The organism is Paraburkholderia phenoliruptrix (assembly GCF_019511605.1).
GTDB lineage: Bacteria > Pseudomonadota > Gammaproteobacteria > Burkholderiales > Burkholderiaceae > Paraburkholderia > Paraburkholderia phenoliruptrix_A.
This window is the reverse complement of the sequence record NZ_JAEUAV010000008.1, coordinates 115,344-172,623: the sequence shown is the minus strand read 5'-3', so window position 1 is coordinate 172,623 and position 57,280 is coordinate 115,344. Positions and strand designations below refer to the sequence as shown.

The 57,280-nt window shown below is 63.2% G+C and carries 48 protein-coding genes (2 of these 48 only partly in view); 25 read left to right on the top strand and 23 right to left on the bottom strand.

Annotated features, from left to right (window positions below; translation table 11 throughout):
- On the top strand, positions 1-1,157 hold the 3' portion of the coding sequence (locus JNB89_RS13580) for a PLP-dependent aminotransferase family protein (RefSeq protein WP_220362494.1). 280 nt of this gene lie to the left of the window's left edge; only the last 1,157 of its 1,437 coding nucleotides appear in the window; the start codon falls outside the window, past its left edge; it ends in the stop codon at positions 1,155-1,157.
- Between the two features lie 103 nt (positions 1,158-1,260).
- Here JNB89_RS13580 and JNB89_RS13575 read toward each other — a convergent pair whose 3' ends face one another.
- The 3 genes from JNB89_RS13575 to JNB89_RS13565 all read right to left on the bottom strand — a co-directional run bounded on the left by JNB89_RS13575 (position 1,261) and on the right by JNB89_RS13565 (position 5,418).
- On the bottom strand, positions 1,261-2,334 hold the full coding sequence (locus JNB89_RS13575; protein WP_013343150.1) for a TAXI family TRAP transporter solute-binding subunit: 1,074 nt from the start codon (positions 2,332-2,334) through the stop codon (positions 1,261-1,263).
- A 64-nt stretch (positions 2,335-2,398) separates the two neighbouring features.
- The gene (locus tag JNB89_RS13570; RefSeq protein ID WP_220362493.1) at positions 2,399-3,466 is read right to left on the bottom strand and encodes a hypothetical protein; all 1,068 of its coding nucleotides are present in this window, start codon (positions 3,464-3,466) and stop codon (positions 2,399-2,401) included.
- 356 nt (positions 3,467-3,822) lie between these two features.
- A complete protein-coding gene (locus JNB89_RS13565) occupies positions 3,823-5,418 on the bottom strand; it encodes an MDR family MFS transporter (protein ID WP_220362492.1) in 1,596 nt (531 codons plus the stop codon).
- 74 nt (positions 5,419-5,492) lie between these two features.
- Here JNB89_RS13565 and JNB89_RS13560 point away from each other — a divergent pair, with 74 nt between their 5' ends.
- Positions 5,493-6,302 carry a TetR/AcrR family transcriptional regulator gene (locus JNB89_RS13560; RefSeq protein WP_223216746.1) on the top strand — a complete coding sequence of 270 codons (810 nt, stop codon included), beginning with the start codon at positions 5,493-5,495 and terminating at the stop codon, positions 6,300-6,302.
- Here the strand turns inward: JNB89_RS13560 and JNB89_RS13555 are convergent.
- Positions 6,291-6,713, bottom strand: a complete 423-nt coding sequence (locus JNB89_RS13555; protein WP_220362561.1) for a hypothetical protein — start codon at positions 6,711-6,713, stop codon at positions 6,291-6,293. The genes JNB89_RS13560 and JNB89_RS13555 overlap by 12 nt on opposite strands.
- Here JNB89_RS13555 and JNB89_RS13550 point away from each other — a divergent pair.
- Positions 6,651-7,181, top strand: a complete 531-nt coding sequence (locus JNB89_RS13550) for a response regulator (RefSeq protein WP_013343154.1) — start codon at positions 6,651-6,653, stop codon at positions 7,179-7,181. The genes JNB89_RS13555 and JNB89_RS13550 overlap by 63 nt on opposite strands.
- A gap of 138 nt (positions 7,182-7,319) precedes the next feature.
- Here the strand turns inward: JNB89_RS13550 and JNB89_RS13545 are convergent, their stop codons facing one another.
- Together JNB89_RS13545 and JNB89_RS13540 are read right to left on the bottom strand one after the other, a co-directional pair.
- Positions 7,320-7,958: a Fur family transcriptional regulator gene (locus JNB89_RS13545; protein ID WP_220362490.1), complete on the bottom strand. Its 639-nt coding sequence runs from the start codon at positions 7,956-7,958 to the stop codon at positions 7,320-7,322.
- A 200-nt stretch (positions 7,959-8,158) separates the two neighbouring features.
- Complete coding sequence (locus JNB89_RS13540; RefSeq protein ID WP_220362489.1) at positions 8,159-8,785, bottom strand: glutathione S-transferase family protein; 627 nt, start codon at positions 8,783-8,785, stop codon at positions 8,159-8,161.
- A gap of 143 nt (positions 8,786-8,928) precedes the next feature.
- Between JNB89_RS13540 and JNB89_RS13535 the strand changes: the two genes are divergently transcribed.
- The gene (locus tag JNB89_RS13535) at positions 8,929-10,623 is read left to right on the top strand and encodes an ATP-binding domain-containing protein (RefSeq protein WP_220362488.1); all 1,695 of its coding nucleotides are present in this window, start codon (positions 8,929-8,931) and stop codon (positions 10,621-10,623) included.
- Between the two features lie 68 nt (positions 10,624-10,691).
- Here JNB89_RS13535 and JNB89_RS13530 read toward each other — a convergent pair whose 3' ends face one another.
- Positions 10,692-11,639: a phosphoribosyltransferase gene (locus JNB89_RS13530; protein ID WP_220362487.1), complete on the bottom strand. Its 948-nt coding sequence runs from the start codon at positions 11,637-11,639 to the stop codon at positions 10,692-10,694.
- 217 nt (positions 11,640-11,856) lie between these two features.
- On the opposite strand from JNB89_RS13530, the gene JNB89_RS13525 reads away from it, so the two are divergent.
- Both JNB89_RS13525 and JNB89_RS13520 read left to right on the top strand, forming a co-directional pair.
- A complete protein-coding gene (locus JNB89_RS13525) occupies positions 11,857-12,399 on the top strand; it encodes a molybdopterin-dependent oxidoreductase (protein WP_013343159.1) in 543 nt (180 codons plus the stop codon).
- Positions 12,369-14,231 (top strand): ATP-binding response regulator, encoded by a 1,863-nt coding sequence (locus JNB89_RS13520; protein WP_220362486.1) that lies wholly within the window; start codon positions 12,369-12,371, stop codon positions 14,229-14,231. The genes JNB89_RS13525 and JNB89_RS13520 overlap by 31 nt, the downstream gene beginning before the upstream one ends.
- Positions 14,232-14,265: 34 nt before the next feature.
- Here the strand turns inward: JNB89_RS13520 and JNB89_RS13515 are convergent, their stop codons facing one another.
- From JNB89_RS13515 to JNB89_RS13505, 3 genes are all read right to left on the bottom strand, one after another.
- Positions 14,266-15,120: a helix-turn-helix domain-containing protein gene (locus JNB89_RS13515; protein ID WP_220362485.1), complete on the bottom strand. Its 855-nt coding sequence runs from the start codon at positions 15,118-15,120 to the stop codon at positions 14,266-14,268.
- Between the two features lie 308 nt (positions 15,121-15,428).
- Positions 15,429-16,772: a type II toxin-antitoxin system HipA family toxin gene (locus JNB89_RS13510; protein ID WP_220362484.1), complete on the bottom strand. Its 1,344-nt coding sequence runs from the start codon at positions 16,770-16,772 to the stop codon at positions 15,429-15,431.
- Between the two features lie 2 nt (positions 16,773-16,774).
- Positions 16,775-17,029 carry a helix-turn-helix domain-containing protein gene (locus JNB89_RS13505; protein WP_220362483.1) on the bottom strand — a complete coding sequence of 85 codons (255 nt, stop codon included), beginning with the start codon at positions 17,027-17,029 and terminating at the stop codon, positions 16,775-16,777.
- 291 nt (positions 17,030-17,320) lie between these two features.
- Between JNB89_RS13505 and JNB89_RS13500 the strand changes: the two genes are divergently transcribed.
- The 5 genes from JNB89_RS13500 to zwf all read left to right on the top strand — a co-directional run bounded on the left by JNB89_RS13500 (position 17,321) and on the right by zwf (position 22,676).
- Complete coding sequence (locus tag JNB89_RS13500; protein ID WP_220362482.1) at positions 17,321-18,661, top strand: NAD(P)/FAD-dependent oxidoreductase; 1,341 nt, start codon at positions 17,321-17,323, stop codon at positions 18,659-18,661.
- A 28-nt stretch (positions 18,662-18,689) separates the two neighbouring features.
- Positions 18,690-19,322, top strand: coding sequence for a C39 family peptidase (locus JNB89_RS13495; protein WP_220362481.1), 633 nt, complete (start codon positions 18,690-18,692; stop codon positions 19,320-19,322).
- A gap of 135 nt (positions 19,323-19,457) precedes the next feature.
- A complete protein-coding gene (locus tag JNB89_RS13490; protein ID WP_013343166.1) occupies positions 19,458-19,727 on the top strand; it encodes a hypothetical protein in 270 nt (89 codons plus the stop codon).
- Positions 19,728-19,863: 136 nt separating this feature from the next.
- Positions 19,864-20,799 (top strand): bifunctional Delta(1)-pyrroline-2-carboxylate/Delta(1)-piperideine-2-carboxylate reductase, encoded by a 936-nt coding sequence (lhpI, locus tag JNB89_RS13485; RefSeq protein ID WP_220362480.1) that lies wholly within the window; start codon positions 19,864-19,866, stop codon positions 20,797-20,799.
- A 395-nt stretch (positions 20,800-21,194) separates the two neighbouring features.
- Complete coding sequence (gene zwf / locus JNB89_RS13480) at positions 21,195-22,676, top strand: glucose-6-phosphate dehydrogenase (protein ID WP_013343168.1); 1,482 nt, start codon at positions 21,195-21,197, stop codon at positions 22,674-22,676.
- Positions 22,677-22,772: 96 nt separating this feature from the next.
- Here the strand turns inward: zwf and icmH are convergent, their stop codons facing one another.
- From icmH to tssJ, 3 genes are all read right to left on the bottom strand, one after another.
- Positions 22,773-23,552 (bottom strand): type IVB secretion system protein IcmH/DotU, encoded by a 780-nt coding sequence (icmH, locus tag JNB89_RS13475; RefSeq protein WP_013343169.1) that lies wholly within the window; start codon positions 23,550-23,552, stop codon positions 22,773-22,775.
- Positions 23,549-24,895: a type VI secretion system baseplate subunit TssK gene (gene tssK, locus JNB89_RS13470; RefSeq protein ID WP_220362479.1), complete on the bottom strand. Its 1,347-nt coding sequence runs from the start codon at positions 24,893-24,895 to the stop codon at positions 23,549-23,551. Before tssK ends, icmH begins: the two co-directional genes overlap by 4 nt.
- 108 nt (positions 24,896-25,003) lie before the next feature.
- Positions 25,004-25,630 (bottom strand): type VI secretion system lipoprotein TssJ, encoded by a 627-nt coding sequence (gene tssJ / locus JNB89_RS13465; RefSeq protein ID WP_041729736.1) that lies wholly within the window; start codon positions 25,628-25,630, stop codon positions 25,004-25,006.
- A 143-nt stretch (positions 25,631-25,773) separates the two neighbouring features.
- On the opposite strand from tssJ, the gene JNB89_RS13460 reads away from it, so the two are divergent.
- The 10 genes from JNB89_RS13460 (at position 25,774) to tssA (ending at position 36,804) form a co-directional block, all read left to right on the top strand.
- A complete protein-coding gene (locus tag JNB89_RS13460) occupies positions 25,774-26,010 on the top strand; it encodes a hypothetical protein (protein WP_157059525.1) in 237 nt (78 codons plus the stop codon).
- Entirely contained in the window at positions 26,003-26,701 is a 699-nt protein-coding gene (locus JNB89_RS13455) for a tetratricopeptide repeat protein (protein WP_135895040.1), read from the top strand. The genes JNB89_RS13460 and JNB89_RS13455 overlap by 8 nt, the downstream gene beginning before the upstream one ends.
- Before the next feature lie 36 nt (positions 26,702-26,737).
- Complete coding sequence (tssB, locus tag JNB89_RS13450; RefSeq protein ID WP_013343173.1) at positions 26,738-27,286, top strand: type VI secretion system contractile sheath small subunit; 549 nt, start codon at positions 26,738-26,740, stop codon at positions 27,284-27,286.
- Positions 27,287-27,300: 14 nt separating this feature from the next.
- On the top strand, positions 27,301-28,791 hold the full coding sequence (gene tssC / locus JNB89_RS13445) for a type VI secretion system contractile sheath large subunit (protein WP_013343174.1): 1,491 nt from the start codon (positions 27,301-27,303) through the stop codon (positions 28,789-28,791).
- 73 nt (positions 28,792-28,864) lie between these two features.
- The gene (locus JNB89_RS13440) at positions 28,865-29,368 is read left to right on the top strand and encodes an Hcp family type VI secretion system effector (protein ID WP_013343175.1); all 504 of its coding nucleotides are present in this window, start codon (positions 28,865-28,867) and stop codon (positions 29,366-29,368) included.
- Positions 29,369-29,456: 88 nt separating this feature from the next.
- Positions 29,457-29,936, top strand: coding sequence for a type VI secretion system baseplate subunit TssE (gene tssE, locus JNB89_RS13435; protein ID WP_013343176.1), 480 nt, complete (start codon positions 29,457-29,459; stop codon positions 29,934-29,936).
- A gap of 108 nt (positions 29,937-30,044) precedes the next feature.
- A complete protein-coding gene (gene tssF, locus JNB89_RS13430) occupies positions 30,045-31,883 on the top strand; it encodes a type VI secretion system baseplate subunit TssF (RefSeq protein WP_220362556.1) in 1,839 nt (612 codons plus the stop codon).
- Complete coding sequence (tssG, locus tag JNB89_RS13425) at positions 31,847-32,941, top strand: type VI secretion system baseplate subunit TssG (protein ID WP_013343178.1); 1,095 nt, start codon at positions 31,847-31,849, stop codon at positions 32,939-32,941. The genes tssF and tssG overlap by 37 nt, the downstream gene beginning before the upstream one ends.
- 33 nt (positions 32,942-32,974) lie before the next feature.
- Positions 32,975-35,650 carry a type VI secretion system ATPase TssH gene (gene tssH / locus JNB89_RS13420; protein WP_220362478.1) on the top strand — a complete coding sequence of 892 codons (2,676 nt, stop codon included), beginning with the start codon at positions 32,975-32,977 and terminating at the stop codon, positions 35,648-35,650.
- Positions 35,651-35,685: 35 nt separating this feature from the next.
- Complete coding sequence (tssA, locus tag JNB89_RS13415) at positions 35,686-36,804, top strand: type VI secretion system protein TssA (RefSeq protein WP_220362477.1); 1,119 nt, start codon at positions 35,686-35,688, stop codon at positions 36,802-36,804.
- Between the two features lie 141 nt (positions 36,805-36,945).
- Here the strand turns inward: tssA and JNB89_RS13410 are convergent, their stop codons facing one another.
- The 4 genes from JNB89_RS13410 to JNB89_RS13395 form a co-directional block, all read right to left on the bottom strand.
- Positions 36,946-37,911, bottom strand: coding sequence for an OmpA family protein (locus tag JNB89_RS13410; RefSeq protein WP_220362476.1), 966 nt, complete (start codon positions 37,909-37,911; stop codon positions 36,946-36,948).
- A 4-nt stretch (positions 37,912-37,915) separates the two neighbouring features.
- On the bottom strand, positions 37,916-38,908 hold the full coding sequence (tagF, locus tag JNB89_RS13405) for a type VI secretion system-associated protein TagF (protein ID WP_013343182.1): 993 nt from the start codon (positions 38,906-38,908) through the stop codon (positions 37,916-37,918).
- The gene (gene tssM / locus JNB89_RS13400; protein ID WP_220362475.1) at positions 38,905-42,819 is read right to left on the bottom strand and encodes a type VI secretion system membrane subunit TssM; all 3,915 of its coding nucleotides are present in this window, start codon (positions 42,817-42,819) and stop codon (positions 38,905-38,907) included. The genes tagF and tssM overlap by 4 nt, the downstream gene beginning before the upstream one ends.
- A gap of 272 nt (positions 42,820-43,091) precedes the next feature.
- Complete coding sequence (locus tag JNB89_RS13395; protein ID WP_167507908.1) at positions 43,092-43,937, bottom strand: M15 family metallopeptidase; 846 nt, start codon at positions 43,935-43,937, stop codon at positions 43,092-43,094.
- 125 nt (positions 43,938-44,062) lie between these two features.
- On the opposite strand from JNB89_RS13395, the gene JNB89_RS13390 reads away from it, so the two are divergent.
- Positions 44,063-45,085: a hypothetical protein gene (locus tag JNB89_RS13390; protein ID WP_220362474.1), complete on the top strand. Its 1,023-nt coding sequence runs from the start codon at positions 44,063-44,065 to the stop codon at positions 45,083-45,085.
- Positions 45,086-45,242: 157 nt separating this feature from the next.
- Positions 45,243-46,379 (top strand): nucleoside hydrolase, encoded by a 1,137-nt coding sequence (locus tag JNB89_RS13385; RefSeq protein WP_220362473.1) that lies wholly within the window; start codon positions 45,243-45,245, stop codon positions 46,377-46,379.
- Between the two features lie 37 nt (positions 46,380-46,416).
- Here the strand turns inward: JNB89_RS13385 and JNB89_RS13380 are convergent, their stop codons facing one another.
- Positions 46,417-47,373 carry a LysR family transcriptional regulator gene (locus tag JNB89_RS13380; RefSeq protein WP_135895032.1) on the bottom strand — a complete coding sequence of 319 codons (957 nt, stop codon included), beginning with the start codon at positions 47,371-47,373 and terminating at the stop codon, positions 46,417-46,419.
- A 712-nt stretch (positions 47,374-48,085) separates the two neighbouring features.
- On the bottom strand, positions 48,086-49,138 hold the full coding sequence (locus tag JNB89_RS13375; RefSeq protein ID WP_220362472.1) for an NAD(P)-dependent alcohol dehydrogenase: 1,053 nt from the start codon (positions 49,136-49,138) through the stop codon (positions 48,086-48,088).
- 354 nt (positions 49,139-49,492) lie between these two features.
- Here JNB89_RS13375 and JNB89_RS13370 point away from each other — a divergent pair, with 354 nt between their 5' ends.
- Positions 49,493-50,482 carry an AraC family transcriptional regulator gene (locus tag JNB89_RS13370; protein ID WP_220362471.1) on the top strand — a complete coding sequence of 330 codons (990 nt, stop codon included), beginning with the start codon at positions 49,493-49,495 and terminating at the stop codon, positions 50,480-50,482.
- Between the two features lie 57 nt (positions 50,483-50,539).
- Here the strand turns inward: JNB89_RS13370 and JNB89_RS13365 are convergent, their stop codons facing one another.
- The 3 genes from JNB89_RS13365 to JNB89_RS13355 form a co-directional block, all read right to left on the bottom strand.
- The gene (locus JNB89_RS13365; RefSeq protein ID WP_220362470.1) at positions 50,540-52,021 is read right to left on the bottom strand and encodes a sensor domain-containing diguanylate cyclase; all 1,482 of its coding nucleotides are present in this window, start codon (positions 52,019-52,021) and stop codon (positions 50,540-50,542) included.
- Positions 52,022-52,172: 151 nt separating this feature from the next.
- Positions 52,173-54,752 (bottom strand): adenosylcobalamin-dependent ribonucleoside-diphosphate reductase, encoded by a 2,580-nt coding sequence (locus tag JNB89_RS13360; protein WP_135895028.1) that lies wholly within the window; start codon positions 54,750-54,752, stop codon positions 52,173-52,175.
- A 265-nt stretch (positions 54,753-55,017) separates the two neighbouring features.
- Positions 55,018-55,305: a DUF3331 domain-containing protein gene (locus JNB89_RS13355; RefSeq protein WP_013592116.1), complete on the bottom strand. Its 288-nt coding sequence runs from the start codon at positions 55,303-55,305 to the stop codon at positions 55,018-55,020.
- 349 nt (positions 55,306-55,654) lie between these two features.
- Between JNB89_RS13355 and JNB89_RS13350 the strand changes: the two genes are divergently transcribed.
- Positions 55,655-56,764: an AI-2E family transporter gene (locus JNB89_RS13350; RefSeq protein ID WP_220362469.1), complete on the top strand. Its 1,110-nt coding sequence runs from the start codon at positions 55,655-55,657 to the stop codon at positions 56,762-56,764.
- Positions 56,765-56,797: 33 nt separating this feature from the next.
- On the opposite strand, the gene JNB89_RS13345 is transcribed toward JNB89_RS13350, so the two are convergent.
- Positions 56,798-57,280 carry the 3' portion of an alpha/beta hydrolase gene (locus JNB89_RS13345; RefSeq protein ID WP_220362468.1) on the bottom strand. Its footprint extends 390 nt past the window's final position, so only the last 483 of its 873 coding nucleotides appear in the window; the start codon falls outside the window, past its right edge; the stop codon is at positions 56,798-56,800.

The following is a 57,280-nucleotide window of genomic DNA, read 5'->3' as shown; positions in this document are numbered from 1 at the left end:
CGCGTCTCGATCGCGAGGTCGATCCGCTGTGGCTCACGCGCCAGTCGTTGCAGTCGAGCCAGAAGGTGCTCAAGCCGGGTTGCGGCTGGATGCCGGCGTCGTGGCTCCCCGAGGACGGCGTGCGCCGCGCGCTGCGGGCGGTAGCGCGCGATCCGCAGTCGCCGCTCGCCGATTACGCGAACCCGTACGGCTTGCCCGCGCTGCGTCAACAGCTTGCCTGGCGGCTTGCGCAGCACGGCGTGGAGGCGCCGCCCGAGCAGATCATGCTGACCGACGGCGGCACCCACGCTCTCGACCTGGTGTGCCGTTTCCTGCTCGAACCGGGCGACACGGTGTTGATCGACGATCCGTGCTACTTCAACTTCCAGGCGCTGCTGCGAGCGCACCGTGCGCGTATCGTGGGCGTGCCTTATACGCCGTCCGGTCCGGATCTCGCTGCCTTCGAGCGGGCACTGATCGAGCACCGTCCACGGCTTTATGTGACCAATTGCGCGATTCATAACCCGACCGGCGCGACGCTTGCGCCGGCCGTCGCACATCGGCTGCTGAAGCTCGCAGGCGAGCACGATCTGCTGGTCGTGGAAGACGATATCTTCGCCGACTTCGAGGACGAAGCGGCACCGCGTCTGGCGGCCTTCGACGGGCTCGCGCGAGTGGTGTCCATCGGCAGCTTCTCGAAAACGCTGTCCGCGGCGGCGCGTTGCGGCTACATCGCTGCACGCGCCGAATGGATCGAGCCGCTGACCGACCTGAAACTCGCGACATCGTTCGGCAACGGGCAACTGAGCGCGAGTGTCGTGCATCGGCTGCTGGTGGACGGCACGTACCGGCGCCATCTGGAGTCGATGCGCGCGAAGCTTGCCGATGCGATGGGCGAGACGATGCGGCGCCTCGGCTATGCCGGACTTGACGTCTGGACCCGGCCGCGCGCGGGCATGTTCGTGTGGGCGCGTCTACCCGATTCGCTCGATGCCGCCGAGATCGCGCGTCACGCGTTGGGCGCGAATGTCGTGTTGGCGCCCGGCAATGTGTTCAGCGTGTCGCAGTCCGCTGCGAGTTACCTGCGCTTTAACGTGTCGCAATGCAATCGGCCCAAGGTGTACGAGACCTTGCAGCGGGCCATGGAGAGCGCCGCGATGCGCAGCGCGCGCGTGTGACGGCGGTCGGCTTGGTCGCGGTGCTGGTTTTCTGCGATGTATCGGTCCGTATGCTATGGATCGCTGTGCGGGCGTCCACCCGACCACCTGTCCGATCAACCAATCACTTGCACAGCAAAAGCAGCCGCTCCTGGTTCGAGCAAGTGCTGCGTGCCTTCTGCGCGACCTGCGCCGCCGCCGCGTTCACGCTCGCGCTTCGGTTCGCAAGACACGCGCGCAAATGCTTCTCGACAGGCGGATAGTATTTCCAGCCGCGCACGAGCGTAGGCAGTTCCAGCTTCACCTGCTTCCACTTCGGATGCCCGCGTTCCTGCAGATTGTCGAAGTTCGCGCATAGCGAGTCGGCGAAATGGTTCAGATTGCCCACGGTATCGCGCAGGCCATAGTCGTAGGTGACGAGGAAAGCCTTGACGGTCAGCGTAGGGACATCTTCTTTCAGCCAGTTTGGATAACTGGTCGCGCGAATGGTGGCCGGGAAATAGGTCTGCTTTGCGCGGGCCGTTTCGGGTGCGGCGGGATCCGCTCTGAGCAGACGGATCTGTTGCAACAGTTCCGGATTCATGTCGTTGAACAGCTTGGCCGGCTGCCCGACGACGATAATCGCGACGTCCACTTTCTTCACGATCAGCGCGGCGAGCGCGTCCTCGTTGCTCAGGTGCTGGACGTTCTGTTCGGGAATCGGCTGGCCGAACATCAACCGGTAGAGCGTGGTCGCCGACTGCGCGGTGCCGCTGCCGAGCAGGCCGACGCTGATGGTTTTATCCTTGATGTCGCCTAGCGTCTTAAGCGGCGAGTCCGCGCGCACCACGACGTTTATCTCTTCGTCATACAGCGGCATGATGAGACGCAGCGGACGAATCGCCGTCCCCGCATCCGGATTGCCGGAATTGGCCATGTCGATGTACGCCTGATAGACGTCGGACTGCACGAGGGCGAGCTTGACGCCGGGCTCATATCTCATGCGTTGCACGTTCTCGGCGGAGCCTTTGGATGCGACCACGGACAGATCGATGCCCGCCGGTTGCGCCACCCATTTCGACAGGTCCTGGCCGATCTGGATGTAGGTGCCACGTTCCGGGCCGGTCACTATCTTGTAGTGCGCGGGTTCGGCACTGCCAGGCGAAGAAACGAGGAGCAGGGCCGCTCCTAGCCATCCCATCAAAAGTTTGTTCAGCATGGTTCGCACCTGTTCGGTCAGGTTGGCACAAGCCGGTTCATTTCGGTTAGCTTCGGAATCCGGATCATTGTTCAGCGACTTGCTTCGCGCTCTTCGCACTGGTCGCTCTTTGCGTGTCGAGCGGCGCCCAGCCGGTCTCGCGAATCACGCGCTCGAGAATCGTTTTGCCGGGATCACTGCCCGTGTCGAGGGCGAGTGCCTCATTCGCATGCTCGCGCGCGCAGGCCCACGATTGCTGGTCGGCGCACAGTTGCGCAGCGAGCAACGCGGCGTCGCGGCGCGCGGCCAACGGCTTGAGCCTCGCGGCGAGGGTCTGCGCCTCGTTGTTGTCGGGCTGCAGCGCTTGCGCGGCCGACAGGGCGGCTTGCGCCGCGCTGAGATCGTTGACGCCGAATGCCGTTCGCGCGGCCTGCAGGGCTTGCGCGGCGTCGTGAAACTGCGGCGCGCGAGGTTTCGCTGCGGTGATCGCTACCGCTATGGGCACCGTTGCGGGCGTTGCCTGCGGGGCGCTGAGCATGCTGCCTGCGCCGGTCGACTTGCCGGGAACCACGGCAAGATGCGACTCGGCCGCCTGCTCAGGCGCGTAACGTGCGATGGCGCCCGTCGCCGTTCTCGCGTTCTGCGCGGCTTCGGCGGCTTGCTCGCCGCTGCCGTAATGCAGATCGCGGCTCTCGCTCAATAGCGCATAGCCGACATACGCCAGGCCCGCGGCGACAACCGCTGCGCTCGCGAGCAGCACGTGCCGGACGCGCAAACCGGGGCGCGGCGCGAGGTCGTCTGCGTCCGCGTCTGTGTCTGTGTCGGAAAGCGGCAGCAGCGCGGTGTCGGGCGCGACGAGTGGCGCGGGCGATGTGTGAAGCGCGGCCGTGGGTGCCAGATGCAAGCCCGCGTGCAGCGCGCCGCCGGGGAAGTCGGGCTCGCTGAACGTGGGCGCCATGAAGCTGTCGTGCAGTGGCGACATGTCGAGCGTGCTTGCGCGGCGCTCGTGCAATGCGCTGCGTGCGGGCGCCTCGTTGCCGAGCGGGTCGAAGGCACCGCAATACGGGCAGCATTCGAGTTGACGGTAGAGCGCGCCGCCACATCGTTTGCAGGGTGTCGGAAACTGATGGGCGGTTAAGGGTTGAGTGGACATGCTATGGCTCCGCCTGTGGAAAACAATGCCGTTACGGCATGCTCCCGATCGTGTTTGAGGCGGCGTGGGCGTCCCGCGGAAACCACGATCTACATGCGCCAGAGAGTCCGGGCAGGCAAGCGACGCTTGCGTTGCCGTCGTTTTCAATATGTGGCGTTTCGAGACGCGCGTCAATGGACTATCGACCCTAGGTAATGTGCGCTACCGCACATTACCAGGTAGGACCAATCATCGCGCCTGTCAGGAAGACGAACGCACGCCGCTATTTTCATGTTGTGGCGTGCCGTTTGGGGATGAATGTCGGGCGCATGCGATCGATCTCTGCGTAGGCGCCCGTGCAACCGCGTGCAACGCGATCAGTGCTTGCGCAGCGGATGATCCTTGAGGAACCACGCAAGCGCGAACGCGAGCAGCACGACGCAAGCCGCGGACAGATACACCGTATGCAGCGCGCCCGCGAATGCCTGCAGATAGTCGGCGCGCAGTGCGTCGGGCAACGCGCGGATCGCCGCGGGCCCGAGCGCGTGCGGCAATTCGGTGTCCGCTGGAAGCAGCTTGTCGAGCCGCGCGGCGAGGCCATTCGAGAACACGGCGCCGAACGCGGCCACGCCGACCGAACCGCCGATAGAACGGAACAGCGTGGCGCCCGAAGTGGCCACGCCGACATGCCTGAAATCCACGGTATTTTGCACGGCGAGTATCAGCACCTGCATCACCATGCCGAGGCCGCAGCCGAGAATACCCATGTAGACGTACATCACATGAGTCGGCGTATCGAGCTGCAAGCGCGCAAGCAGCAGCATTGCGACGGCCACGAGCAGGGTGCCCGCGATCGGGAACATGCGATAACGGCCAAGCTTGCCGATGGCGCGGCCAGTCACCATCGACATGACGAACAGGCCGCCCATCATCGGCAGCATCTGCATGCCGGCTTGCGTGGGCGTCGCGCCCTTTACCACCTGCAGATATAGCGGCAGGAAGGTCACGGCGCCGAACATCGACACGCCGACGATAAAGCCGATCAGACTGCTCAGCACGAACGTGCGCTGCCTGAAGAGTTCGAGCGGCATGAGCGGTTCGACGGCGCTGCGCTCTTCGTGAATGAAGCCCCAGATTGCGACGAGCCCCATGCAAAGCGTGAGCCAGAGTTGCGGCGAGGTCCACGGCAAAAGCGTGCCGCCCTTGCTCGTGAACAGGATGATGCAGGTGAGGGCGCCCGCGAGAAACGCGGCGCCCATGTAGTCGATAGTGTGCTTCACGTGGCGCACGTGCGGCTTGAACACCGCGCCGATCACGGCGAGCGCGACGATGCCAAGCGGCAGATTGATATAGAAGATCCAGCGCCACGTGAGGTGCTCGACGAGAAAGCCGCCGAGCAACGGACCGATGACGGTGGCAAGGCCGAACACGCCGCCGAACACACCCTGATAGCGGCCACGTTCGGCAGGCGGAATGACATCTGCGATTGCGGCCATGGTCACCACCAAAAGGCCACCGCCGCCGAGTCCTTGCAACGCACGCAATACGATCAACTGCGTCATGTCCTGCGCGATGCCGCACAACGCGGAACCCACGAGGAAGAGCCCGATTGCCGCCTGCAGCACGATCTTGCGGCCGAACAGATCGCCGAGCTTGCCGTAGAGCGGCACGACGATGGTCGAGCTGAGCAGATAGGCGGTCACGACCCAGGACAGATTGTTGAGCCCGCCCAGCTCGCCGACGATGGTCGGCAATGCCGTGGACACGACGGTCTGGTCCAGCGCGGCCAGCAGCATGACGAGCAGCAGCGCGGGAAAGAGCAGGCGGACGGGCGGGTGGCCGGCGGCGAGCGCGTCCGGCTGATGGGCCGGGTGCTCGCCTTGCTCCGCCGCTGGACGAGCGGCGGCGTGCGGATCGGCTTGCGGTTCGGCCTTGATCAGGCGCTGCGGTTGCGCGTGAGTTGACTGTTGCATGGCTGCGGTGTCTTGAAATTAATTAACGCAGAAATTAATATATGCGACATCTGGTCGCGCGTCAAACGAGAGCAATGGCAAAGAGTCCGTCGGCGGGTAACAAGGAAAGCGGTGTGAAGGAGGGGGCCGGCAAGGCTGCTTCGCCGCGGGTTGGCGAGAGCGGGAAGCGCCGCGCGAGCGCGGCGGCTGACCTTGCCGCGGCAGCCTCGCAAGGCACCCGGCCACAAGACGTCGCAGTGCGACGACCGGGACGCCCTTCGGGCGCGGCACGCGGCGCCGAGCAGCGCAGCCGCCTGCTCGACGCGGCGCTCGAACTGTTCGCCCGTCAGGGCATAGTCGACACGACGCTCGGCGAGATTGCCCGCGAGGCGGGCTTCACGTCGGCCATGATGCATTACTACTTCAAGACGCGCGACCAGTTGCTGGATGTACTGATCGACGAGCGCATCGGCCCCTTGCGCGCGAGTCTTGGCGTACCGTTCCAGGAGCATGCGGACGATCCCGTCGCCGCCATCACGCAGCTTGCGCAGCGGATGGTGCGGGCAGCGGTCGCGCACCCGTGGTTTCCGTCGCTATGGGTGCGTGAAGTGATCAGCGACAGCGGGCTGTTGCGTCAGCGCATGCTCGAGCGTTTCGGTAACGCGAATCAGAAGATGTCGCTTGCCGCCATCGAGCGTTGGCAGAAAGAAGGCCGTCTGAATGCGGCGCTCGAGCCGTCGCTGATGTTCATCACACTGCTCGGCCTGACGGTCTTGCCTCTTGCCACCTCCAAGCTATGGCGCGGCGATCCCAAGCGTCGCCAGGCGGGCGAAGAAGAAGTCGCCCGTCACGCGGTTGCGCTGCTCACGCAGGGCATTGCTCCGAAGAAAGCTTCATCCGACTAAACAAGGTGAATGGCGGTCAAACCGCGGGCGCGTCTTGCTGTGGCCAATGCGCGGCACATAACCTGCTACCCATGAGGTGAATGGGAGCGTCGCGCACCGGGGCCGCGCGGCGTCACAGAAGAAATCTATGCAGGAAGACGCAAGAACGCTGCTGCGGCGCGCGCCGTGCATGGCATCGCACGTGGCCGCGGCGAAGCGGGTGTCGGCACCGGTTGCCGCGAACAGGCCACCGCGAGCCGTTTTTTCATTGGCGTGCAATTTTGGCGCGTTATGGTGCGCGCGTGGCAGGTGGCCTTGATTACAATCGGCGCTTTCCTGCAACTCGGCACATGAAATCGAGTCGGAACCATGAACAGCAACATCGCGGCCGCGCAAATCGGCGGCAAACAACATCAACAGCACAAGCAGCAAGGTGACACCTTGGCCAAGCCTGACGGCCTAACCGGATTTTTAGAGCAACAACAGAAGATGAACGGAGCATTGAGACTCGATCAGACCACGATCGTGCTCGTAGAAGACGACCCGGACAGCCGGGAATCGCTGACCTTGTTGCTCGAAGCGGAAGGCGCAAACGTCGTTGCAGTGGCGGATGCAGAAGAGGGTGTCGAAGCAGCGGTCCGCCTGCTACCCGATGCGGTCGTATGCGACCTGGAATTGCCCGCCATGGACGGCTTCTACCTGATCCAGCGCCTGCGCGATCATGAGATTCGCGGCGATCACCCGCCTTCGGTGGCCGTGGCGCTGACAGGCCATACCGACGACGCTTACCGTCTGCGAAGTATCGGCGAGGGTTTCCAGCATTTCATGACCAAGCCGGCCTTGCCGGAAGATCTGGTGACCTTGCTGCACGACGCCATTGGCGCGCGCGCGGCGCGGTGAGTGTGCGGCGCAGGGGCGATTAGCCCGGATTCGCGGTTGTTGCTTCCCAGCCCGCGGCGAAGTGAGCGCAACGCCTGGCGTGCGTTGTGCTTCGTCCGCGGCACAATGAATGCAGCGCCGGCAGCCCGCCCGCCATGCTTATTTCACGGCGCCAGGCGCTGTTACGCCCACCTTCGACCCGGCCGCCGCAGCCACTTCCGCCGCCTGACACGCGGAACACACTCCCTTCAGTTCGATTTCGTCGCTGGCGACCCGGTAGCCCGCGTCCTCTATTTGGGCGATGAGCGCCCGGCGCAGTTTCGGCTGATGCAGTTCGGTGACGTTGCCGCACTGCTGGCAGACCACGAGAATGCCGTGCTGGCATTGCGTGAGGTCGTGGCAGACCGTGAAGGCGTTGATTGACTCGATGCGGTGCACGAGCCCCGCCGAAAGCAGGAAGTCCAGCGCGCGATACACCGTGGGCGGCGCCGAGCCTGGGTGGATCTGGCGCATTTCGTCGAGCAGCGAATACGCTTTGGTGGCGCGCCCCGAATTCAGCAGCAACTCCAGCACTTTGCGGCGGATCGGCGTGAGTTTCTCGCCGCGTTCGCGACAATATTCTTCCGCGAGAGCCAGCGCGGCTTCGGGCGATTCGCCATGCGGGTGCCGCGGCGCGTGTGCGTGATCATGCGGGTGTGCATGCGGGTGCGCATGCGCCTCGGCCGCAGCGGCGGTTTGATCCGCTCTGGCGGGAGCGGTGGAGTGCGGGGCGTGCGCGGCGGGCTTGGCGTTCTTCATGAAGCGATTATAAAGGCCAATGCGGGATTGCTGCCCGAGGCACGCGTCGCTGGCGGCCTAGCGGCAAAGACGCAAAGGCACAGTCACGAACGGCGCAGCGTCAACCGCCCAGCGCCGCATGGCCCCGGGCCATGGTGCCGCGATCCAACCTGTTTCATCATGCACAAACGCCCAATCGCCCAAACGCGCGCGACTCCGCATCAGGTCAACGGAAAGTCCACGTATTTCTTGAAGCCCGAACGGGTGGCAATGCGCGAATACCAACGCTCGAGGCTCGGCAGCGGCGGACGCTCGATGCCCGCGAGGCCGAACCAGCGTTTCGCATAGGCGCCAATCACGATATCGGCCAGCGTGAACTTGTCGCTTTCCAGGAAGAAACGGCCCTGCAGATGCGTGTCGAGCAGGCGCCACAGCGAGGTGACGTTGCGCACGTCGTCGGCCAGCTTCGTTGCGTCGCGCTGTTCCGGCGGCGTACGCACGAGGGTCCAGAACACCGGCCGCTCCGCCGGCTGCAGCGTGGAGAGCGACCAGTCGAGCCAACGGTCGATGCTCGCGCGCAGTCTCGGCTCGCTCGGGTACAGCGGGCTTGCCGCACCATATTGAAGCGCCAGATAGCGCAAGATCGAGTTCGATTCCCACAGCACGAAGTCGTCGTCCACCAGCGTGGGTATCTTGCCGGTCGGGTTCATCGAAAGATAGGCGGGTTCGTTATTGCGCCCGAACTGCAGGCCCGCGTCGATGCGCTCATACGGCAGCACCAGTTCATCGCAGCACCACAACACCTTTTGCACGTTCACTGAGTTCGTGCGTCCCCAGATCGTAATCATCCGGTCAATCCCTTTTTGTCGACAATTGGCAAGCCGCGCCTTGCGCGGCGTTCAACCAGTAACGATACACGATCCCTGCGTTTGCATGCCTGCGCGCCATGCGTTGCGTACAATGAGCGCACCGAATTACGACGAGGCACCGCATGGCCCGCATTGTCCCCGACGACTGGAAGAGCCTCGCCGCCACCGGCGCGGCAGCGCGCGAACGCGAGACCCTGGCGCTGCTCGAAAAGGCATTGCCCGAGAGCTACACCGTCTATCACGGTGTGCACTGGACGCGGTTGAACCAGAACTTCTCGGTATTCGGTGAGGCCGACTTCGTGATCGTCAGTCCGGCCGGCCGCGTGATGATCGTCGAACAGAAAACGGGTTTTCTGCGCGAAACGCCTAAAGGACTGGTCAAGGTCTATCTGCAAACCGAACGCAACGTGGCGATCGCGCTTGCGCACACCATCGAAGGGTTGCACCGGCGCTTTACCGCGGCGTTCGGCGCGGGCACGTATTTCATCGAAGAACTTCTGTACTGCCCCGACCACATCGTGAAAGACGCCGCGATTGCCGGGGTGAACCCCGCGCGCATTGTCGACGCGACCCGGCGCGACCGGCTGGCCGCCGTGATTCGCGAAGCGTTGCCGGCCGACGAGCCGCGTCTGCCTTGCGCGTCGAAAATCCACCACTTTCTCGCCGATGAACTCGCGCTCACACCCGACGCGAGCGCGCTCGTCGGCCAGGCCGGCACGCTCGTCACACGGCTGGCGGGCGGCCTCGCAACGTGGGCGCGGCGGCTCGAATTCTCGCCGTTCCGGCTGCGCGTGATCGGCACGGCCGGTTCCGGCAAGACGCAACTCGCCGTGCAGGTGATGAAAGACGCGGCCGCGCGCGGCGAGCGTCCGTTGTACGTGTGCTTTAACCGGCCGCTCGCCGATCACATTGCGCGCGTAGCGCCGCCGCAGGCCAAGGTCGCGAACTATCACCAGTTGTGCGACTGGATCGCGCGCGACGCGGGCCGCGAGCCCGATTTCGAATCGGGCCAGGTGTTCGATCAGCTCGAGGCGATGTTCGCCGAAACGCCTATCGACGCGCGCTGGCAATTCGACGTGCTGATTGTCGACGAAGGGCAGGATTTCCAGGAGCCGTGGGTCGCCGCGCTCGAACGCCTGCTGCGGCCCGGAGGCGCATGGTGGTGGCTCGAGGATCCGCTGCAGAACCTGTATATGCGCGAGCCGGTCGCGCTGCCGGGCTGGACCACGCTCAAGGAAACCACCAACTACCGCAGCCCGCGCGACATTCTCGATTACGTGCGCGAGGTGGTCGGCGCTTCGGTGCCGAGCGCGGCGGCGCTTGCCTCGGGCAGCCCGTTCGACGGCTCGGACATTTCCCTGTCCGTCTACGACGAAGCGAACGCCGCCGAGGCCGCGACGGAAGCGACCAAGCGCGCCATTACGCAAGCGCTGTCGCTGGGATTTCGCAAGCAGGACATCGCGGTGCTGTCGTTTCGCGGACGCGAGGGCTCGGTGATGACCGCGCAGGATCATCTCGGCCCGCACCGGCTGCGCAGCTTCACCGGCAAATACGATTTGTTTGGCAATCCGGAATATCGCGAAGGCGACGTACTGTTCGAATCCATCTACCGTTTCAAGGGGCAGGCGGCGCCGTGCGTGATTCTCACCGAGGTCGATTTCGCCGCGTTCGACGAGCGTATCGCGCGCAAGCTGTTCGTCGGCGCGACGCGCGCGACGATGAAGCTGATCATCGTCGCGTCGCAGCGTGCCGCACGTCATCTGCATCTACATGATGCGAAGGACCGCAAGGAAACCGCAGAGGCGCGCGAAGCCTGACACGTGACGTGTGAAACGTGACGCGTGCCGGCGCCGGCGCTCAGGCTCGAGCATTCAAACCCGCGCGCTCAACCCCACGCCCGGGCGCCGACCAGCATGCCAGTGCGGGTCTGCGCGTCCCACCAGATCACGCGCAGAAGCGGCGCCTGCTGCGCAATCAGCAACGCCTGCACCGGATCGCTTTCGACGAAATGCGTGACGCCGCCCGCCAGCGCCGCCGCCGCCTTGTGCGCGGCAGCGCCCGCCGGGCTTTCGTCGTGCGAGCCGGGCACGCGCATGACCAGCTGCATATGGCCGAAGCCATGCCGTTCGAGCCAGGCCTCGGTACGCGCGCGGTCCATTTCCGGCCGGCCCGTGATGATCGTGCGCACACGCTGCAGGTCGATGCCGGGCAGCACCTCGAAGGGCAGTAGCGCGTCGCGTTCGACGAGCGCCGCGGCGAGATCTTCGTCATAGCGCGCGAGCGGCACGTCCGGCAGCAGGATGCCGTCGAGGTCGATCGCGTAGGTCGCGTAGTGGTGGTCGTGCGCCATCGCGGCGGCTTCGCCGGCTTCCACACGCGCCCAGTCGTCGCGATAACGCTGCGTGTACGCCTGGCGCTCCCACGGAAAGAGCGCGAAATAGCCGCGTGCGTCGATTGCGTAGTCCGGCTGCGTGCGGCTGAGATCGTCCACGGCGCCAGTCAGCGTCTTTACGACGAGGCCATGCTGCTGAAGAAACGCGATGCAATCGACCAGCGTGAAGCCGCGTCCAGCAATGTCCTCGCACAGCAGGACCTTGGAGCCGGCGGACGGCATGGGCAGCGTCGAGTCCCACGCAACCGTGCGAGAGCCGCGGTCGTAGCGCAAGAACGCCACGGGCGCGCCGGCCGAGTGGGAAACCATCAGCGCGAGCGGCGCTCCGCCGCGCAAAATGCCGATTGCCATTGCAAAACCTTCGGCGAGCAACGTGGGCTGCAACGATTCGATCCAGTGATCGAGTTGCTCATACGTGAGAGGCAAAACCGGCTTGTTCATAACGCTCGTTGAGTCGCATAACGCATGCGGGAGGGTTGCCGTTGCGCGGGCAACGCGCACTGGCGGCAGACCTTCGTTTATTCTGCAGAGAATTTGACGATATTATGCATGCCGTTCGGCATTCGCGCGTCGGGGTGACGCGTGCGACGGCAAGTCAGGGTGCTGCGCCCACGAGGGCAGCAGCGCCGCAAAAAAACAGACCACGGATAAAAAGCAAATGACCAATCTGACGGCAGCAGTGCAACGCAGATCAGGCGCGCCTGCGGGCGTGCGCTGGGCTATCGGGCTCATCTTCGCGCTGGCCGCGTGGAGCGTAGCGGCGCAGACGGACCCGACGGCGCTCTCGCTCGACGTGACAGGCAAGATCGGCAAGACTAACGACGCGGCGCACCGCGCCTATCACTTCGACGAGGCGCAGTTGCTGGCGCTGCCGGCTCATTCGATCACCACCGCGACCACCTGGACGCCGCGCTCCACCTTCACAGGACCTCTGCTCGCGGATATTCTGAAGACGGTCGGCGCGCGTGGCACGCAGGTCGAGATTCATACGCTCGACGACTACACGTACACCATTCCCGTAACGGACTGCGACCGCTATGGCGTGGTGGTGGCCTACAACATGAACGGCCGGCGTCTGAAAATCACCGACTTCGGCCCGCTGTTCCTCATTTACCCGCGCGATGCGTTTCCCGATGAACTCGCGGGCGCCTCGGGCGATTCAAAATTCGTATGGCAGATCAAGGCACTCATCGTCAAATAACGCGCCGTCCGTGGCGCCGGTTTTTTTATGTGCTGATCTGGCTCACCGCGCTTGCGGCGCCCGCCGGCGCCATCGGCTATCTGCTCTACTCGAACCTGCTCAATCCGGATACTACTGAGTCGCTGACCGGCTCGTACGACGGCTTTTATTGGGACGCGGCGCAACTGCAAATTGCCTATGCGCGCTTCGAGAACCAATTGCTGCTGTATCAGGCCGGCGTGGACGACGACTACTCGCGCATCACGCTGCGCTACCAGTTGCTGCAGTCGAAGCTGCACGTCATGGAGGGCTCCACACTCAGGCTCACCACGCAGGTCGCGCTGGTGCAGCGACAACTGGATGAAATCCACGCGCTCGACCGGATGCTCAGGGGCCTCGCTCCCGACGTCGCGGCCCTGCCGAAGGACCCCGGCGGCGTCAACCGGGTGGTCGCGCAATTGCGCCAGCACTGGAACGAAGTCAACGATCTGGCGCTGAGCCGCCGTTTCGCCGACGTCGCCGACCGCGAGGCGCTGAACCGCGATTTCATCGACAAGCGCCGCTTGCTGTTTGCGGGCGGCATGGTCCTGCTGCTGCTGTCGGCGGCGGCAACGCTCTTGCTCGTGGTCAACGGCCGGCGCCGCACGCGTCTCATGCATCAGCAGCACGCGGCGCTCGAGGCCGAACACCAGGCGAGCCGCGCGGCGCGCGAGGCGAGTCTCGCGAAAGATGCGTTCCTCGGCATGATCAGTCACGAACTGCGCACGCCTTTGCATGCGATTGTTTCGTCGATCGAATTGCTCGGCTTTAACTATCACTCCGAAGCCGACCGCAAGGTGATCCAGCGGCTCGAAACGGCGGCGCGGCATCTCGAAGCGCAGATGAAGGATTTGACCGATTACGCGCGGCTCGGCGCCGGCAAGCTCGAGCTGCGTCACGAGCACTTCGAGCCACGCGAGCTGCTCGCGTCGATTGTCGACGAACATACAATGTCCGCCGCGGCGCGCGGGCTGAAGCTCGAAAGCGAGGCGAGCGGTGTGACGGGGCTGGTCGACTCCGACCCGCACCGCATTCGCCAGATCGTCAACAACCTCGTCACCAATGCGATCCGCTACACGGAGACCGGCACGATCCGCGTGAAGCTGATGCAGCGCCCGGCGCTGTTGAGCTTCGTGGTCAGCGACACGGGGCCGGGCGTCCCGCAGGCGCAGATTCCGCTCATTTTCCAGGAGTTCACGCAACTCGACGGCTCGCGCACGCGCCGCTTCGAAGGCGCGGGCATGGGGCTCACCATCGTGCAGGGACTGGTGCGGCTCTTTGGCGGCAATGTCGAAGTGGCGAGCGTGGTGGGCGAGGGCACCACCTTCACGGTGACCATTCCGGTCTCGCCAGTCGCGCCCGCGCCTTCGCGCGGCGCGCAGGCGCAGGCCGAGCCGGGCGGCGCGCGGCCGAGCGTGCTGATCGTCGACGATAACCGGCTGATTCGCGAGTCGCTCAGCGAAATGGTCGCGCACATGGACTACGACGCGCACGCCGTGGCCGACGCCGACGCTGCGCTCGCATGGCTCGACACGGGCCGCTGCGACGTCGTGCTGCTGGATCTGCACATGCCGGGACGCGACGGCTATTCGTTTCTCGCGGATCTCGCGGCGCGCGGCGGCCGGGTAGCGGGCGTGCCGGTGATCGTGGTCAGCGCGTATGCACCGGAGGCCGAGGTCGAGCAGGTGACAGAGGGGGAGAGCAACAGCGGCTCGGGCGCGCGGCCGTTTTTCGAAGCGTTATTAAAGCCAGTACATTACGGCGATTTGCGCGACGCGTTGCAGCGTGCGCTGGCGTCGCGGCATACCGTCTAACGTACGGCGCGCGACATTCGCCGGGTACGCTCGTTCACGGCCGATTCAGCCGCTTGGACAGGTCGGCCACCAGAATCGCCATGCGTGCCGGCTTTTCATAGCAGGCAACGTCGTAATTGCGGATCACCTGGCTGATTTCGGACTCGCTCGCCTTGCCCGTGAGCAATTCGCCGGTCAGCACGAAAATTGGCGCATCCGGATTTTCCGAGGCCCGCACCGCGCGAATCGCGGCCGCCGAGGTTTGCGAGCCGAACAGCCAGTCGATCACAATGCCGTCGAACACCTGGCTTTGCAGTTGCTCGGCAAAGGCGGCAAGCCCGTAGATGGCGACTGCGGCAAAGCCGCTGCGTTCCAGATAGTCGCGCAGATTGTCGGCGCTCGCCTGATCGTCGTCCACCACGGCGATGGTGGGCTTGTCCGTCTCCCCGCGACGCGGGTAGATCTCGATCTTATGAACCTCGTAGGCGCTGCCGTAAAGCGCGCCGTCGTGCCGCGCAACGCGCCACTGGCCGAGTTTCGAGTAGGCGACGAATTCCGGACGGCTGCCCGCTTCGAGTGCCGCGCCGACCCATGCGGTACATGGCAGCTCCATCGCGCCGATGCAGAAGACAGCTTCTTGCGCGATCGCGCCGACCATGCCGGGATCGAGCGACTGTGCCCCGAACAGCTGTGCAGCGGGTTCGCCGTATACTTCAGCGACTTTCTTGATCTGCGACAAAGTCCACGGACTATTGCCGCGCAGCTTGCGGTGTCCCTGCGAAAAGCTCAGATCGAGGATGCGGCAAAGTTCCGTGGTTTGCTGTCGTTTGCCGATTCCGTGCCGGCTCATCAACTCGCGCACGCGCTCGGCGACTGCGATGGAGTCAGGTGAGTGTGTTTCGTTGGTCATACTGCGTGAGAATCCGCCGTTCTTAAAAGGCTGTGGAGGGGCGATACGGCAGGCGTAACGCGGCGATGCATCATGCACGCAGCGCAACGCGGCTACGCGGGGGACAGCAAATGTACCGCAAAAAACCGCGCAGTCGGCGTTTTGTAACCGCGGCGTTGCGTCTGTTCATGCAGCCGGAAATCCCGCCGATACGGCGATGCGCTTCGGACTCTCCCGTGCGCTCAGGCACGCGCTTTTCGATGCGTTCTGAATAGACGCATTTTACCGGCGAAAACGGGTCATATCCATCCGGGCTCCTGCCGATGCGCTCAGTTGGGCGGCATGGCCGCCAGCTTTGCCGCCGAATTCCTCAGACCTTTGAAGATGCGTTCTGCGACCTTGCCGGGAAACCGCTCGGGCAATTGTGCGGAGACCTGATCGATTACCTGTGGCGTCTGTTCGAGCAGGCGTTCTATCAGCGGTTCGGCGCTTGCGCCATACGAGCACTTGAGCGCCATGGTGTTGAAGTGGCGCCGCTGCACGTCGCGAAAAGCGTCGTGCTTGCTGCGCGACCACATGCCCATCGCAAGGCGCGCCTTGAACCACGACCACTGGTTCGGGCCGTTGCCTTCCACTGGCCAGATCGACATGACGTCGTACAACGGCGTGAGCCGGTACTGGCCGCCCGCGAGCAGGCGAATGCTGAAGTTTTTCGCGTGGCCGTCCGGCGCGGCGAGCATCCAGAACAGAATCTGGCTCGCGAGCAGCGTTTCGATGTCTTGCGAGGCCGCGACCGATTGCTGCAGCACGCGCGCGAGGTCGAGCACGCCGGGACCGCCTTCGTTCTCGTACTTGCGATGCGAGGGCACGCCGTACACCTGGCAAAAATCCTCTTGCGGCAGGCGCAGCAGCCATTGGCCGCTTGAATGCAGTTGCCGGTCGAAGCGCTCGACGCTCAGCACGCGCTGTCTGCCGAAGGTCATGACTTCCGTGTTCGCCACCGGTAGGCCATAGGCGCGCAGGATGCGCAGGCATAGCCATTCGTTTTCGACGGAGGTGCTGAGGTCTGCCAGCTTGTTGCCGACAAGTCCGAGCGGCAGCTTGAAGATGTGCGTGGTGGGCGTCGCGCCGTGAGGCCGCTTCCATTGCCCGTCGTGCCACAGCAGTGCGGTCTTTTCCTGCGCGCCCGCGAGGGAAATCCGAAAGTCGTCGTCGCTTTGCTCTGCCGGGCCGAGCGCGGGCGCGCTGACCGTGCGCGTCAGCATTGCCTCGATTTCGCCCTCGGAAAGCGGCGTACCTTCGATCCGGTCGACGCCCACCGGCGCTTCGTCCTCGGCCAGCAACTGCACGGCGCCCACGCAGTCGCGGCCGATGGCTTGCAGCAGGTCGAAGGCGTCGAGCGTCCCGGTCCGGTAGCGCTGCGCAATACGCTTTCTGATGACCTCGCTGTCGGGCAGCAGATTGTCGAAATAATTGAGCACGCGCGGCCCTTTGTGCGCCATGTTGCCAGGCATGAAAGGCAACGAGAGCGACAAGGGCCGGCCGGCGGGCGAGCCGATCCACGCCGTGTCGTAGGAAAATTCCATTGGACCGCGAGGCGGAAGGCGCCATGTGCCGACACGCTCGCCGTTCGCCCACACCGAAAGCGCGCGTGAATGAGTGAGCCGCGCCATGCCTACCACTCGGCCTGCGGCGCCGCTTGCTCTTGCGGCTGGTTCTTGTCGCGCATCTGTAGTTGCATGCCGTACGCGCCGCATAGGGACAGCAGCTGTGCGACGGTCAGCGCGGCGGCGTCGGTTTCCCACGCGGAAATGCGGCTTTGGCTCACGCCGACGCGTGCGGCGGCTTCGGTTTGCGTCAGACCGGCCTGGCGCCGGCTGGCGGCAAGAATCTGGGCAATCTGATCCGGGGTGGCGATGACATGCAGCATGGCAAATATCCGGCAAACGAATATTTGTAGTTTATTCGTATCGCGGATATTTGGCAAATATTCGCCGGGCGAATAGAGCGCGAGCGTATCTGTTGCGCGGATATTTACCGATTATTCGTTTGGCGGATAAATGAACCATGCCCGGGGTGAAGATCCGAACGCCGAACGCCGAACGCCGAACGCCGAACGCGGACCCGAACGGGCTTTCCAGATCTGCGCTGCAAGCGCTGCATTGCGGATTACCGGCCTGCCTGCGAAGATTATGCCCGCACTTAAAAACTTCCTCACTCGATGACGACCACCTATCCGCTTCATGCCGGTTTCACGTCCGCAGACCAGCCGTTCCCCGAGCGGGCCGACGTGGTGATCGCCGGGGCCGGCATCATGGGTTGCGCGGCCGCCTACTACCTCGCGCGGCGCGGGTTGTCCGTCGTCGTGCTGGACAAGTCGCGGATTGCCGGACAGCAGTCGTCGCGTGCGTGGGGTTTCGTGCGTCAGCAGGGCCGCGAGTCGGCGGAAGTCCCGCTGATGATGGCCGGCATTGCGTTGTGGACCAACCTCGAGCGCGAACTGGACTTCGATCTGGAGTGGCGCCAGGGCGGCTGCCTTTACGTCGCGACCGACGAGGCGGACTGGGCCTCGTTCCAGCAATGGATGGACGTTGCGCGGCAGCACGGGCTCGATACTCGCACGCTCGAGCGCAAGCAGATCGACACGGTGGTGTCCGGCATGCAAGGTCCGGCGCTCGGCGGACTCTATACGCCAAGCGACGGTCAGGCCGAACCGCGCCGCACGGCAGCCGCTTTCGCCGCGCGGGCCGCGCAAGCCGGCGCGCTTTTCTTCGAAGGCTGCGGTGTGCTCGGCATGGAGCGCGCGGCTGGCGCGATCAGCGGCGTGGTGACTGAACGCGGCACGGTGCGTACGTCGCGTTTCATTTGCGCCGCGGGCGCGAGCAGTTGGCGCCTGCTGAAAACAATCGGCCTCGAATTGCCCCAGCAGGCGGTGCGCGGTACCTGCATGCGCACGAATCCACTGCCAGTCGTGAGCGCATCGACTTTCTGGGGACATGGCCTTGGCATCCGGCAGCGCGCGAACGGCGCGATCAATCTCGCCGACGACATGCAGGTCGACGTCGACATGACGCTCGGCCACTTCCGCGCGCTCAAGTGGTTTTTGCCGGAACTGTGGAGTCAGCGCGAGAAATTCAGTTTTCATCTGAACGGCGCATGTCTGCGCGATTTGCGCGACCGTTTGCCGGGCGTCGTGCCGCCAAACGAGCGCGTGCTGCATCCGCGCGATCCGCAGCCGCAGCCGAACGCGGGCCACGCGCCGCGTGCGCTCGCGAAACTGCGCGCGCTCTTTCCCGCGTTGAAGGACGCGCAGGTGGTGGAGTCGTGGGCCGGTCTGATCGACGTGTTGCCGGACGGCATTCCGGTCATCGACGCGCCGCCGCAAGTGCCCGGTCTCACCATCGCCACCGGATTCTGCGGACATGGTTTTGCAATGGGACCGATTGTCGGCAAGCTGCTGGCGGAGTTCAACGACGGCGGACAGCCGTCGCTCGATCTGTCCGCGTTCCGTTTGCAGCGCTTTTTCGACGGCACGATGCAGCGGCCTCGCAGCATGCTGTGAGCGCGGCGCTTTTCTCTTTCGCATCAGCATGAATGAACCCGTGTTGCGCCATACCGGCGTGCCTTACTACACGCAATGGGGTAGCCCGGAGTGGGTTGGCCCGATCGTGGAGAAGAACCGCGATCCTTGCGACGACCCAGGCTGGCAACGAAGCGGCTTTCTGGATCGGCAACGCTACCGCTTTTGGGCCAAACGCCTTTGCGGTCTGACGTGCCTCGAGTCCGCGCTCGACTACTGGGGCATCGAACACGGCCCGCGGGCGGCGCTGCTCGACGACGCGTTGCGGCACGGCGTGTATCGCATGCGCGAGGACGGCGGCGTGGACGGCCTGATCTACCGCCCGTTTGCTGCTTGGGTAGAAGATGCGTTCGGCGTGCATGTCGACGTGCTGCCGCAGGCTTCGCTCGAGCATATCGCCGCGCGTCTGGATTCGCGCACGCTCGCGATTGTGTCCGTGAGCCCCGAGATCCGCTATCCCGACGAGCCGAATCAGCGCCGCGGCGGGCACCTGGTTCTGCTGCATGGACGCGATCCGGGCGGGGTGTGGTTTCACAATCCCTCGGGAATCGGGGCGCAGCAGGCGAATGTCTATCTGCCGTTTGCGACGATCACGCGCTTTTATGCGGGCCGCGGCATGACGCTTCGTTACGGTGAGGGGTGAGCCGCCGCGTGCGGACGAAGGCCGCGGGCGACGCCAGATGGGGTGGCAGTAACCGCCCGCAGCAACAGCTTGCAACTGATCGGGCCCGTTTTCTGCTTACCCGCCTGTATCGACATCCGCGATACAGGACTCAACATGAATAAAACTCACGCCCTGCTCGCTGCGAGCTTTGTCGCGCTCAGCGCTATGACGGCGGCCCAAACCCATGCGGCGACCCGCGATGAACAGGCCAAAGCCTGCCGCGGCGACGCAATGCATTTTTGCGCGTCCGACATTCCCAACAAGGCGAAAATCACCGCCTGCATGAAACAGCACATCGACGAACTGAGTCCGCCTTGCCGGGCGATGTTCAAGGGCGGCAAGAAGTCGGCCGACAGCGGCGCGAAACCGGACGCGACGCAGTAAGTCCGCATCCGCGGGCGGCTCATGCGCGATGCGCGGGGAAACCGGTTTGACAAGACGCCAGGCAGACGGTCACGCGTCGTAGAATCGACTGTTCCGACTGCGTCCACACCCACGCCCCACCAACACCCATCAGCCCATGACCCGTCCGACCACGCAGATGTTCGACGCCGCCGCGACCGCGCGCTTGACTCCTTACGCCGCGCTCGTCGACGCATTGAAGCGCACCAGCATCGACTATGCGCAGCGGCGCATAGCCAGCCCCGAACGGCTCGGCGTGCCGCTCAACGGCGGCGGCATTCTGCTGTCCATGCCGGCGAGCGCGTCCGATCTCGCGATCCACAAGCTCGTCAACGTCTGCCCGGGCAATGGGTCGCGCGGCTTGCCCACCATCCATGGCCAGGTGATGGCGTTCGACGCCGACACCGGCGAGACGCTCTTCATTCTCGACGGCCCGACGGTGACAGGCCGCCGCACCGCGGCGATGTCGATGCTCGGTGTCCGCACCTTCGCGGCCGCCGCGCCGCGCGAATTCCTGCTGATCGGCACCGGCACGCAGGCGCTGAACCATCTTGAGGCGATCGGCGATCTGTATCCGCAAGCCCGCGTATGGGTGAAGGGCAGTGCGCCGGCACGCGCGGAGGCGTTTTGCGCCGCGCATCGCGGCAAGGCGTTCGAGTTGCGCCCGCTTACCCAGCCGGATGCAGCGTTGCCCGATTCCATCGACACGGTGATTGCGCTGACCACCAGCCGTCAGGCCGTCTATGACGAAGCGGCGCGCGCCGGGCGCCTCGTGATCGGCGTCGGCGCGTTCACGCCGGAGATGGTGGAGATCGGCGCGCGGACCTTGGCGGGCAGCGCGCTTTTCGTCGACGACATGGCCGGCGCGAAACACGAAGCCGGCGATTTCATTCAGGCAGGCGTGGATTGGTCAGGCGTGCGCGGCATTGCCTCGGTGCTGGACAACGCGGCTTGGGCGCCGTCGCAAACGCCGGTTGTTTTCAAAAGCGTCGGCTGTGCGGCCTGGGATCTGGCGGCGTGCCGGGTGGCGCGGCAGGCGCTTTCCGCCGGGTAGGCGGGGTAGGCGGGGGTCGGCGGGCGCCTCCAGGCGTGGCCGTGCACGGTTGGACGCGGCCACGCGAACGCAGGCCCCATCAATCTGACCAACGCGTCGGCCGCGCCAGCGTTTCCAGTCGCCCGGTTCGGGCCGACGCCACCCTCCGTCGTCCGGCGAAAAAAGCCATTCAAGACAGGGCTTTGGCCGAGCCGTTGGCATATTGCGCCAAGCTGCGGCACATGTTGCCGTGCAAACAATCTCAAAACGTTGCACCATAGGCGTTTGCCGGAAAACCCGCCGATGCGTGCAGCCCGAGCCGCGTCTGCGCTTTTCTGCATTTGCCCAAGGCCAGTCGTGGCCGCTGTCCTTCGGCGCCTCACAACACCTCTTTCCCACGACGCTGCGACCGCGCTATGACGACTCAACACGCTTCTGCGACTCCCGAGCTTGCGCTCGACATGATCATTTTCGGCGGCACCGGCGACCTGTCGTTTCGCAAGCTGCTGCCCGCGCTCTACATGGCGCATCTGCACTGCAACCTGCCGCCTGAAACGCGCATTATCACCATCGGCCGCAAGCCCTGGTCGCGCGAGGAATACATCGCCGAGTTCATGGAGCAGAAGGCCAAGCCCTTCATCGAAAAGAAGGCGTTCGACGCCGCCGCGTGGGACAAATTCCTCGCGCTGTTCGAATACGTGCGCATGGACGTCGACTCCGCCGACGACTACCAACGCCTGAAGGAAGCGTCGCGCGAGGGCGTGCGCCGCGTGTTCTATCTGGCCACGTCGCCGGATCTGTTCACGAACATTTGCGAAAACCTCTCGGCGGCGGGGCTCGTGGACGAGCTCTCGCGCGTCGTGCTGGAAAAGCCCCTCGGCCACGATCTCGCGTCCGCGCAGGAGATCAACACGGCAGTCGGCAAGCATTTCAACGAAGCGCAGATCTACCGGATCGACCACTACCTCGGCAAGGAAACGGTGCAGAACCTGATGGTGCTGCGCTTTGGCAATCCGATTTTCGGACCGCTGTGGCAGGCGCCGTACATCAAGCGCGTGCAGATCACGGTGGCGGAAACCGTCGGCGTGGGCAGCCGCGCAGGCTTCTACGACAAGACCGGTGCGCTGCGCGACATGGTGCAGAACCACCTGCTGCAACTGTTGTGCATCGTCGCGATGGAGCCGCCCGTCTCGCTCGATCCCGACGCCGTTCGCGACGAGAAGCTGAAAGTGCTGCGCTCGTTGCGGCCCATGACGCCCGAGGACATCGCGCGCGACACGGTGCGCGGCCAGTACACGGCCGGCGCGGTGGACGGCGAAGCGGTGAAAGGCTATCTCGAGGAAGACAACGTGCCGGCCGGCAGCCGCGCGGAAACCTTCGTCGCATTGCGTGCGCATATCAACAACTGGCGCTGGGCCAACGTGCCGTTTTACCTGCGCACGGGCAAGCGCATGCAGAAGAAGGTGTCCGAGATCGTCATCGAATTTTCGGATCTGCCTTTCTCGATCATTCCGAGCGGCGGGCGCAATTACGGCAACCGTCTCGTGATCCAGTTGCAGCCGGAAGAGTCCATCCAGCTCCAGATGCTCGCGAAAGAACCGGGCAGCGGCATGCATATGCTGCCGGTGAATCTGAACCTCGATTTGCAGCAGGCGTTCACCGAGCGTCGCGCGGAAGCCTATGAGCGCCTGCTGATCGACGTGGTTCGCGGGCGTCTCACGCACTTCATGCGCCGCGACGAACTGGAGGCCGCATGGGCATGGGCCGAGCCTATTCTTGCAGGATGGGCGAAGTCGGGCGAACGGCCGCGCAACTATACGGCGGGCACCTTCGGGCCGGCCGCGTCGACGGCGCTGATGGCGCGCGAGAACGCGGTGTGGGCGGAGGAGTCGCAGTAAGCGGCAGCTTGCCGCGAGCATTCTCGCTGCGATAAGTGAAACGGCCCGCTTGTAGCGGGCCGTTTCATTTGCGATTGCATGGTGCCCCGCGTAGCGCTACGGCAGCGAGATGGTCAGCGTGGCCGACTGCGGCCCCAGCTTGACCACTTGCGAATACGGCGCCAGCGTGCGCAAGGTCTGATCGCGCAGATAGGTGTTCAAGCCCAGATAGGCGAGCAGTCCGACCAGGGCGAACACTGCGCCGATCGACCACAACGGCACTTCACGCTTGAGACGGTGCGCGACCTGATCGGGCAGTTGCCAGTGCGGCGCGAACGGCGCCCGCTTGCCCTTCATGTGCGCGATTTCGTCGCCGAGGCGCGCGGTCAGATACGCAAGCTTCTCCGGCCCTTCCAGCAGATACTTGCCCTGAAAGCCGAGCAGCAGGCACATGTGGAACACCTCGAGCGACTGCAAGCGCGCCGCGCCTTGTGCGCGGCATTCCTCGAGATACTGGAAGAATTTTTCCCCCGCCAGTTGCTCGCCGAACAGCACGAGTTGCAGTGGCCGGCGCTCCCAGTCGGCGCGAATCCTGAAGGTGGACGACAACACCGACTCGTCTATCGCCGCGCAGAATGCAAACTTCGACGCATACACGTCTTCCGCGGATGCATTGAGCTTTTTCGCGCCGCGCTCGAAGTCGCCGAGAAACTGCTGAATGCGCTGACTGAACTCGTGCGCCTCGCCGGGCTCGCGGCCGTTCTTCAACAGGAACAGCATGAAGAAGCCGTCGTACAGCAAATCGAGCAGCGAGCGGACCTGATAGCTCGGTTCGCTTGCCGGCAACGGCGTCGCGGCAGGCGTGCTGCCGCCGAATAGTGAAGGCGCGTAGCTCATGATGTGACCGCGATCAGTTCAAGTTGAAGATCGTTGATGCCCGAGGGCGCATAGATCATGGCCGACTGCGCTTGCAGCATGCGCTCGTACAGCCCGCCGCGCGGCTCGAACGAGAAGTAGCAGGCGCCCGGCCGCACCGGAATGGCGGGCGGCACTTGCGGCGTGTACACGAGCCGCACGCCCGGCATGGCCGAGAGCACCAGCTTGTCGACGTCGTCGGGCGCGCCGACCTTGAAGCGCGCCGGTACTGCTTCGACCAGTTCGGCGGTCGGCATGTCGGCGGACACGGCAATGTAGAACATCGTCTTGTCGTCGATCTTGCCCGAGTCGAGCCGCCCCGCATGAAACGATGGACGCACTTCTTCGAGCGCGATCGCAAAGTAGCGCGTGGAGATGACGGTCTCGAGCAAGTCGCGCAGGATCATGTCGAGCCGTGCAAAGCCGGGGCCAGGATCGTCGTGCCGGTAAGCCGGCAGGTCGGAGAGCGCATAGCCCTTGGAGAACGTCATTAACTGGCCCGCGAGGCGCAGCAGTTCCTGAAAGAGCCGCTCCGGATGCAGCGCCGAATGCTGGTACAGATGCGCAAGCGCTGCAAACGCCGCGCTCGCCGTGTGCAGCAGCCAGAACGACGCAATGTCGCCTGAACGGAACTCGATGATGTTCTTGGTCGGCTCGCGGTGAAAGCCGTACAGCGCGCTGACCTTTGCCTGCAGCGCGTCGATCAGTTGGCGCAGCCGCTGATGCAGGACCGGCGAGGCGTCGATGGCGAGGCAGGGCGGCACGAAACTGTCGTCGATCTCGAAGCCCGAGGTGGCAGTGCGGCGCACGCGCACGAGCGGCACCGACAGCAACTGGTCGCGCGGCTCGCTGTGCGCGATCAGCTTGACGCTGGTCTTGAGGAAGGTGATGTCCGCTTCCGCCGCGTCCGTGAAATGGTCGGCGACCGGAGCCTGCTCGCTCACGTACCGCGCAACGAAGCCCGCGTTGCTGTCGTGCGAATAGTTCGCGCCTGTCTCGCGCAGCGGATGCAGCGCGAGATAGAACGTGAATTCGTTGATGCCGTCGGGCAACGTGTCGAGTGCGATGGGCGGCGGCAGGTCGTCCGCTTGCGGTGCGGAGTAGAGCGCGCCGTCGGGGAACACCAGCGACAGTTCGCTCACGCGCAGCACATTGCTGCCGAGCGCGTCGCGGTCGAAACGCGCGGAGCGCACGCCCCAGTTGTACGGTTGGATCGCCTGGATCGACTCGAAGAGGCGCGCCTCGTGATAGGCGTCCTGACGCTGAAAATGCTGCGGCCTGAGAAACAGGCCTTCCCCCCAGAGCACTTTTGCGGAATAACTCATCTCAAACCTGTTATATGGGTTCAGCGTGCTGCGCGCCCCGAATAAGCCCATTCGGGCGCCGCATTGTTAATTTCTTCAAAATGTTAAATCGCACTGTCGCGGCATGTTTTAACCGCAGCTAACCGAAGAAAGCATATTGAGCGGCTGGGCGGGCAATCCCTGTTCCGGCGGGATCACGGTACCGTTGGTGACGGTCATTGCACAGTTATGCAGGCCGACCATTATGCCGGATTTCTCCGACTTTGCCGGGTCGAAGGCGAATTTCCAACGCTGCATGGCGGGATCGCGGAATAGCGCGACGATACCGAATGCCTGCGCTTCACGCGACACTTTTTCGGTCACAACGTAACGCTGGCCCGGGATTAGCGTGACTTCACGCACGCCAAGCAGATCGCCGCCGAGTGTGGTCTTTTCCTTCGCCGCGTCCGTAAATGCGTCGAATGGAGCCTGCTGGAATGAAGTCGGGTCTTTCAATATGTAAAGTCGCACCACCAGAGCCAATGGCCGCTTGTCATTCGCGGCATTCAGATTGGGCGCCGCGTATAAGGTGACAGGCACGTTGCGCGGCGGTTTCTGCGCGTCCGGCAATTCGGGCTTGCCAAGGCCGCTTGCCTGCAAAGCCGCGTTGGCGGCGGCTCCGAGCACGGAGACGCCGGCGGCGCAACCGCCCAGAAGCGCACACGCGGCAGCCTGGGTAATCAATAGCGATGCATGGCGAACAAGGCGCGAATTCATATCCATCGACCGGCTGGCCGCCGTCCCCCGTCTAAACATTGATAACGAAATGATTTCAGCGAAATGTCCGCCACTCATGACGCTTTCTGCCGTTTACTGCTGCTTTATGCGATGCGCATGTAAAGCCGATCCAGCGCGGCGCCGTGGCCGTTGAGTGGAAATTTTTTCCGCCGCCGCGTGCGCCGCTATTGCGCCAGGCAACAATTTCTGCATGCCTGGTTTTAAAGATCCGCGCGCATTTTTTTCGTGCAATGCTTCTTCACATGAAAGTTGAATTATCGAAATTTGGCCTGTACTATACCCGCGCACTTGAAGCAAAGCAAAACTCCGGTTTCTCCCTCGAATTAAAAAATCGCACGTCGGTGAAAAACGATGAATGACCGTCTGTTAGTAAAACTATCTGGGGTAGTGTTGGCTTGCGGCGTGATGGCCGGTTGCGCGACACAGGGCAACAACGCGGCAAGCACGCCGGAGGCTTTTAATAAGCAACTCGCGGATGCGGATACTGTCGCGAAAGGCGGCGATCAGGACCGCGCTATCGCGCTTTATCAGCAGCTTTCAAAGTCCGATCCCACGCGCGAAGAGCCGTGGTCGCGTATCGCGCAAATCCAGTTCGCGCAGGGTCATTACGGTCAGGCTATCGTCGCCGCGCAAGAAGCGCTGCAGCGCGACCAGTCCGACCGTCAGGCCAAGAGCGTGCTGGCGGTTGCCGGTCTGCGCGTGGCCACGCAATCGCTTGGCGAACTGCGTCAGGACGCGTCGCTCGCGGGCGACGCGAAGTCGGACGCGCAGGCACTTGCCAAGCAGTTGCGCGACACGCTCGGCGAGGCCACGCTGTTCCCGCCCGACCCGAACGACAAGCCGGCACCGAAGAAAAAGCGCGTGATTCGCCGCGTCACGAAGAGCAAGCCAGTCGATACGCCGGAAGCAGGCACCAGCGCTGCGGCCACCACGCCGGCTGCACCAGCGGCTCCAGCACCGGCGGCACCGGCGGCACCCGCGGCACCGGCAGCACCTGCAAAGGCCGCGCAAAGCGGCGGTGCGTCAGATCCGTTCAGCGCGCTGCGCTGATCCCCACGCTACACCATCAGCATTCGGGAGCCGACGATGGCGAAGAAAGAAAGCATACAAAAACGCTTGCAGAAAGTGCGGCCGCCCCGCGTGCAGCTCACCTATGAGGTCGAGCGCGGCGATGCGATCGAAGTGAAGGAACTGCCGTTCGTGGTCGGCGTGGTGGCCGATCTCGCCGGGCAGTCCGAAGTCGAGCAGCCCAAGCTGCGCGACCGCAAGTTCGTCAACATCGATCGCGACAATTTCGACGACGTGATGAAGGCGATCGAGCCGCGCGCGGCCTTTCAGGTGGAAAACCGGCTGAGCGAAACCGGAGGCAAATTCGCGGTCGATCTGCGGTTCAAGTCGATGGCCGATTTCAATCCGGACGAGGTGGTCGCGCAAATCGAGCCGCTGCGCCGTCTGCTCGAAGCTCGCTCGAAGCTCGCAGATTTGCGCAACAAGCTTGCTGGCAATGACAAGCTCGAAGACCTGCTTTCCGAAGTGCTCAACAACACGCAGCAGTTGCAGGCACTGGCAAAAGACCAGGGCAATGCGGCGGACCGGGACGGCGGCGCGCCGGATCACGACAAGCAAGGCGAATAAGTACGGGGTGTGAGATGAATCAGCAAACGGCGGCAGCCCAACTCGCCACCGCGCAAAGCGGTACGGAATCCACGCTGCTCGACGAGATCGTCGAAAAAAGCCGCGTCGCGAAGTCCGATTCCGAACATGCGCGCGCGAAAGACCTGATCGGCGAACTCGTGCGCGAAGTGCTCGACGGCACAGTGGTGGTCTCGGACAACCTGTCGGCGACTATCGACGCGCGGGTGGCCGAGCTCGACCGGCTCATTTCCGCGCAGTTGAGCGCGGTCATGCATGCGCCGGAATTCCAGCGCATGGAAAGCACATGGCGCGGGCTCGATTATTTGTGCAAGGAGAGCAACACCGGCGCGACGGTCAAGATCAAGGCGCTGCATGCGCCCAAGCGTGACCTCGTGCGCGACTTCAAAACCGCCATCGAATTCGACCAGAGCGCGCTCTTCAAGAAAATCTATGAAGAAGAGTTCGGCACGTTCGGCGGCTCGCCGTTCGGGGCGATCATCGGGGACTTCGAAGTCACCCGTCAGCCGGAAGACGTGTATTTCATCGAGCAGATGTCGCACGTCGCGGCAGCCGCGCATGCACCCTTTATCGCATCGGCGTCGCCTGAATTGCTGGGCCTTGAAACGTTTGCCGATCTCGGCAAGCCGCGCGATCTCGGCAAGGTATTCGACACGGTCGAATACGCAAAGTGGAAGTCGTTCCGCGACTCGGAAGATTCGCGTTATGTCGGTCTCACGCTGCCGCGTTTTCTCGGCCGCTTGCCGTTCAATCCGAAAGACGGTGCGACCGCAGAGGGCTTCAACTTCGTCGAAGACGTGGACGGCACGGATCACAGCAAGTACCTCTGGTGTAACGCGGCATGGGCGTTCGCCGCGCGTCTTACTGCTGCATTCGACGACTTCGGCTGGTGTGCCGCAATTCGCGGCGTGGAAGGCGGCGGCCTCGTCGAAGATCTGCCGACCCACACGTTCAAGACCGACGACGGCGAAATCGCGCTGAAATGCCCGACCGAAATCGCCATTACGGATCGCCGCGAAAAAGAGCTGAGCGACCTCGGCTTCATTCCGCTCGTGCATTGCAAGAACTCCGACTACGCTGCGTTCTTCGCCGCGCAATCGGTGCAAAAACCGAAGAAATACAGCACCGACAGCGCGAATGCGAACGCTGTTCTGTCCGCACAGCTGCAGTACATCTTCTCGGTGTCGCGAGTCGCGCACTACCTGAAGGCGATGATGCGCGACAAGATCGGCAGCTTCGCATCGGCGCAGAACGTCGAAGTATTCCTGAACCGCTGGATCTCGCAATACGTGCTGCTCGACGACAACGCGACGCAGGAACAGAAAGCCCAGTTCCCGCTGCGCGAAGCCTCCATTCAGGTTTCGGAAATTCCGGGCAAGCCGGGCGCTTATCGCTCCGTTGCGTTCCTGCGCCCGCATTTCCAGCTCGACGAACTGTCCATCTCGTTGCGGCTCGTCGCCGACCTGCCGAAGCCGGCCAATTCATAAACGAAGTTCAGAAAGCCCGGACCGGCCGTCCGGGCTAGCTGCTAAAACCACCTCTTTGGGGAGTCGATGAATTATGAAGGACATCTATTTAAAATTCGGCAATCCGGCGATCAAAGGCGAGTCCGCCGATAAAGATCACGCTGGCTGGATCGAAATTGATTCGTGGAGCCACTCGATCACGCAGCCGCGTTCGGCAACGGCTTCTACCGCGGGCGGTCACACCTCGGAGCGTTGTGAGCATGCCGACATGGTGTTCACAAAAGACATCGACGTGGTGAGCCCGCTGATTTATCAGCATGCATCGGGCGGCACGACGTTCGACGAAGTCACGATCGACTTCATGCGTTCGGACGGCGAAGGCAACCGTATCAAGTATCTGGAAGTCAAGCTGAAGTATGTGATCATCTCCAGCGTGACGCCGAGCGTGGTCGGTGAAGGCTTGCCGAGCGAACAGTTCTCGCTGAAGTACGCCGCTGTGCAGTGGAAGTACACGCAGCAGAAGATCGGCGGCAACCAGGGCGGCAACGCGCAAGGCGCGTGGAGCCTGACGAAGAACGACAAGACGTACGCGGTGTAATGCGGCGGCGCACGGCGACGCGCGCATCGTCCGTCAAGGACGGCCGCGCGCCGCGTGCGCGTTGCAGGAACTGCTTCTTCGGACGCTGATGAAACGCTTCGAACCCAGCTTTCTCGACAAGCTGTTCGACGACGAACCGCATCTGCCGGCTTCACCGGCGATGCGGCAATTGTCGTTGGATGAACTGAAAAGCACTGTCGCGCGCGACGTCGAAGCGATCCTGAACACGCGAATCGCGCTCACGGAGCATGAACTCGCCGCTTTGCCGGAGTGTCAGCGCTCGGTGCTTACTTATGGTTTGAACGACTTCGCGGGTTTGAGCCTCGCGAGTCACTATGACCGCACATTCATTTGCAAATCGATTCAACAGGCGATCGCACGGCATGAGCCGCGCCTGCAGCAGGTATCGGTGACACTCGAACTGAACGAACAATCGACCAATGCGCTTTACTTCGCAATTCAGGCGCTGCTGGTCGTTCATCCGGCAGAAGAACCGGTCAGTTTCGACGCAATGTTGCAGCCTTCGACATTGCAATACTCGGTGACGCGTGCACGCGCGAAACTGTAGGCGCTGTTTATTATTTTGACGCTTCGCCTGGATATTGTCTGAGCGCCGCCGCGACGCGCAACGGCGGTAATGGATCAGGCGCACAGAGTTCGGGTTCGGGGATAGATGATGGAAGAATTGCTGCCGTATTACGAGCGCGAACTGTCGTTTCTGCGGCGCTATTCGCGCGATTTCGCGGAGCGCTACCCGAAAATCGCGGCGCGCCTTGCGATATCCGGCGAGCACTGCGAGGACCCGCACGTCGAGCGCATGATCGAGTCGTTCGCCTTGCTCGGCGCGCGCATCAACAAGAAGCTCGACGACGATTACCCCGAGTTCACCGAAGCACTGCTGGAAGTGCTCTATCCGCACTATCTGCGGCCGTTTCCTTCATGTTCGATTGCGCAATTGGGGACCTCGTCGGCGGCGAGCCATCTGACGGAACCGGTTGTCATCGAGCGCGGCACCGAACTCAAATCGCGTCCTATTCGCGGTGTGCAGTGCCGTTTTCGTACCGCGTACGACGTGACGCTCGCGCCGGTGCGCATTTCCGAGGCAAAGTACACGTCGGTAGCCATGGCGCCGAGCGCGACTGTATTGCCCGGCAATGCCACCGCGATCGTATCCATCACTTTCGAATCGACCGCTGCGCAGCTCGATCTGTCCGCGTTGAAAGTGAGTACCTTGCGCGCGCATCTGCACGGCGAGCAGTCGTTCATTGCGGCGCTTGTGGACTGTCTGTTCGTCAATGCAATGGCCACGTATGTGGAAGCCGACCGGCGCGGCGTGTGGACGCAGTTACGCACGTCACCGCTTGCGCAAGCGGGTTTTGACGAGCACGACGCGCTGATCGACTACCCGGCCAAATCTCACCCCGCTTACCGGCTGCTCACCGAGTACTTTGCATTCCCGGAAAAATTCAATTTTGCCGACTTCGATCTGGCGGCCATGACGCGTGCGGCGGGCCGCTGCCAGCGCCTCACGCTGCATGTCGTGCTGAAGGAAGTGCGCAGCGACTCGCACGTCGCGCGGCTTCTCGATGCGTTGTCCGCGCATCATTTGCGTCTTTTTTGCACGCCGGTGGTCAATCTGTTCGAACAGCACGCTGAACCGATTCGCGTCAATCATCAGGCCGTTTCTTATCCCGTGGTGGCCGAAGCGCGTCGTGCATTCGCATACGAGGTGTATTCGATCGACTCGGTGAAGCTGGTCAGGCAGCAGGCGCATCAGGAATCCGTAACCGAGTTCCGGCCGTTCTACTCGCTGCACCATGGCGAAGCGGCGCGCGCGGGGCACTACTGGTTCGCGCGGCGCAACGACTGGGTCGCGCAAAAGAGCCCCGGTTACGAGACGGAAATCTCCATTGTCGATATCGACTTCGAACCGTCCGCGCCGCAGACCGATACGTTGAGCCTCGATTTGACCTGCACGAATCGCGATTTGCCTGCTGGCCTCGCAATAGGACTGGAGGGCGGCGACCTGTTCGTCGAAGGCGGAGCGCTGACCGGCAGCATCGCCATGCTGCGCCGGCCGACGCCGAGCGCGCGCTTTGAGCGCGGACGCGCCGCGCACTGGCGGCTTATCTCTCATCTCGCGCTGAATCACGTATCGCTCGCGAGCAGCGGTCTTTCCGCATTAAAAGAAATGCTGGTGCTCTACGATTTGCGGCGCACGGCAGTGTCGGCGCGCCATATCGACGGACTGGTGGGGATCGAGCAGCGCGCGGCCGTGCAATGGCTGCCGGGCAAACCGTTCGCCACGTTCGTGCGCGGCATTGAAATTCGCCTGACCATCGACGAAGAACATTTCGTCGGTACGAGTCTCGCGTCGTTTGTGCGGGTGATCGATACATTCTTCGGGCTGTACGTGCATCTGAACAGCTTTGTGCAACTGGTCGTCGTGTCGAAGCGCACCGGCGAGGAGATCTTGCGATGCAAACCGCGCAGCGGCGAATCGATCCTGGCGTAGTCGAGCAGCTTCTCGATGAGCCACACCGCTTTGAATTCTTTCAGGCAGTGCGCGTGCTCGAGAAGTGGTTCGCACAACAGGCGCCATCGGCCACCGGGCGTTCAGGCGATATCGTCGCGCAGCGCATTGCGTTTCGCAATTCGCTTTCGATGTCGTTTCCACCGAGTGAGATTCACGGCGCGCAATCTTACGACGACGAAGGCACCGCGCTAAAAGAAAAGGCGCAACGTACTGCGGCGCTGGAAAGCGGCTCGCTCGAAAAGGTGGACATCACACCGGCGTTTTTCGGTTTGCTCGGCGGGCAGGGCGCATTGCCGCTGCACTACACCGAACAGATCATCGCGCGAGAACAGATCAAGCGTGATCGCGCCGCACGCGAGTTCTTCGATGTGTTTTCGAATCGGGCCACCGCGCTCTTTTATGCGGCGTGGAAGAAGTACCGTCTGCCCTTTCATTATGAACTGGACCGCGACGAACGCTATTTGCCGCTGCTGCTTGCGCTTGCCGGCGTGGCCGACAACGACACGCGCAGCAGCCTGCAAAGCGGCGAAGGCGCGCTATTCGACGAAGCCATTGCGGGTTACGCACTCCCGACACGGCACAGGCCCGTGTCCGCCGCGTACCTGCAACGCACGCTGTCGGACTATTTCAGGGTTCCGGTGCGTGTCGAACAGTTTGTCGGCAAGTGGTACAACGTCCCGCGCGATCAATTGACCGTGCTGGGCAGCGTCAACGCGACACTCGGCGCGACGGCGCTGGCGGGCGAGCGTGTCTGGCAGCGCGACATGCGGGCGCGGCTCGTGATCGGCCCGCTCGACAAGGCCGACTACGAGGCCTTCCTGCCGGGCGCGGATCGTGCCATTGCGCTCGAACGGATGCTGACGCTGCTCGCGGGCGTCACGCTCGAATATGAAGTGAAGCTGGTACTGCGCCGTGAGGCGGTAGGGCCGACGCTTTTGAGCCAGGGCGCACGCCTTGGCTGGGACGCCTTTCTTTGTACGCGCGACGCAGACCGCGACCGCGCGGACGCGCGCTACGAGCTGCACGTGATTCACTGACCATAACGATAGAACCTGACCGGATCGCACGACATGAGTACGTCCCTCAACACCCTGATCGCCAAACTCAATCCGACCTGCCGGCAGGCAGCGTTGCAGGCGGCAAACAACTGTCTCGCGCGCGGTCATTACGAGGTGGACCTCGAACATCTGCTGCTGGCGTTGCTCGACGAACCGGCGAGCGATCTCGCGCTCGTGCTGCGCGCAAGCAGCATCGACCTGCATGCGTTGCGTGCGGATATCGAGCGTGAATTGCAGCGCGTGAAAAGCGGTAATACGCGCACGCCGGTGTTTTCCAGGCATCTGATCGATCTGCTCGAACAGGCGTGGTTGATCGCATCGCTCGATTCGCAGATTGGACGCATTCGCTCGGGCCATTTGCTGCTTGCATTGCTGAGCGCGCCGGATCTCGCGCAGTTTGCCGAGCGCATGTCGCCGCTCTGGCGCGACGTGCGCGTGACCGATCTGAAGCATAAGTTCGACGAACTGACGGCGGGCTCCTGCGAAGTCGAGCGCAGTCAGGACGGGCAAGCCGCCACGGACCGTGCCGACGATCCGGCCACGTCCGCTTCCATGCCCGGCACGCCGTCCAGAACACCCGCGCTCGATACGTACACCAGCAACCTCACGCAGCGCGCGCGCGAAGGCAAGATCGACCCCGTGATCGGCCGCGAAGGCGAGATTCGCCAGACTATCGACATTCTGATGCGGCGCCGGCAGAACAATCCGATCATGACGGGCGAGGCGGGCGTCGGCAAGACAGCGGTTGTCGAAGGTCTGGCGCTGCGCATCGCGGCCGACGACGTGCCCGCGCCGCTCAAGGGTGTGGCGCTGCACGTGCTCGACATGGGGCTGTTGCAGGCAGGCGCGAGCGTGAAGGGCGAGTTCGAAAACCGTCTGAAAAACGTGATCGACGAGGTGAAGAAGAGCCCGCATCCGATCATTCTGTTTATCGACGAAGCGCATACGATCATCGGCGCGGGCGGCCAGGCAGGACAGAACGATGCGGCGAACCTGCTCAAGCCCGCGTTGGCTCGCGGCGAACTGCGCACCATCGCAGCGACGACGTGGAGCGAATACAAGAAGTACTTCGAGAAAGACGCGGCACTCGCACGGCGTTTCCAGGTCGTGAAGATCGAAGAGCCGAGCGAAACGCTTGCGGCGGCCATGTTGCGCGGCATGGCGTCGTTAATGGAAAAGCACTTCAACGTGCGTGTGCTCGACGACGCAATCACCGAGGCGGTGCGCCTGTCGCATCGCTACATTAGCGGGCGGCAGCTGCCGGATAAGGCGATCAGCGTGCTCGACACCGCGTGCGCAAAAGTGGCGCTCGCGCACAGTTCGACACCGGCCGCTATCGACGATACGAAAAAGCGCCTCGAGCGCATCGACGCGGAAATCGCCGCACTCGAACGCGAGGCGGCGAGCGGGGCGCAGCACGACGAACGGCTCGCGCAACTGCGCGAACTGCGTGAGGAAGACCTGCAACACCTCGCTGAAGATGAGGCGCGCTACGACAGGGAACGCGCGCTCGTGACGGAGATTGTCGACCTGCGTGCTGAAATCGACGCGGCTCGCGTGAGCAGCGCCGACGCGCAGCGGGCGGAGAAAGCGCAGCAGGCGCGTGAAACGCTCGCGCTGCGGGTGGCCGAACTGCAGGCTTTGCAGGGTACTCAACCGATGGTGCCGTTGCAGGTGGACGGACACGTCGTTGCGGAAATTGTGGCGTCGTGGACCGGCATTCCGCTCGGCCGCATGGTCAAGGATGAAATCCAGACCGTGTTGAATCTGCAGCCGTTGCTGGCCGCGCGCGTGATCGGCCAGGACCACGCGCTCGAAGCGATCGCGCAGCGCGTGCGCACGGCGAGCGCGAATCTCGAAGATCCAAACAAGCCGCGCGGCGTGTTCATGTTCGTCGGACCTTCGGGTGTCGGCAAGACCGAAACGGCATTGGCACTTGCCGATGTGTTGTACGGCGGCGAGCGCAAGATGGTCACGATCAACATGAGCGAGTACCAGGAAGCGCACAGCGTCTCGGGTCTGAAAGGCTCGCCGCCGGGCTACGTCGGTTATGGCGAGGGCGGGGTGCTGACCGAGGCGGTGCGCCGCAATCCGTATTCGGTGGTGCTGCTCGACGAAGTGGAAAAGGCGCATCCCGATGTACTCGAAATGTTCTTCCAGGTGTTCGACAAAGGCACGATGGACGACGCCGAAGGCCGCGAGATCGACTTTCGCAATACGCTGATCATTCTCACGTCGAATGTCGGTTCGCAAGCGGTCATGCAGGCGTGCCTGAACAAAAGCGCAGAGGAACTGCCCGATGCGGACGCGCTCGCCGAAACCTTGCGTCCGCAACTGTATAAGGCGTTCAAGCCGGCTTTTATCGGCCGCATGAAAGTGGTGCCGTACTATCCGATTTCCGACGATGTGCTCGCCGAGATTATCGAGCTGAAACTGGAGAGAATTCGCCGCCGTATCGAGTCGAACCACAAGGCGGTATTCGAGTGGGACGAGTCGCTGGTCGATGCGGTGCTTGCCCGCTGCACGGAAGTGGATTCGGGCGCGCGCAACGTGGACCACATTCTGAACGGCACGCTGCTGCCCGAAGTCGCGCAGCATGTGCTGGAGCGCATTGCGAACGGCGCGACGATCGAGCGCATTTCGGTGCGCGCGAGCGAGGCTGGCGAATTCGAGTACGCCGTCGTATAAGCGTTTTAACGAATGCAACCTGATAGCTCTATGCCATGCCGACCAATCTGAACACGCTGCTCGCTCCAATCAGCGAAGCTGCGCCCTGCGGCGAAGATCTTCTGTTTTCCGCCGACTTCGATGCCATTGCGCACGCACGGCGTTTTGAGGACCCTTCTCTCGATCAGGGCGAATGGGTCACCGAAATCAAGGAGGCTGACTGGCCGTTCGTGATTGAACGTTCCAGTGCCTTGCTGCAAACCCAGACGAAAGACTTGCGGCTTGCGGTGTGGCTCACGGAAGCGCTCGCCATTGAAGAAGGCGTGACGGGTCTCACGCAGGGTTACACGCTGATCACGGGGCTGTGCGAAAAGTACTGGGAAACCGTTCATCCGCTACCGGAAGGCGACGACACCGAGTATCGCCTTGGCAACGTCGCGTGGCTCGTCGGCCGCACCGGCGAGCTGCTGCGCGCGATGCCGCTCACGTCGTCGCAGGGCAACGTGTACAGCACGATCGACTGGGACGTCGCCGCGCACGTCGCGCAAGCCGTAAAGCGCGATCCCGACCATGCCGACGACATTGCACGCGGCAAACCTTCCATCGAACAGATCGACGCCTCAAAGCGCGCCACGCCTGCCGCGTTTTATTCAACGTTACTGGCCGATCTCAAGGCATTCGAAGCGGCCATGCTCGCGCTGGAACAGGAGCTCGACCGCCGCGCTGGCGACTTCGCGCCGAGCTTCCGCCAGGCGAAGGACGCCTACGAAAACGTCTACCGTCTTGCCGAACGCTTCGCGCGGGAAGTCGGCGTGCATCCGCAGGCACAACAGACGTCCATGAGTGGAGCGACTGCACCGGCGTTGCAGGAACCCGAGCGCGCCGAGCCCACTTTCAAGACATCACTGCAACGCGAGGAACCTGTGTTGACGACCACGCAAAGCCAGGCAATCGCAGGAATCCAGAGTCGCGCGCAAGCCGTCGCGCAGTTGCGCGCAGTGGCCCGCTTCTTTCGCAGCACCGAGCCGCACAATCCCGCTGCATACTTCGCCGACAAAGCCGCGGAGGCTGCCGACATGCCCTTGCATCAGTGGCTTTCCACAGTGGTGAAAGACGACGGATCGCTCGCGCATATCCGCGAGTTGCTGGGTGTGAAGCCGGAAGAAAACAGCTAGACGCCTGCGTCGAAATAAAAAAGCCTGGCCCGCGCTCGAGTGAGCGGGCCAGGCTTTTTCATGCGCGCCGTTCCTGCAACCAGGCGCCAAGGGGTAAAGACGCTAAAGCGCCCCGGATTGCTGTGCTCGGAGCCCCGATGCTCAGGAGCCCGCGCGGAACTCGATGCGCCGGTTGCGCGCGCGGCCATCGGCGGTGTCGTTCGTTGCGATCGGCTGATCCGGGCCCACGCCAGTCGTGGTCATCTGCTGCGGAGGAATGCCCTTGGCAACGAGATAACCCTTCACTGCGTCGGCGCGCGCCTGACTCAGCGCGATATTCGACGTGCGGTTGCCCGAGTTGTCGGTGTGGCCAATGATCGCGACTGTCCTTGTCGTCATCTTCTGCATGGCCGCCGCCATCTGGTCGAGAATCGCGCGGCCCTGCGGCGTGAGCGTAGCGCTGCCGGTTTCGAATTCGATCGTGCGGTTGGCGAGCGTCTGATCGAGCAGACCCTGCTCGGACGCACTCACGCGCAGGCCGTTCTTGATCGTATAGGTTGGATTGAGCGCGTTGGCCATGTCGCTTGCGAGTTGCTGACGTTGCGACTCGTTGCGCACTTCGCCTTTCACGTCGATCTGCGTGCCGTCTATTTTCAGTTGCCCTTTGCTGATCTGCTTCAGTTGCGGGCCGATCAGCTTTTGCACGTTGGCCGACCAGTTCGGCGGCGTGGCGACGTCGGCAACCTCGATCTGGTCGACCACGTTGGCCGCGCCATACGTTTCGCGCAAACGCGCGAGCACAGCGGCTTTAGTCGCCTCGTCGGGCACTTTGCCGCCGACCACGACCTGGCCTGGCGCCGCATTGGCGGGCGGCGGCGAAGCTGTCACCGCGCCGGTGCCGGCGCCAGTGGTACCGCTCGCGAGGCCCGCCGTGTTGACCGCAGGTCCCGCGGACGAAGTCGAGGGCAGGGCCGCCGTGCGAATCGAGGTGCTGCTGTTGTCCACGGGGGTGACGCGTGCGGGACCGTCGTTATCGGCATGAGCGAGCGTGCTCAAAAGCGAACCGGCCAGCACGGCAAGCAGCACCCGAGGGAGCCGCGTGTTTATCCGGATGCGTGGGTGGGTCATCGCGCTACGCTCCCGTAAAGGCTTCGCGGAACGTGTCGATGCTGACGCGCAAGGACAGTTGCGGTTGGTCGAGGTAACTGACGAGCTTGCTGATGCCATGATCGTTCTGTGCGTGTTCGTCGATCCATTCAGGGTCGTCGATATCGATGTTATGTGCGGCATACGCTTGCGGATCGACCACGCTGTGCAGCGTTTTCGCCGACGCGCCGTTAAAGCCGATGATGAGCCGCTCGCGCTCCGCAATGGTGCCGATGAAAATCGCCAGTTCGAAGTCCGCTTGCGCGACGAACGGCGCAATCAGTTCGAGCCAGAATGCCGCGACGAGGCTGCGATAGAACGGGTCGTTCGGCAACGGCAGCGTGAGCCCGCGTTCGAGATGCGACGAACCGCTTTGCATCACGGGGCGCAGCAGTGAACCGAGCGCGAGCATTGCGCCGCGCAGGCGCACCGGATGGCCGCTGGCAAGCAGCATCTGTTCGAGTCCGGCAAGCGTCTGGTGTTCGACGAAATCGTTGAACGTGCCGTCATGCGGGTTGCCGGGACCGCCGCCAATTTCAATCGGCACCTGCGTTTCGCCGAGCGCCTGCAATGCGCCCGCCGGCTCGCTGGCGCCGAGCAAAGGCTTCATCTGCGCCGAAACACGCGACCACAGGCGCGCAAAGGCGAGCGGACTGTGAGCCAGAAAGGTGAGCGGCTTCTCCACTTCGAGCGCGGTCGCGGCGAGAAACGGAAAACGTCGCGACGACTGGTCGTGACTGGCCACCATATGCCCGGCAATGGCCAGCTTGCTGCGCGAACCGAGGAACGCGAAGTGCATCGGCTTCGCGTTTTCGTAGACGATCTTCCAGCGCGGATCGTCGGTGAGCAGTTCCATTGCTTCGGCGATCCAGCGGTCGAGTGTGGCGAGCAACTGCGGGTTATGCGCGCTTTTCACGAAGTCGCCGCGCGACGGAATCTTGCCGAAGTATGCGATTTGCGCCTGCACGGTCTGCGTCATTGCGCGCCTCCTTGGGTCGAAACTGCTGCCGTGGCGGGGCGCGCCGCCGGCGCCGTCGGGGGTGTCGAACTCGGCGTGACGGGCGCCGCGCCGGTGGCCGCACTGGTCGCCGCGCTCGTGGCCGTGTTAGTGGCGACCACCGAATTGCCCGCCGCGCTGACGTCCGCCACCGACGAAGGCAGACGCAAGCCGCGCAGGCTCTGCTGCTGCGGCGCGTCGCTGCTGCCGCCCGATGCTTGCGACGTGCTGATGATCCGCATGCTGACGGCCACCGTCACGTTGCCTTGCGTCCACGACAGGTCGAAGGTGCCGTCGGGGCGACGCTTGCGCTGCGCCGAGTTGATCAGCTTCTCGAGCCCATAGCGGCCCGGCTCGTTGACGAGCTGCAGAGTGCGGCCGTCGAAGGTCGTTGCGGACAACGTGGCGCCTGGCGAGCCCGACGGGTTCGGCCACACGAAGTTGGTCCATTGCGGCGGCGTGTTGCGATAGCGCATCTGCTGGCCGTCGATGGCGAGCGTGTACTCGGTCGTGCCGCTGCTCGGCTGCGGCAGGATCTGGAACACCGTCTGCGGTTCCGCCGAGCTCTGGCCCGCCGACGCGCCCGCTGCGCCGCCGGCGAGCGGCGCGACCCAACGTGCGAACCCGTTGGTGAAGTCGGGTGTGAGCGCGAGGCCCATGTCGCCCCATGTGCGCGCAGTCAGCGTGTCGCCACGGCGCACCGCAAGCGGCCCGAGCGTGGTGCCGACGAACTTCGCAATCGAGCCGTCCGGGCCGAACACCTGCGCTATTTCGCCCGCGCCGGCCTCGACCTTGGCATCGCTCGCGAACGGATACTTGTTCGCGAGCGAGTTCTGGAACGTCTGGTACACCTGCGCGTTCCAGACCTTGTTCACTTCGACGCTGGCCGGCTGGATCACCACCGCATACGCGGCCATCAGCGGGCGCACGAGCAGCGGACGCAGCGCCTTGCGTTGCGAATCGGTGAGGCCCGTGAGCATCTGCTCGTCGACGTACTTGAGCGAATCGGCGAGTTCGGAGCCGCTGCCGTCGAGTGTCTGCTGCATGAGCTGGCGCGCGCCCGGACCCGGATCGCCCTGATTCTTGATGACGTTAAAGCGCGTACGGACCTTCGAGAGCGTGTCCATATAGCCCTTGAGCATCGAGCCGTTGTCGCCCGTCACGACGATCCGGCCGAGCGCGGAGAACTCCTGCCCAATGGGTCCCATCGGCATTTCCACCGGATTGCCGTTGATGTCGATGTTGGCGTTCAACTGACCGGTCGGCGCACGCGAGAACCATTGCTTGAACCAGCTCGTCACGCCGCTTTGCGCGCGTTTCAGGCTTGCGTTAAAGAGCGAAGGGTTGTCCCACGAGGTCTGGTCATACGCGGTTTCGAGTACTTTGCGAATCGGCGAATCTTGCGGGTCGCCAAGGCGGTTCATCGCATCCACCGCCTGGCCGAAGCTGCCGAAGCTCTGCACCGCAATGCCTTGCATGAACTTCTGCCAGTGCATTGCATACTCGGTCTTGTACATGGTGACGAGCGCTTTCTGAATCTGCTCGGGGCTGCCCTCGAGCGTCAGGTCGTCGTGCGCGGACGTGTTGAGCACCCAGTCCTTCGCCTGCAATTCCTTGGTCGCGGCCTCGCGAATGGCGGGCTGCACGTACTGGAACCATGCTTCGCGCGTGAACGTGCCGGGAATTGCATAGCTGCCCGCCACCAGCCCCGTATTGTTTTCGCCGACAATCCGCGCAATGGTCATCGGTGCAAAGCGGGTCGACGCGCGCGCCTTGATCTCTTCATAGACACGCTGACGCGCCGGCATGCCGCGCACCACGCGGCGCAGGTTTTCGCGGGTCTGATCGACGAGACCGAGGTTCTGGTCGATCATCGGCCAGTCGTCGTCGGATACGCGTGACAGGTAGAACGTGATCATGCGCTCGGCGCTGCGGATCATTTCGTCGCGAGGCATGTTGCCGCGATTCGTTTCGAGCCAGCCGCGCCAGAAGCGCGCCACCTGGTCAGTCAGGTGAGCCGTTTCGACGTGACGCTTGTCGCTGAGCATCAGATAGGTCTTGAGCGCGTTGTACGCGTCTTCCACGTTGGTGGGCGATGCGTCGCTGTAAAGCCCGCCCTGGCTGTTGGCGGCCATGGCGTTGTGCGCGGAGACCGGCACGGCTGCCGCATCGGGCGTGCGGTTCAGTGGTGCGAGTTGATCGGGATGCGCGTCGACTTCCTTCAGGAACGCCGCGAGGTTCTGCGAAACCGGATCGAGCAGGATCTGGCGCACGCCGTTGTAGTACTCGGTGAGAAGACGCTGCTCGAGGCGATCGCCCTGATAGAGGCCGAACGATACGGCAAGCGGCTTGTCGCGGCGGAACTGTTCGAGCTGATCGATACGGTCTTCAAGAACATCCATGGCCTGAAGACGCGATTGCAGGTCGTTGCGGTTCTGCTGCAAACGCACGACGTTGTCGAGATCCGCCTTGACGTTCTCCGCCAGTTGCTGGTTGTTGATGGTCGACCACGTCCAGCCGCCCAGCGCGAGCGCCAGCACCGCGACGAAGCCGAAGAAGGTCGCATAGCGCAGGCGCGTTTTGGCCGGGCTCGCGAATTGCCTGACCGTTTGACGGTCCGCGAAGATGACCTTGGAAAAGAGGTCGCGCAGGAAGAAGCCATTCTTCGAAAACGCGCTGTGCGGCTTGGGCATGCTCTCGGCGCTCAGGCCGAAACGGTTGGCGATGCGGGTGGCGGCGGCGCTATTGGTTTCGCCTTCCTGCAATGCGCTCGTGAAATAGAAGCCCCGAAAGATCGGCTTGTACTGGAACGGGTTCGTTTCGAACAGCGTGGCAAGGAACGCGCGCAGCGCGGGCTTGATGGTCGAGAACTCGAGCGGGAAACTCAATTGGCCCGGCGAGAGCTTGTTGCCGCGATTAATGGACATCTGCGCGACGCTGATTTCTTTGAGGCCGTCGTAGAGCTCTTCGAAATGCTCGTCGAACAGGCCCACCACGTCGCGCTTCTCGTCCGGCTCGTAGGGCAGGGTGGCGCCCCACACGCGGTCGTATTCGTGACGGTCGCTACCGCTGAAGAACTCCGTAAAGCCGGTGATCAGGTCGGCTTTCGTGAACATCACGTAGACCGGCGCGAAGACTTCCAGCTTCTCGGTCAACTCCTGCACGCGCTGGCGCAGGTTCTTCGCCAGATTGATGGCGAATTCAGGCTTGCTGCTGGTGAGTTCCGCGATGCTCGCGGTCACGATGATGCCGTTGATCGGCGCTTTGGGCCTGAAGCGTTTGAGCAGGCCGAGAAAGCCGAGCCATTCGGTACGGTCTTCTTCATGCACGGAGTAGCGGCCGGCCGTGTCCAGCAGAATGCCTTCAGTCGTGAAGAACCAGTCGCAATTGCGCGTGCCGCCAATGCCGTGAATCACGGCGTTGTTCTTGTCGGCGAATGGAAATTGCAGGCCCGAATTCAGCACGGCGCTGCTCTTGCCCGCAGCGGGGTTGCCGATCACGATGTACCAGGGCAACTCGTACAACGCCGAGCCGCCCGATAGCTGACCGATCTTCGAAGTCTTGATCGTTTTCACCGCGTCGACCAGACGCGTGCGCAGCACGTCGAGCTCTGCCTGGCGTGCCGGCGTGGGGGCGGGCCCCGCTTCCGCGCTTTGTTTTTCCGCCTGCTGCTCGAGCATTTCGCCAAGCCTGTTGTTCGCGCGACGCGCGCGCAGGCGGCGCACCACCCAAACCAGCAGCCATAGCGCGACCACTGCGGCAAGCACGAGGGCTGGCCACTTCGGATCGATCTGCAATGTATCGGCGCCGACGAACAACACAGCCGCGAGCGCGAGCAGGCCGATGATCGAGAGCGTGCGTGGATGGGTCAACACGTTGAGGAAGCGTCGCATAAGCCGTTCAGGTCTTGGTGATATGTGTTATGGCGCGTGCCTGGCAAGCGGCATCACGCGCGTGCGGCGTTTGAAAATTCGGCGAAAGGAAATGAAAGCCGATTCAGCTGGACGGCGAAATCCGCTGAATTGTTAAATCCGCAATTGCCGGCGCGGCGAAAAGCGGCCGGGCGAATGCGAGGAGGTGTGCCGGATTGCGGTTCGTATCGCCGCTTTTTGCAAAAAATATTGATTGAACGCCCCATTTCCCAACCTCTTGTACCGCTGTGTCCTTAATGCCCCCGCCCGAGGACGAAGCCGGGTTTGTGATATTCGACGTGCCCCAGGTCCATCATTTTCCAGCGGCCACCCCAGGTCAGGCCGACCTGTTCGGCTGTTTGCCCATATAACTGATAGCCTCGCATCGCCCAGGGATCTTTTTCTGAAATGACGAGCTTGCCGTCGCGCAAAAACGCGTTGTCCGCCGCAAGGCCGTATTGGTGATAGCTTTGAAACGCAGCGGCATTGGTGACATTGCTCCCAATTTGCGCGAGCCGGTTTTGCCGCTCCGGACTGCGATAACCTTCCAGCAAGGCCATTTCGTAGCCGTACTGCTCGTGCATGATTTTGTAGACGAGCAGCAAACGCGTTCGAAAATCGGCATCCAGCAAATTCCAGTCACGGCTCGCGTCTTTCAGCGCCGGCCGGATCTGCTCGACTTCCCGCGTGGCAAACACTTCCGGCGGCAACGGCGGCGGAGGTACGAGCTGTTCGCCATTCAGTAACGCGGCAATTTTCTCGTCCGGCACCCGTGCAGTTTCGTCAAACTGAAATAACTGACGGCCGCGTAAACCCAATGCCACCAATGGCGGCGTCGCAAGAATACCTGTCGTAGTAAAAATCAGCAAGCGCCGGCGCGCCAGTAAATTTTTCAGATCTGCCGCGGTGGATTGCGAAATTCTTGCCGAGCGTGCTAATTGGCTGCGCGCGTGTGAAGCGCCGCGCGATGCCCTGTGCATAACGCGGCTGTGAATGGTCTGCGCGGCGCCTAATAAAGAAGCGCGCACGGCCGGCAAAAGCAGCATTGCGGCGACGAGGACTGCGACGGCGAAATAGCCAAGAAGTACTACGGCAATCAAGGGCGACCCCGGAAATTGGAAACAATTGTATTTTGTAATGCTTGCTCTTAGAATCAGGCCTGCTCGGAGAGGAGCCGGAGCGGTATTATCACGGCGAAATAATCCAGGATTCAATGAGACAGTGAATGAGTGCGCCGGAAAATTCAAATTCCAAAGTCCCGCCAAGCCTGTTATCCGATAAGGCTAAAGGCGCCGACGGCAATGGTTCGCGAATTCTTGCGAATCTGGAAGGCCGCGTTGCGCCGCCTGTCGAGAAGTCGCGCCGCTCCAGAACGCCGCTTGCGCTCGTCGCATTGCTCGTGATTGCAGCAGGTGGTTGGGCCGCATGGCACATGCAGCAGCGCGGGCAGAGCGAGCCGCTCGTTGCGGCCGCGCCGGCGAGCGCCGTGAATGTCGCCAACGCGGCGGTGCCGGTTTCCGCCGCCAGTGCGGCGGCGCCGACCGGCGCGAATGCGCAGGCAGCGGCTCCCGCCCCCGCTTCGTCGCAGGCTGCGACGATCATCGCGGACGAAAGCAACACCGACAGCAACAGCAAGCCTGCCGTTGCTTCCCCGGCGTCGGCGGAGGCAGCGGAAAGCCGCCTGTCGCGCGCGCTTGCCGACGGCGCCGAGCCGAGCAATGGATCCGCGCCGGTTGCCGCGCTCGCTTCCGCGGGTGCCTCGGGTGCATCCGCTGGCTCGGGCCGCGCGGCGGCGGTAGCGGGGTCGGCTACCGCGGCTACAGCGGCGGCGAAGCACGACAAAAGCTCGACTGTCGCGAGCAGGAGCAAGCACGAGGCTGCGGCGCGCAGCAAGAAAGAGAACACGACGGCAAGTGCGAGCCATCATCGCGCGGGTACGACGACTGCGTCCACTCAAGCGAAGAAAGCCAAACCGGACGCCGCGTCGAAAGATGATTCGGACGCCGATCTATTGGCCGCACTCGTTGCACGTACCAAGCCGGCCGATGCGAAAGCCGGCGGCACGAGTGCGGCGACCAAGGTCGCAACCTCCGCCGTGCCCGGCAACGCGAAGCTCGCCGAGCGCGTCAAAGAGTGCGCGCAGCGAGGCTTTTTCGAAGACCAGTTGTGCCGCTGGCGCGTGTGCGACGGTCATTGGGGCAAAGACCCGGCATGCCCGGGTTCCACGCCGCAAGTGCGTCAACCCTGATCGAGCGCCGCGTAGGCCGCTCGCGTCAGCGAAAGGCGGCGGCCTGGCTCGTACGATGCTCGGGCCCCCGCGGCGCTCCGGTTTGACTTCGCCGCCTTTGCGTCTATGATCACTCTCCTTAGTTCGCACACCGATGCGATAAAAAAAGGAGACATTGATGAAGCGGTTTCTCGCGGCCTCGAGGTATCTGGCAAGCGTCGTGATTGTTCTTGCAATCGCGGCATGCGGCGGTAGCAATCTGAATTCCCCCAATCCCCCCAAAGTCATTATCGACAGCGACTACAACACGCTGAGCGACGACGGCCAGCTCGGCGTCATGGCGGCGCAATTGCAGGCGCAAGGGTCGCTGAAGGTGCTCGGCATTACCGTCGTCTCCGGCAATCAATGGTTGAAGCAAGGCGTCGCGGACGCGTTGAAGTCTGTCGAGCGGCTCGGCGTCGAAAAGCAGATAGGCGTTTATGCAGGGGCGAATTACGCGCTGTCGCATGATTTCGCCACTATCCAGGCCGAGATGGCGCAGTTCCCAGGCGGCGACGGTTATCTTGGCGCGTGGGGAACGCCCGAGCCGAAGTCGGACAGCGATCTGGTCGCACCGCCCGACGGATTTGCGACACACACCAAAGTGCAGAGCAAAAGCGCGGTGGATTTCATCGTGGATTCAGTGAAGCAGAATCCCGGCGAAGTGACGATCCTCGCCATCGGGCCTTTGACCAATATTGCGCTTGCCGCGCGTCAGCATCCCGAGATCGTGCCGTTGATCAAGCAGATCATCTACATGGGCGGCGCAATCGACGTGCCCGGCAATACCACGCCGACGGCTGAATTCAACTGGTGGTTCGATCCTCAGGCGGCTAAGGAGGTGTTGCGTCTGCCGATCAAACAGGTTGTCGTTCCGCTCGATGTAACGGATACGGTGAAGATGGACAAGGCGCTCTACGACCGTATCGCGCACGACCCGGCAAAGCAGACCATCATTACGCAGTTGTTCAAGACGCTGAACGGCTACGGCTTCGACGGCAAGAACGGCTTCGAAACCAATCCGAACTACACCACCAACATCTGGGACACGCTCACGCTCGGCTATCTGATCCATCCTTCGTTTGCGACGCAGACGGTAGAAGAGTGGGTGGATGTCGATACGAGCTTTGGCGCAAATGACGGGAAATCCACCGGCTATACGAGCTCTCCGCCGGCCGGATTGCAGAAGATGACGATCGTCAAGCGCTTCGACAATCAGAACTTCTTCAATTTTTACGTGGACCTGCTCACGCGCCCCGTACCGGTACCGGGCTGATGCGCAAAGCGCGCCGTGCGCCTGAAGCGCATGCGCTTCAGGCGGGATGCAGGCCACGCAACAACTGGCGCACGCGCGAGAGGTCTTGCTCGACGTGCTCGGCCTTCTCGAACAGTTCTGCAAGCCAGTCGACGAACGCACGCACGCGCGGCGACACGCGACGATTCTTCAGGTACGCGACCGACACAGGCATAGGCACGGGCTTCCATTGCGGCAGTACTTCGCGCAATTGTCCCGAGTCGAGGTACGGCTGTGCCGCAATTCGGGCCGGTTGAATCAGCCCGTGGCCTTGCAGTCCGCAAGTCAGATAGGCCTGCTCGTCGCTCACCTTGATGAAGCCGTTGACCTTGACGGTTTGCGCTTCGCCGTTCACTTCGAAATCGAACGCCACTTCGCGGCCGTTGTGCGGCGACATGCAATTGACGGCGACGTGTCCGCGCAGATCGTCGAGATCCGTGGGCGTGCCGTAGCGCGCGAGGTAAGCCGGGCTTGCGCAGGTCACGTGCTCGATGGTGCCGAGATGCCGCGCCACCAGAGTCGAATCGGGCAGTTCGCCAAGCTGGATGCTGCAGTCGATCGCCTCGGATACCAGATCGACCACACGATTGCTGACGCCGATGGCGAGATCGAGGTTCGGATAGCGCGCGTGAAAGTCGTCGAGAGCGGGCAGGACAATCGCGCTTGCCACCGCGCCGGGCATCTCGATGCGCAGACGGCCGGTGAGGTTGTCCGTCGCGTGACGGATGCTCGCCTCCATCTCGTCGATATCGGCGAGAATCTGCGCGCAACGCTCGTAGTAGGCGGCGCCTTCAGGCGTGACACTGATACGCCGCGTTGTGCGCACGAGCAGTTGCGTGCCGAGCAGGGCCTCGAGATTCTGGACGATGGTGGTTGCCGTCGCCCGCGGAATGTTCAGAGACTCCGCTGCGCGGGTGAAGCTGTTGGTGTCCACTATCCGGATAAAGGTGCGCATGGCGGTTATTCGGTCTAGCATTTGGGCCTCTCTTTCTAGTGGTTTTGCTTTTCGCGGCGTGGCTTGCTGTGAGCCCTTGGCCTTTCCTTGCATTCACGGTGGTCTATTGGTGTTGCCCCTGTGCGGGGCGGCACTTACTTTCTTTGCCGCCGCAAAGAAAGTAAGCAAAGAAAGCGGCTCACACCGCCAGCTTATAAGTGGGTCCCGTGGCCTGCAGAGGGCAGTGGTGCATCTGGAATCTGTCTTCCCGCACATTCGGCGCTAGTGACAAGGCAGTCATGCTTCCCGCCTCGCACTACGTGCTCGACGGAAGGTTCGCATGAAACCCGCCGCTCGCGTTCGCTCGTGAAACCGGCCGTCGGCTACGCCTCGGCGAGGTGCGAGCGTTGCTCGCGCAAGGCATGCAGCGGTGCAGGTGCGGCACAGCACCGGAAATACCGGCGGTTGGAAGAACAACCGCTGCGGCGCGCGCAGCGCCGCCGGAAGAATGACTGCCTTGTCACCAGGGCGGAGGGCGCGAGAAGGCAGATTCCAGATGTACCACTACCCGTTCCGAGCCGAGGGACCCACTTATGAGCTGGCGGTGTGAGCCCGCTTTCTTTGCTTACTTTCCTTGCGGCGGCAAAGAAAGTAAGTGCCGCCCCGCACAGGGGCAACACCAATAGACCACCGTGAATTCAAGGAAAGGCCAAGGGGGTTCACAACAAACCCCACCACAGCCAAAAACCTGAAATCACTTCCGCAAAGAATCCAGATCAATCACAAACCGATACTTCACATCGCTCTTCAACATCCGCTCATAAGCCTCGTTGATCTTCTGCATGGGAATCACTTCGATATCCGAAGTAATGCCATGCTCGCCGCAGAAGTCGAGCATTTCCTGCGTCTCGGCAATGCCGCCAATCAGCGAACCGGCCAGCCGGCGGCGCTTCAAAATCAGGTTGAATACTTGCGGCGACGGATGATCGTGCTCGGGCGCGCCCACCAGCGTCATGGTTCCGTCGCGCTTGAGCAGGTTCAGGAACGGATCGAGGTCGTGCTGCGCGGCCACCGTGTTCACAATCAGATCGAAGCTGTTTGCATGCGCTTCCATCTCTTGCGGGTTCTTCGAAATCACTACCTCGTGCGCGCCAAGCCGCTTCGCGTCCTCGATCTTGGAAGGCGACGTGGTGAACAGCACCACGTGCGCGCCCATTGCGCGCGCGAGCTTCACGCCCATGTGCCCGAGGCCGCCCAGGCCCACAATGCCGACCTTCTTGCCCGGACCGGCGCCCCATGTGCGCAGCGGCGAATACGTGGTGATGCCCGCGCACAGCAACGGCGCGACGCCAGCCGGATCGAGATTCTGCGGCACACGCAGCGTGAATTCCTCGTCGACGACTAGCTGCGTGGAATAACCGCCGTAGGTGATCTGTCCGTCGACGCGGTCAACGCCGTTATAGGTTCCGACAAAACCGTTCTCGCAATACTGCTCCAGGCCTTCGGCGCAGCTCGCGCAAGTACGGCACGAGTCGACGAGGCAACCCACGCCGACCAGGTCGCCTACCTTGTACTTCGTGACATCCGGACCCACCGCAGTCACGCGGCCGACGATTTCATGACCCGGCACCACCGGATACACGGTGTTCTTCCACTCGTTGCGGGCCTGATGCAGGTCGGAGTGACACACGCCACAAAACAGTACTTCCATCTGCACATCATGCGCGCGCAGTTGGCGGCGCTGGATTTCGAACGGGGCGAGCGGCGCGCTGGCGTCGTTCGCAGCATAGGCATACGTCGTGCTCATGGGTAGCTCCAGCAAAGAGGGTGAGGTTGCAAGGCGCCGAAGATGGGCGACGTGCGTCGCCGATGCGGCCAACCTTGCCGTGGTTTGCCATTCGAAGCCGGCCTCGCGGCGCGGGACAGCAGCGCCAAATAGCGGCGCAGGCCGCGACGGCGGACTCATCGAATGTGAGCTGCCGACCCCATGCCGCGAGGCGCGGAAAAGGTCGTGCAGGCAGGGTTCCCATGTTAGAAGCCCGTAGCGGGCCAGTGAATACCTGAATATCTTGAAGGTTTGCCTAAAACTCCGCGAATGGAGCGCAGCAGCCTGTTTGATGCTAAATTTCAGGCATTATTCTCTTGCCGTCACTATATCGCCATGTCGCCGTTACCGTCCGGACCGTCACCGTCTGCCGCCGAAATTGCCGCTGCCCCTGCCGCACAGCAGCGCCTGATTGAAGTCTTCGACACGCTGGCGCCAAAGCCGGGCATAACCTGCTCGAGCCTCGACGGCGTTAGCCTGATGCGCGCGAACAGTCCGATGCCGCGCATGCCCGTCATGTACGAGCCGTCCATTGTGATCGTGTGTCAGGGGCGCAAGCGGGGTTATCTCGGCGACCAGATGTTTCAGTACGATGCGCAGCAATACCTGGTGCTGTCCGTGCCGTTGCCGTTCGAATGCGAGACCGAGGCAAGCATCGAGGAGCCGTTTCTCGGCATCTCCATTCGGGTCGATCTGGCCGTGGTCGCTGAGTTGCTGATGGCGCTCAACGAAACGCAGGGCGCTGCACGCAACGAACCGCTCGGCATCTATTCAACGCCGCTCGATTCCGCCTTGAGCAGCGCGGTGCAGCGCTTGCTGGACGCATTGATGTCGCCGGTGGACGCGCGCATTCTTGCGCCGGGCATCGTGCGGGAGATCTGCTATCGCGTGCTGACCGGCGAGCAGGGCGATGCGATTCGCGCAGCGCTCATGCATCAGAATCATTTTGGGCGCATTGCCAAAGCACTGCGCCGTATTCATGCCGACTATCACGGCCAGCTCGATGTGGATACGCTTGCTTCCGAAGCCGGCATGAGCCTCGCCGTTTTTCATGCGCAATTCAAGGCCGTGACGGCGACTTCGCCGATGCAATACGTGAAGACCACGCGTTTGCATCACGCGCGTTTGCTGATGGTGCAGGATGGTCTGAACGCGGGCGCGGCCGCTGCGCGCGTGGGCTACGAAAGCGCGTCGCAGTTCAGCCGCGAATTCAAGCGTCTTTTCGGCCTGAGTCCGGTGGACGAAGTCAAACGCATGCGCGCAATCTACGATTCGCCGCCGCCGCGTATCGTCAAGCCTGTCGCGCGCTACGTGACGGCGGTATAGCGAAGGCCGACTTGCACGCGGCCAGCGTCACCGCGGTTCATTGCGGTTCATTGCGGTTCATTGCGGACCGCTCCCCTGTGGGTCGAGCTGATTGGCGTAGTGCGAGCGCTTTTCCTCGTACATCAGCAGATCCGCGCGCTGTACGCCCGCTTCCAGGCGGTCGCCGCGCTGACAGGTCGCCGCGCCCATCGAAAAGCTGAGCGGCGAGCCGGGGTAGAACTGATTGTTCATTTCGACCAGCTTGCAGATCGCTTCCATCATCGCCGCGCCACCGCGCTCGTCGGTGTTGGGCATGAGAATCGCGAATTCGTCCCCGCCAATGCGCGCGGCCTGAAACGGCGGCTCCATAGCCTTGGCGAGCACCTCGCCGGCGCGGCGCAGCAATGCGTCGCCGGCACCATGGCCGAGTTGATCGTTCACGCGTTTCAGGCCATTCAAATCGGCCATGATGATCGTTACGGGCCACGGTCCCTTGCGTTCCAGCCGGTTCAGTTCGTCGACATAGAACGAGCGGTTGCGCAGTTTCGTCAGCACGTCGTGCTTGCCCAGAAACTCGAGGTACGCCTCCGCCTTCTTGCGTGCGGTGATGTCGGTCAGCGCGACGAGTACCAGGTCCCAATCTTTTTCATGTCCCGGCAGCACCGAAAATTGCAGGTGTACGTGTACTTCGTTGCCGTCGAGCGAATAGTTGAGCACCTCGCGCTGCTGGAATAGTTTGCCTTCCCATAAGTCCAGCAACTGCTCGCGGAAATGCGGCCGCATGTCGTCGCGGAACACGTCGGTAAGGCGGGCGCGCAGTGTCTTCTTATCGGGCGCGGCGAACATGTCGAGCGTGTGCTGGTTCACGTCGAGCACATGAATTTCCTGCATGCAGCGTTCGACGAACTCCGGATGCACATCGGTAAACACACGAAAATCGCTGATGCCCGCCGCCCGCGCCCCATCGAGCAGTTGCTTCACGGCGCTGAAATCTTCGACCCACAGCGATACCGGCGAATGTTCGAAGAGCCCGCGCGCATATTCCTCGGCGAGCGTCACGCGGTGTCTTGCGCCCTCCAGTTCGGTGATGTCTTCCACCGAAACGAGCACACGGTCCCAGCGTTCTTCGTGCCCCGGCAGCACCGAGCCTTTGAGCAGCACGTCGAGTCGCCGCCCGGTGAGCGTGTAGTTGACGGTCTGGCTCGTAAAGTGCAATTGCCCGGCCCACAACTGGCAGAGTTCCTCGAGATGCGTCTTCAGCATGTCGTCGCGGAACACCGCTGCGAGGTTGCCATTAAGCGTGTCGAAGTCCGCAGCCTCGAATTGCGTGAGCGTCTTCTGATTGACCTTGATGACGCGAATGCTGCGCGCACATTCGGCGACCCGTTCGGGCGCTTCGGCGAAACACGCGCGCAGATCGGTCACGCCTTCTGCGCGCCAGGTGTCGAACAGATCGCGCACGCCGCTGAAGTCTTCGACCCACAGCGAGACGGGCGCGAGCTCGAACATCTTGGAATCGTCGTTGGAGGGCCTGGGGACGTCAGGCGAAATATCCGGCATGAGATTCTCGTCGCAAAAAGTCCGGCTATTCTACGGTCCCGTTGAGTCGCTCGAAAAAAAAACGGTTGCGCTTGCGGCGCGCATTGGCAACGATGCCGCGCCGCAGGCGCTCGTGTTTTACGGTTCGCGCCAGTCGGCTAACTCGGCAAACTCAGCCGCAAGCGCCCACCTCGCCACAGGCCGTGCAGAAGTCGCAGCCGTCCTTGCGGATCACGGCGTTCGCGCCGCACGAACCGCATTTGCGCCCGAGCATGGTATGCAGCCCGGGCACCATGCCAGGCGGTGCCGTTTCCGGCGTGTCCGGGTCCACCGGATGCGGACGAATGCCGAAGTCCGCGGGCAGCGCCGTTTCCGCTTTCATCTGTCCGCGCGGCAAGCGGGCGAGCAGGCGCGACGGAACCTGATTACCCTCGGCGTCGAGAAAGCCGCGGCGGTGCAGGATCTGCTGGATGGCAAAGGCGAGCGCGGCCACTTCCGAATCGTGCCAGCGCGGCGTGCGGTGGCCGTCCAGACGTTGCACCTCGCCAAGCCGCACCTGGCCGCGGTCCCACGAGACCTTGCGCATGTCCTGCAGATTACGCGCGACGAAACCGCCGCGCGCCGCGAGCGACAGCGAGCGCATGGTCGCCGTGATCCATTGCTGCGATTCGTCGCGCTGACCGGTCGGAATGAAGAACTCGATAGGCCGCTCGATCGTCACGTCTTCGCCGCCCAGGCGCCCGGTCACCTCGATGAACGACACGGCCACGTACAGCGATTTCTTGCCGGCTTGCGTCAGATACTCGACCTTCTCGATGATCGCAGGCAACTCGCCCTTGGGCCGATGATCGATCGCGATACGCAGCGGATCGAGGTCGCTCTCGGCGAGCGTGTCGTCCGCCTGAGCCGGGCTCACGCTCAGCACCGCGCCGAGCGTTTCGTTCGGGCGGTAGGTGGCAAGGCCCTTCAGGCCGCTTTTCCACGCGTCGAAATAGAGGCTCTCGAAGGCTTCGAACGGATAGTCGGCGGGCACGTTCACCGTCTTTGAAATCGACGTGTCCACGTAAGGCTGAACCGCCGCCATCATGTCCAGATGATCGCGCGCGGACATCTCCAGCGCACTGACGAAATAGTCGGGCAGCCGGCTCACGTCGCCGCCCAGTTCGCGATACAGCCGGTACGCGTAATCTTCGACGTCGAACGTTTCGCGGCTGCCGTCGGCCATCACCTTCATGCGCTTGTAGGTCCACGAGAAGGCCGGCTCGATGCCGTTCGACGCATTGTCCGCAAACGCGAGGCTGACTGTGCCGGTCGGCGCGATCGACAGAAGATGGCTGTTGCGAATGCCGTCGCGGCGAATTGCGTCCTTCAGGTCCTCGGGCAGGCGTGACGCGAAGGTGCCGGGCTCCAGATACCGCTTTGCGTCGAACAGAGGAAACGCGCCGCGTTCTTTCGCGAGTTCCACCGACGCGCGGTACGCCTCGTCGCGCATCAGCCGCGCAATGCGCACGGCGAAGTCGCGACCTTCCTGCGAGTTGTAGCGCAGGCCGAGCATCACGAGCGTATCGCCGAGCCCCGTAAAACCCACGCCGATACGGCGCTTGGCGCGCGATTCGTCGTATTGCTGCGGCAGCGGCCACAGCGTCACGTCCAGCACGTTGTCGAGGAAGCGCACCTGCGTGCGCGTGCGTTGCGCGAGGCCGTCCCAATCGAATGAGGGCTTGCGGCCTTTGAGTTGCGCAAAGGGCTCGAGCACGAAACGCGTGAGATTGAGCGGGCCGAGATTGCAGCAGCCGTACGCGGGCAACGGCTGTTCGCCGCAGGGATTGGTCGCGCGAATGGTTTCGACGGCGCGCAGGTTGTTGTCTTCGTTCATCCGCGAAATGAAGACGATGCCAGGCTCCGCAACGTCATACGTGGAGCGCATGATGCGATCCCAGATTTCGCGCGCCGGCCGTTCGCTGTAGACCCACATGCCGTCGTCGCGCTGACGCATGTCGCCCGCCGCGCGCAGCGCCGGCGACGGCTCGGCGCGATGCACGAGCTGCCACAGCTCGTCTTCTTCGACCGCGCGCATGAATTGGTCGGTCACGCCGACTGATACGTTGAAGTTGTTCCAGCGGCCCTTCGAATGCTTGGCCTCGATGAATTCGAGCAGGTCCGGATGATCGCAATCGAGCACGGCCATCTGCGCGCCGCGTCGCGAGCCGGCACTTTCCACGGTGCGGCACGATGCGTCGAACACATCCATATAACTGCACGGCCCGGACGCCGACGAGCTCGTGGTATGAACGCGCGCGCCCTTGGGCCGGATCGCCGAGAAGTTGTAGCCGACGCCGCCGCCGCGCCGCATGGTTTCGGCCGCCTGCAGCAGCGCGACGTAGATGCCGGGCAGGCCCTGTTCGTCGACGCCCTGGATCGCGTCGCCGACCGGCTGCACGAAGCAGTTGATCAGCGTGGCGGCGATCCCGCTGCCCGCGGCGCTCATGATGCGGCCTGCGCCGAGTGCGCCGTGCCGCAGATTGTCGACGAAAAGCGCTTCCACCGATTCGCGCAGCGCCTCCGGTTCGGCCGCGGCGACGCCGTGCGCGACGCGCCTGAAGACGTCGTCGGCGGATTGCTCGTCGCCTTTCGCGTACTTTTCGAGCAGAACGTCGGTGGAAAACTGCTGGGGAGCGACTAGCGGAGCGGGGGGCGCGCTGGCCGCGCGGGTGTCCGGCCTCGCGGACGGATGCGGCGTGTCTTCTGCCATGGTGTGCCCTTAAACGGCGCCGTGCCGCGCACGGCGCGATGGGTGGAGATGCGTGCCACTGTACCGTCAGGCGTTGAGCCAGCACGATGACGTGACGCAAGCAGGTCCACCTTAACGCACGTGGCGAAGGGCCGCAATCGGGTGGCTTTGTATGGTTTTACGCGGGGGCGATGCGATGCGCCACACGTTGCGCCGTTACGCGGTCCGTGAGGCGCGTAACGGCGGGCGGATCGGCCGGCAGAACCGCGGGCAGGACAGTGGCGGCTCAGACTTCGGCAGGCAGCGCGCCGAGTATTTCGGCGCAAATCATCGCCGAGGCGTTCGCCGGGGCCGGCCGCTCGGCCGGCTTGAACACCGCGTCGCCGCGGCGGATCTTGCGACGCGACACCGCGCACGTTCCCGACGTATGCGCGGACCTGCGCCGCCAGCGCTGCTCGCCGTAATGACATCGTCCCGGCTCGACCCAGCGGATCACCAGCGTCGTGTCGGAGCGCTCGAGGATCTCGATGCGTACGCCGTTGGTACCGTCAAGGGGGATGGACTCCAGGGTCATCATCGTCGGCTCCGTATTTGTGGGTGTGCCGAATTTAGTCCCGCGCGAGCTTCTAAGCCATTGTGTCCCCGTTGAAACACTGTTCCCCGAATAGCAACAATCTCACTTGACTTTTTATGAGCCTTGAACCGGCGCGGCTTGGCCGAGCATGCGGAGGAGGGAAAACAGATAAGAGCGCTTTTTGCAACGCAGTGTTGTAGCTGGTGAGACAGCCAAGCCGCCCAGGCAGGCGTGCACGCGCTTCCTTTAAGATGTCATGGTCGTTGTGCGAGCGCGTCCCGCCAGTCTAACGGGTTTGTGTTTTTTGGGTCGGCTCGCGTGCATTCCCGGTATCCACATTCGAGTCAACATGAATTCACGCCCACCCGTCGCCGAGTCTGAATCGACGCATTCCGGACACCCCACGCAGGCGCTGCTCACGCCCGAGCGCGTGAAGAAACAGAAGGCCGCTTCGCTCGCGCTTTACATCGGACTGGTGCTGCTGGCGTTGTGGGTCGTGCGTGACTTCCTCCCGGTAGTGGGATGGGCCGGCGTGCTCGCGATTGCGCTATGGCCGCTGCTGCGCAAGGTCGAGGGAAGCCGCTGGCTGAGTGGGCGTACCACGCTGATTGCCGCCGCACTGACGCTGGCGATTGCGCTGCTGGTCGTGCTGCCGGTGGGCGTCGGCATCGCTCAGGCGCTGCGCGAAGCACATGATCTGAGCGAATGGTTCAAGGCCGCGCAGGAGAACGGCATCGCGATGCCGGACTTCATTCACCGCTTGCCGTTCGGCGTGCACCAGGCCGAGGCATGGTGGCAAGCGTACCTTGCGCCGCCTCTGCGCGATTCCGCCGCGATGAAGGGCTTGCACAGCACCACCGTCGTCACGCTGGGGCGCCACTTCGGCGCGCGTGCCGTGCATGCGGTGACCGTGTTCGCGTTCATGCTGGTGACCTTGTTCGTGATCTTTCAGGCGGGGCCGCGTCTGTCCGGGGCTCTTGCGCGAGGTTTGCAGCGCGGTTTCGGCGAAGACGGCGCGCAGCTCGTCCAGCGCATGGCCACGGCGGTGCGCGGCACCGTGTCGGGCCTGGTGGTAGTGGGGCTCGGCGAGGGCGCGTTGCTCGGGGTCGCCTATTTCGTCACCGGCTTGCCGCACGTCGCGCTGCTCGCGCTCATTACGTCGATTGCCGCAATGCTGCCGTTCTGCGCGCCGATCACGTTCAGTCTGGCAGCATTGTGGCTGTTCTCGCAGGGATCGGTGGCCGGCGCGATCGGTCTTCTGGTGTTCGGCTCGATCGTGGTTTTCGTCGCCGAGCATTTCGTGCGGCCGGTGCTGATCGGCAACTCGACGCGGCTGCCTTTCCTGCTCGTGCTGTTCGGCATTCTGGGCGGCGCGGAGACCTTCGGGCTGCTCGGCCTCTTTATCGGCCCCGCGCTCATGACGGTGCTGATGGTGCTGTGGACCGATCTCGTGCAATAGCTGCACGTGCCTCGTTGCGTGCGGCGCGCTCGCTCAGGGCTGCTGGTTCGACGGGTGTTCCAGCGCCGCCAGTTTCGTGCAGCCGAGGGTGTATTTGAGCGCGCCGGGTAGCAGCGCGCTCCATACCTCCCACGTGTGGCCGCCGTCGATAATGCGCAGCGCCGCCGGATTGCCCGCGTGCCGAAGCTGCGTGTAAAGCACGGATGCGTCGGCCTGGATCGCGAGGTCGTCGTCCCCGGCGGCGATGAACATTGGCACGCGATAGGGCCGGCTCATATAACGTTGCCATTGCGCCGGGTAGTTCAGCTCATGCCAGACGCGCGGATCGAACTGACGTTCGCCGAACACGCCCACGCGGCGCGCCGCCGAACCGCGCGGCGGCTCGTTGGCGTAAATGGCGGGGCTGAGCAGCAGCGCGCCGCAAAAGCGCTCCGGTTGCGTCATTGCATAGCGCAATGCGCCGAAGCCGCCCATCGACACCCCGCCGATCATGCGCCCGGCGCGCTGCGTGGAGAC

What these genes read in the sequence shown, in the direction of transcription:
- JNB89_RS13575 (WP_013343150.1), bottom strand. Translation starts at nt 2,334, where the DNA reads ATGCTGAACAAACTTTTGATGGGATGGCTAGGAGCGGCCCTGCTCCTC.
- JNB89_RS13570 (WP_220362493.1), bottom strand. Translation starts at nt 3,466, where the DNA reads ATGTCCACTCAACCCTTAACCGCCCATCAGTTTCCGACACCCTGCAAA.
- JNB89_RS13565 (WP_220362492.1), bottom strand. Translation starts at nt 5,418, where the DNA reads ATGCAACAGTCAACTCACGCGCAACCGCAGCGCCTGATCAAGGCCGAA.
- JNB89_RS13560 (WP_223216746.1), top strand. Translation starts at nt 5,493, where the DNA reads ATGGCAAAGAGTCCGTCGGCGGGTAACAAGGAAAGCGGTGTGAAGGAG.
- JNB89_RS13550 (WP_013343154.1), top strand. Translation starts at nt 6,651, where the DNA reads ATGAACAGCAACATCGCGGCCGCGCAAATCGGCGGCAAACAACATCAA.
- JNB89_RS13545 (WP_220362490.1), bottom strand. Translation starts at nt 7,958, where the DNA reads ATGAAGAACGCCAAGCCCGCCGCGCACGCCCCGCACTCCACCGCTCCC.
- JNB89_RS13540 (WP_220362489.1), bottom strand. Translation starts at nt 8,785, where the DNA reads ATGATTACGATCTGGGGACGCACGAACTCAGTGAACGTGCAAAAGGTG.
- JNB89_RS13535 (WP_220362488.1), top strand. Translation starts at nt 8,929, where the DNA reads ATGGCCCGCATTGTCCCCGACGACTGGAAGAGCCTCGCCGCCACCGGC.
- JNB89_RS13530 (WP_220362487.1), bottom strand. Translation starts at nt 11,639, where the DNA reads ATGAACAAGCCGGTTTTGCCTCTCACGTATGAGCAACTCGATCACTGG.
- JNB89_RS13525 (WP_013343159.1), top strand. Translation starts at nt 11,857, where the DNA reads ATGACCAATCTGACGGCAGCAGTGCAACGCAGATCAGGCGCGCCTGCG.
- JNB89_RS13520 (WP_220362486.1), top strand. Translation starts at nt 12,369, where the DNA reads ATGGCAGATCAAGGCACTCATCGTCAAATAACGCGCCGTCCGTGGCGC.
- JNB89_RS13515 (WP_220362485.1), bottom strand. Translation starts at nt 15,120, where the DNA reads ATGACCAACGAAACACACTCACCTGACTCCATCGCAGTCGCCGAGCGC.
- JNB89_RS13510 (WP_220362484.1), bottom strand. Translation starts at nt 16,772, where the DNA reads ATGGCGCGGCTCACTCATTCACGCGCGCTTTCGGTGTGGGCGAACGGC.
- JNB89_RS13505 (WP_220362483.1), bottom strand. Translation starts at nt 17,029, where the DNA reads ATGCTGCATGTCATCGCCACCCCGGATCAGATTGCCCAGATTCTTGCC.
- JNB89_RS13500 (WP_220362482.1), top strand. Translation starts at nt 17,321, where the DNA reads ATGACGACCACCTATCCGCTTCATGCCGGTTTCACGTCCGCAGACCAG.
- JNB89_RS13495 (WP_220362481.1), top strand. Translation starts at nt 18,690, where the DNA reads ATGAATGAACCCGTGTTGCGCCATACCGGCGTGCCTTACTACACGCAA.
- JNB89_RS13490 (WP_013343166.1), top strand. Translation starts at nt 19,458, where the DNA reads ATGAATAAAACTCACGCCCTGCTCGCTGCGAGCTTTGTCGCGCTCAGC.
- lhpI (WP_220362480.1), top strand. Translation starts at nt 19,864, where the DNA reads ATGACCCGTCCGACCACGCAGATGTTCGACGCCGCCGCGACCGCGCGC.
- zwf (WP_013343168.1), top strand. Translation starts at nt 21,195, where the DNA reads ATGACGACTCAACACGCTTCTGCGACTCCCGAGCTTGCGCTCGACATG.
- icmH (WP_013343169.1), bottom strand. Translation starts at nt 23,552, where the DNA reads ATGAGCTACGCGCCTTCACTATTCGGCGGCAGCACGCCTGCCGCGACG.
- tssK (WP_220362479.1), bottom strand. Translation starts at nt 24,895, where the DNA reads ATGAGTTATTCCGCAAAAGTGCTCTGGGGGGAAGGCCTGTTTCTCAGG.
- tssJ (WP_041729736.1), bottom strand. Translation starts at nt 25,630, where the DNA reads ATGAATTCGCGCCTTGTTCGCCATGCATCGCTATTGATTACCCAGGCT.
- JNB89_RS13455 (WP_135895040.1), top strand. Translation starts at nt 26,003, where the DNA reads ATGAATGACCGTCTGTTAGTAAAACTATCTGGGGTAGTGTTGGCTTGC.
- tssB (WP_013343173.1), top strand. Translation starts at nt 26,738, where the DNA reads ATGGCGAAGAAAGAAAGCATACAAAAACGCTTGCAGAAAGTGCGGCCG.
- tssC (WP_013343174.1), top strand. Translation starts at nt 27,301, where the DNA reads ATGAATCAGCAAACGGCGGCAGCCCAACTCGCCACCGCGCAAAGCGGT.
- JNB89_RS13440 (WP_013343175.1), top strand. Translation starts at nt 28,865, where the DNA reads ATGAAGGACATCTATTTAAAATTCGGCAATCCGGCGATCAAAGGCGAG.
- tssE (WP_013343176.1), top strand. Translation starts at nt 29,457, where the DNA reads ATGAAACGCTTCGAACCCAGCTTTCTCGACAAGCTGTTCGACGACGAA.
- tssF (WP_220362556.1), top strand. Translation starts at nt 30,045, where the DNA reads ATGGAAGAATTGCTGCCGTATTACGAGCGCGAACTGTCGTTTCTGCGG.
- tssG (WP_013343178.1), top strand. Translation starts at nt 31,847, where the DNA reads ATGCAAACCGCGCAGCGGCGAATCGATCCTGGCGTAGTCGAGCAGCTT.
- tssH (WP_220362478.1), top strand. Translation starts at nt 32,975, where the DNA reads ATGAGTACGTCCCTCAACACCCTGATCGCCAAACTCAATCCGACCTGC.
- tssA (WP_220362477.1), top strand. Translation starts at nt 35,686, where the DNA reads ATGCCGACCAATCTGAACACGCTGCTCGCTCCAATCAGCGAAGCTGCG.
- JNB89_RS13410 (WP_220362476.1), bottom strand. Translation starts at nt 37,911, where the DNA reads ATGACCCACCCACGCATCCGGATAAACACGCGGCTCCCTCGGGTGCTG.
- tagF (WP_013343182.1), bottom strand. Translation starts at nt 38,908, where the DNA reads ATGACGCAGACCGTGCAGGCGCAAATCGCATACTTCGGCAAGATTCCG.
- tssM (WP_220362475.1), bottom strand. Translation starts at nt 42,819, where the DNA reads ATGCGACGCTTCCTCAACGTGTTGACCCATCCACGCACGCTCTCGATC.
- JNB89_RS13390 (WP_220362474.1), top strand. Translation starts at nt 44,063, where the DNA reads ATGAGTGCGCCGGAAAATTCAAATTCCAAAGTCCCGCCAAGCCTGTTA.
- JNB89_RS13385 (WP_220362473.1), top strand. Translation starts at nt 45,243, where the DNA reads ATGAAGCGGTTTCTCGCGGCCTCGAGGTATCTGGCAAGCGTCGTGATT.
- JNB89_RS13380 (WP_135895032.1), bottom strand. Translation starts at nt 47,373, where the DNA reads ATGCTAGACCGAATAACCGCCATGCGCACCTTTATCCGGATAGTGGAC.
- JNB89_RS13375 (WP_220362472.1), bottom strand. Translation starts at nt 49,138, where the DNA reads ATGAGCACGACGTATGCCTATGCTGCGAACGACGCCAGCGCGCCGCTC.
- JNB89_RS13370 (WP_220362471.1), top strand. Translation starts at nt 49,493, where the DNA reads ATGTCGCCGTTACCGTCCGGACCGTCACCGTCTGCCGCCGAAATTGCC.
- JNB89_RS13365 (WP_220362470.1), bottom strand. Translation starts at nt 52,021, where the DNA reads ATGCCGGATATTTCGCCTGACGTCCCCAGGCCCTCCAACGACGATTCC.
- JNB89_RS13360 (WP_135895028.1), bottom strand. Translation starts at nt 54,752, where the DNA reads ATGGCAGAAGACACGCCGCATCCGTCCGCGAGGCCGGACACCCGCGCG.
- JNB89_RS13355 (WP_013592116.1), bottom strand. Translation starts at nt 55,305, where the DNA reads ATGACCCTGGAGTCCATCCCCCTTGACGGTACCAACGGCGTACGCATC.
- JNB89_RS13350 (WP_220362469.1), top strand. Translation starts at nt 55,655, where the DNA reads ATGAATTCACGCCCACCCGTCGCCGAGTCTGAATCGACGCATTCCGGA.